Genomic DNA, 56,255 nt, shown 5'->3' with positions numbered 1-56,255 from the left:
CGCGCGCTACGAGCGCGCCCTGTGCGGGCGCATCGCCGCCGGCGCGGTGAGTTCCGCGCGCGACCTCGCCGCGCTCGGCGAACCCGGCAACGTGCGCCTCGTGCACAACGGCGTCGATCCGGCCGAGTTCCCGTTCTCGACCGCGCCACGCGACGACGCGGCGATCGCGTTCGTCGGCAACCTCGGTTATTTCCCCAACGTCGATGCCGCGCTGTGGTTCGCGTCGCGCATGCCGCGCATCCGCGCTGCGCGTCCGGCAGCGGAGCTGCGGCTGGTCGGCGCGCGCCCGGCGGCGCGGCTGCACCGCCTCGCCGCGCGCGTCGAAGGCGTGCGCGTGATCGGGCCGGTCGAGCGCGTCCATCCACATCTCGCGCGCGCCGCTGTCGCGATCGCGCCGATGCGCGCGGGCAGCGGCCAGCAACTGAAGATCCTCGAAGCGATGGCGACCGGTACGCCGGTCGTCGCGACGCGCGATGCCGCCGCGGCGATCGACGCGGTGCCCGGGCGCGACCTGCTCGCTGCCGATGATCCGGACGATTTCGCCGATGCGGTGCTGCGCGTACTCGGCGACCGCGAGCTCGCGACGACGCTCGCGCGCAACGGCGGCGACTTCGTCGAGCGCCGCTACTCGTGGCGCGCCTCCGCGCAGGCGCTCGAGCAGGTGTGGCGCGAAGCGGCCGGCGCGCCGACGCGGCCCGGCGCCGCGACCGCAGGCTAGTCGAGTGGCGGCGGACGGTCGAGGCGGCCGTCGCGCAGTTCGGCCTCGAGCTCGCCCACGCGTTCGAGCACGCGCGCGCGCAGCGCCGACGGCAAGGTCGCGATCGCGGCGGGGCTCGCCCACGCCGTGCGCAGGAACGCCGCCTGCGCCCCGGCTTCGTCACCGAGCGTGCCGCGTGCGCGACCGAGGTTGAGCGTGAGCTCGGGACGCTCGCCCGATGCGATCGCGTGCTCGAGCACCACCTTCGCTTCCTCGGCGCGTCGCAGCAGCAGCAGCGCGATCGACGCGGAGAGCGGCGCGCGCGGATCGCCGGGCGTGGCCGCCATCGCCGCGCGCGCATCGACGAGCGCGGCCTGCACGGACGCCGGCGTCGCCGCGCCGCGCAGCGCTGCGGCGAGGCGCGCGTTCGCGTCGGCGAGCTGCCGTTCGGCGCGATAGGCCGCGACTTCCGGCCACAGCGCGGCGGCGAGCGCGAGCGATGCCCCGGCAACGAAGAAGGCGCGCCTCATCGCGTCGCCTCGCCCGCGAGCAGGCGCCAGGCGCGACCTGTGGCGAGCAGCAGCGCGCTCGCGGTCAGCGGGATCTGCATCGGGAACCAGGCGAGTGCGGCGACCATGCCGGTGGCGAGCAGGGCGAGCAGCACCGCGCGCTCGACGTCCGCCGCGCCGCGCGCGAGCCGCAGCAACCCGTGCAGCAGCGCGCCGGCGGCGGCGAGCGCGAGCAGCAGCGCGGGCCAGCCGGCCTCGGCCGCGAGCTGCAGCCAATCCTCGTGCGCGTAGACGAACGTCGCGCCGAGCGGATGCACGAACCGCGCGCGGGTCGCGATCTCGACGTCGAAGCGATGCACCTGCTGTTCCGCGCCGTACGTGCCCGGGCCGTAACCGGTCCATGGCCGCGCCGTCGCCATGTCGAGCGCGGCCGCCCACGCACCGAGCCGATACGTGGTCAGGCGTTGGTAGCCGTCCACACCGAGCGGCAGGCGCTCCCAGCTCGCTGCGCGCAGCGGCGGCACGAGCGCGCTGGTCGCGACGAGCGCGAGCGCCGCGAACACGAGCACGACGAAGCGCCGCGCGTCGCACCGCAACGCGACGACGACGACCGCGGCAACGAGCAAGGCGGCCGCACTCGTCGCCTGCCGGTTCGCCGCGATCGTGGCGATCGCGACGGCGAGCGCGGCCGCGCCGAGCACCCGCGCGCGCGGCTGCGTCGCGCAGGCGGCGATCGCCGCGCCCGCGGCCCCGAGCATCGCGCAGGCGAGCGAGACGTAGCCTTCGTTGCCGAGCAGGGCGCCGGTCTTGAAGCGTCCACCGATCTGCGCGACCTCGAACGGCAGCTCGAGTCCGCCGAACTGCGCCAGTGAAAGCAGCGCGTTGGAGGCGCAGGCGAGCGCGAACAGGCCCAGCAGCAGGCGCCCGCCGCGGCCGTCGAGCGCGCGCGACGCGCCGATCGGCAGCAGCAGCAGGAACAGCAGGCTGCGACGGAACGCGGGCCAGGCGACGTCCGCGTGCGGCGACGCGAGCGCGGCCACGAACCACCAGCCGACCAGCAGGAGGAGGCACGCCGCGATCGCCCGTGCGCCACGCGACCACCGGCGCCAGTGCGGCGCGGCGTCATCGCGCGCGAGCCCGAGCGCACCGAGTGCGGCGCCTCCGAGCACGGCGGCGCGCTTGGGCGCGTCGAACGCCGCTTCGGCGAATGGATCGACGAGCCAGGCCGAACCGGCGATCGCGATCGCCGCGCCGGCGAGGACCAGGCGCTCCGCGGCGCGCGTCGATCGCGTGGCCTCGGGGCGGCTGTCGTTCGCGGATGGAAGGTTCAATCCAGTGCCTGCCCGGGTGTCGATGCGCGATCGCGTGCGATGTGGCTGCGCCAGACGCCGATCGCGACGGCGAGCTGGACCACGCCGCAGGCGAGCCATGCGAACGCGCCGGCGAGGATACCCGCGCGCGGCACCGCGATGTACAGCACGACGGCCTCGGCGGCGAAGATGATTGCATTGGCGGCCGCGATCGTGCCGTAGCGGTGGGCATGTACGAGCAGCATGCCGGCCGGCGCGTACAGCGCGTTCATGACCAGCGCGAGCATGAGCAGGCGCAGCACCGGCGCGCCCTCGGCGGCGATCGCCGCGTCGTGCAGCCACAGCTCGAGCAAGGACTGCGGGAACAGCGCGACGAGGATCGCCGGCGCGGCGATCGTGGCGGCGAGCACGGCGAGCATGGCCGCCGCGGTCGCGCGCGCGTTCTCGCCCGTCGCGATCAGCGGCAGGAAGGTGCGCGCCGCCGGCACCTGCAGGCTCAGCAACGACAGCAGCACGCTGCCCGCGAGGTAGTAGACGCCGTAGCGCGGCGCGGGTTGGCTCAGGGCGAGCACGACGCGATCGAGCTGGGCCGCGGCGAGGCCGAGCGCGCTGCCGCCGACGAACAGCGCGAGGCGGCGCCCGCCGTCGACCGCGGGCGCGCCGCCGGCCGCCGCCTGCGCCGTGCGGAGCGCGCGGCGCAGGCGCACGTGGTTGGCGGTGAATTCGATCGCGCCGACCGCGGCGAACGCGCCGAGGTAGGCGGCCGCGACCGGCCACGCGAGCAGCGCGAGCAGCGCCGCTGCGTGCTTGGCGAGAGCGAAACCGACGAGGCGCAGGTTCGCCTCGCGCTGCCGCCCATGGCCGATCATGAAGGCGATCGCCGCGCCGTTCGCGAACTGCAAGCCGAACTGGAGCAGGGCGAGGCGCAGCGCGGGCACGAGACCGTCGCCGCCGCGCGTGCGCAACAGCGTGGTCGCGACGAGCCCGAGCAGGACGAGCACGCCCGCGCAGGCCACGTACGCGCGCAGGAATCGCCGATACGTCATCCACGCGCTCGCGCCGCGCGCACGCGCCGCGTCGCGCAGGACCAGCGGCGAGAGCAAACCGTCGGCGAGGAACAGGACGCCCTGCAGCGTGAGGCACAGGGCAAGCGCTGGCCAGGCGGGCCCGAGCAGGCGCACGTACAGCGGCACGAGCAGCAGCGTGGCGAGCGCGGCGAACGCAGCGTAGCCGTAGTTCGCCGCGAGCGGTTCGAGCAGGCGTCGCACGGTCAGCCGCGCGCCGCGAGCATGCGCCGCACCGCTGCCTCGACGTTCGCGCGGTTCTCGCGCTCCATCGCGGCGAACGTGGCGGCGAGCGCATCGCCGAACAGCGTCGCGCGCACTTCGTCGAAGCGCGCGAGGACGTCGCGCACGGTGTCGACGATGGCCTCGTACGGGCGCCAGATGATCGCGTCGTGGTACGGGATCCGCTCGCGCAGCGGCACGTCCTCGCTGATCACGACCACGCCGCGGAGCAGTGCCGGCAGCACGCGCAACTCCTCGAAGGTGTGATGCTCGGCGGTCTGGTGCACGTTGACGAGCACGCGGGTGCGGTCGTACAGGCGGCGCAGCGCGGCCGCGTCGAACACGCCGCGCACGTTGCGCAGCGGCAGCGACGCGCGGCGCACGTCGTCGAGGAAACGCCGGCGGCGCGGCTGCCGCTCGTCGAACATCAGCGAGATCGCGGCGATGTCGCTTCCGCGTGCATCGAATCGCGGCGGGTAGAGCAGCGGGGCGACGAGCGCGGTGCGCGCGGCGAGTTCGTCGAAGTGGCCCGAGCTGCGCACGTTCACGACGTTCGGCAGGCTGTACTCGACGATCGTGTCGAGCGAGCGGAGGTAGGCCTCGTCGGCGAGGCGGACGAGATAGCAGCCGCTGCCGTCGGGCAGCGGCGTGACGCCCACGGGCGCACCGCCGCTGTCGCGGCCGCCCGGACGCACCAGCGTGTGTTCGGGCTGCAGGTCGATGCGCAGCGTCGGCAGCGCGTTGCCGAAGCGGACCGGCCGCGGCCCGAAGATCACGTTGACCGCGGCGTCTTGGCGCGCGAATGCCGCGGCGAACAGCCCGGCGCAGTGGCGATAGTACGCGCGCACGTGCACGGGGTAGTCGCGATCGACGGCGATGCAGGCGCGCCCGTACCGTTCGATGCGGCACGGGCGCCGCGGCAGCCATGAACGCAGTTTTCGCAGCAGTCGGCGCATCGGTCAGAGCAGGTCGTCCGGTGCATGCGGGCGGCCGTCGCGGCCGCGGATGCCGTCGATGCCGCCGCGCAGGATCCAGCGTGCGCGTGCCGGCGCGAACGTCGCGGTGGCGAGTGCGCGCGCGCACTTCTTCGCGGCGACGATCGCGGCCGTCGCGCGGCCCGCATGGCGTCGCGCGAGCCGGATCTCGTTGCGGGCCTCATAGTAACCCATCACGCCGGCGACCCCTGCGCGCCCCTGCTGGCTGCCGCGCCGCGCATGCCAGGCGCGCGCGCCGGGCACGAGCCAGCTCGCGACGCCCGCTTCGCGCAGGCGCAGGCAGTAGTCGATCTCTTCGCAGTACATGAACCACGACGCATCGAGCCAGCCATGGCGCTCGGCCACTGCGAGCGGCAGGAGCATCGACACGCCGCTCACCGCGCCGACGCGGAACGGCGCGCGCTGGCGCCAGGCGTCGTCGAAGCGCAGCACGCGGTCGCGGCGCCACGGTCGTGGCGTCGCCGCGGGATCGAGGTACTTCTCCGGCAGGTCGATGATCGTCGTCGCGCCACCGTCGTCGCGCAGCGGCAGGCCGCCAAAGATCGCATCGCCGTGCGCCTGCCGCGCGGCCATCAATGCCGCCAGCGCATCCGGTTCGACGACGGCATCGCTGTTGAGCAACCAGATCGCGTCCGCCGCGCAGCGGCGCGCCTCCTGCCAGGCGAGCGCATGCCCGGCAGCGAAGCCGGCGTTGCGGGGCGCGACGATCACGTCGGCGCAGCGCGCGCGCAGGCGCGTGGCGCTGTCGTCGCGCGAGGCATTGTCGACGACGATCGTGCGCAGCCGCGGATAGTCGAGCCGCGCGACCGCATCGAGGCAGGCGAGCGTGCGCGATGGCGTGTTCCAGTTGACGATCGACACGACGACGAGCGGCTGCGCGGTCGCGTTCATCGCGTGCCCGTCGCTGCGGCGAAACCGTTCGCCGGGCGTGGCCGCTGACGCCCCGGCGCCGTGAAGCGCCCGCGGGCGGCGCCGGCGCACGCCCGCGCCTGCTGCGAGATCCCTGCAAGAAACCGCACGCGCACGCGCCCTCGTTGGCCGGCATCGCCCGGCGAATCGCCGCGACGAGTCTACCGGAACGATGCAGCATGTCGCCGCGCCCGGCTTGCCGCGGTCGCGCCGCGCTGGACGCCGGTGCGCCGTTGCGTGCACCATGCAAGGTTGGACTGCTTCGGTCATCCGCATGGACGAGACCACATTCCGCGACCTGCTCGCCAGGCACTGGACCACGCTGTTCGATCCGCACACGATCGAAAAAGGCGCGGACTACCTGCGGCGCGGCTACGTGCTCGGCGCGCACTACGAAGCCGGCGACGGCGAAGGCGCGCTGGTCGGCATGGTCGAAGGCACCGCACGCGATCCGTACGCGGCCGGCGTGCGCCTCAAGTGGGACGGGCACAACGCCCGCCTCGACAGCTACTGCACTTGCCCGCTCGAATTCGAATGCAAGCACGTCGCCGCGACCGTGCTGTACGAACTCAAGGGCAAGCCGGCCGGCCAGCCACGCACCGAACTGGAGCCGCCGACGCCGCAGCTCGGCGCGTGGAAGGCGTGGCTGGACGGCTTGCGCGCACCGAGCGGCGAGGCGCGGCCGGTGCGCGCGAGCGATTCGGAGGTTTCCGTCTGCGCGATCATGCTGCGCGCGGACAACAGCCATCCGTTGCCGTCGCTGCAGGCACAGGTCGTGCGCGTGAAGCCGGGCAAGAAGGGTGGCTACGCGACGCCGCAACCGCTGCAGCCCTCGTGGGCCGATCCCGCGCCGTGGAGCGGCCTGGATGCGGACACGTTCCAGCTCGTCGCCGGCCTGCGCATGCGCGCACCCGCGTTCGGTGGCAGCGGCGGCTGGTTCCAGCTCGCCAGCGGCGGCGACGAACCCTTGCTCGAAACGCTGCTCGGCGCACTGCCGTGCTTCTTCGAGAAGGCCTCCGCGGGCCGGCTCGTGCACGGACCGATGCGCGCCCTGCGCATCGGCTGGGAAGCGCGCGACGACGGCACCCAGAAGCTCGCGCTGAGCGTCGACGGCGCGGCGCCGAAGACGCGCCTGCTGCGCGTCGGCGGCCTCTGGTACTTCGATCCGGTCGCGCGCGAGCTCGGCCGCATCGACGGCAACACGCGCCTCGCCGAAGCGGTGCTGCGCGCACCGCCGCTGCTGCCCGAGCAGGTGCCGCTGCTGATGGAACGCTGGCGCGACACGCCGCTGCTCGCGGCGCTGCCGCCGCCGATCGAGACCGCGGTCGAACGCCGCAACGTCGCGCCGGTCGCCGTGCTCACCTTGCGCGCGACGCCGGCGGTGACCGCCGCGGGCGCGCGTTACCAGGCCGGCTTCGCGCGCCTCGGCTACGACTACGGCGGCGTGCGCCTGCCGATGTTCCCCGCGCCCGCGCGCGAACGCCGCCGCGTCGGCGACCGCGTGATCGAGATCGCGCGCGACCGCGCGAGCGAAGTCGCGGCCAGCGACCGGCTCGAGGAAGTCGGCCTCGTTCCCGCCGAAACCCTGGGTCGCCTGCCCGGGGTGCCCGCCGATGCGGTCACCGACAACGATTTCGTCATCGAGCACGGCCGCGGCCAGGTCGGTGGCGCCGACCAGCTGTTCGCGCTCGCGCCGCGCCTGCGCGACCTCGGCTTCCGGCTCGAATCCGACGAGGGCTTCCCGTTCGCGCTGCTCGACGAGCCGCGCGAATGGTATGCCGAGGTCGACGAACAGACCGGCAATCCCTGGTTCGACCTGCGCCTGGGCATCGACATCGACGGCGAGCGCATCGACCTGTTGCCGGTGCTGCACCGCCTGCTCACCGATCCCGCGTTCCCGCTCGTCGCCCGCAAGGGCGAGCCCGAGGACGCGATGTGGCTGGTGCCGCTCGACGCGCGCCGGCGCGTGCCGTTGCCGCTGGCGAAGCTGCGCGCGCTGATCGCGCCGCTGCTCGAATGGCTGCAGGTGCCGTTGCGCGAGGAAGACGGTGCGCTGCGCCTGCGCCGCGCGCAGGCGGACGTGCTCGAGAAGGTCGCCAGCGGCCTCGAACGCCCGTGGCGCGGCGGCGAGCGCCTGCGCGCGCAGCTCGAGCGCCTGCGCGCGCCGCGCGAACCCGCGCGCGAACCGGAAGGCTTCCGCGCGACCTTGCGCAGCTACCAGCGCGACGGCCTCGCCTGGCTCGGCTTCCTCGCCGAAGCCGGCCTCGGCGGCATCCTCGCCGACGACATGGGCCTCGGCAAGACGGTGCAGGTACTCGCCCACCTGCTCGCCGAGAAGCGCCGCGGCCGGCTCGACCAGGCCGCGCTCGTGCTCGCGCCGACCAGCCTCGTCGCCAACTGGGCCGACGAGGCCGCGCGTTTCGCGCCCGACCTCGACGTGCTCGTCGTGCACGGGCCGGAGCGGCACGGCCTGCACGAGGAAATCCCGAACCACGACCTCGTCATCACGACCTATCCGCTGCTGCTGCGCGACCGCGACGCGCTCGTCGCGCACGCGTACTCGGTGCTCGTGCTCGACGAGGCGCAGGCGATCAAGAACGCGAAGAGCCAGGCGGCGAAGCTCGTGCGCGAGATCGACGCGCGCCAGCGCATCGCGATGACCGGCACGCCGCTGGAGAACCACCTCGGCGAGCTGTGGGCCGAGTTCGACGCGGTCGAGCCCGGCCTGCTCGGCGACGAAAAGCACTTCACGCGCTTCTTCCGCACGCCGATCGAGAAGCACGGCGACGTCGAGCGGCGCGAGCGGCTGAACCGGCGCATCGCGCCGCTGCTGCTGCGGCGGCGCAAGGAGGACGTGCTGTCGGAGCTGCCGCCGAAGACCGAGATCGCGCGGCGCATCGAGCTCGAAGGCGCGCAGCGCGAGCTGTACGAAACACTGCGCCTCACCCAGCACGAGCGCGTGCTCGACGAAGTGCGCCGGCGCGGCCTCGCGCAGAGCGGCATCGTCGTGCTCGATGCGTTGCTCAAGCTGCGCCAGGCCTGCTGCGACCCGCGCCTGGTCAAGCTCGAAGGCGCCCGCGGCGTGCAGGGGTCGGCCAAGCTCGAGTACCTGCTCGACCTGCTCGGCAGTCTCGTCGAGGAAGGCCGGCGCGTGCTCGTGTTCAGCCAGTTCGCCGAGATGCTCGCGCTCGTCGCGCAGGCGCTCGACGAGCGCAGCCTCGCCTACCAGAGCCTCACCGGCGACACGCCGGGCACGCAGCGCGCGGCGCTCGTCGAGCGCTTCCAGGCCGGCGACGTGCCGGTGTTCCTGATCAGCCTCAAGGCCGGCGGCGTCGGCCTCAACCTCACCGCGGCCGACACGGTGATCCATTACGACCCGTGGTGGAACCCCGCGGTCGAGGCGCAGGCGACCGATCGCGCGCACCGCATCGGCCAGGACAAGCCGGTATTCGTCTACAAGCTCATCTGCGCCGGGACGGTCGAGGAGAAGATCCAGGGCCTGCAGCAGCGCAAGGCCGATCTCGCGCGCGCGGTGCTCGAAGGCGGCAGCACGCAGGCACTGCGCTTCGACGAGGCCGACGTCGCGGAGTTGTTCGCGCCGCTGTGACGCGCCGGCGCGCCGGCGTCGGTCATCGCGGCGGGGACGTCGACGAGGTGTCGACGAGATCGACGTACGCGAAGCGCTGCTCGCGCAGCACGTGCTCGCCGCGCGCGAGTTCGATCGGCTGCGCGAACAGCGGACCGCCGTGCACGCAGGTATGGAACTCGCCGTTCTCGCCGCACGGATCGCAGCCGGCCGGCAGGTCGGCGAGCAGCGCGGCGTCGTAGTCGCGCCCGCGGAACGTTGCGTCGAGCTGCCGCGTGTCGACGCAGCAGAGGATCGCGCGGTGGCCACGCGCGATGAACGCCTGCGCGAGTCGCCGCGTGTCCTCGCCCCACAGCGGGAACACGCCGTGCCAGCCGAGCCGTGCGAGCAGCGCTTCGCGGTAGGCGCGCACGTCGGCGAGGAAGAGGTCGCCGAATGCGATCGCGTCGAGCCCCGGCTCGCTCGTGCTCGCCTGGGCGAGTGCCGCGGCGAATGATGCTTCGTAGGTCGCGTTGTCGGCCTGCACCGGCAGTTCCGCCTCGAACAGCGGCAGGCCGAGCGCGCGCGCCTGCGCGTGCAGGATCGAGCGGCGCACGCCGTGGATGCTGATGCGGTCGTACGGGACGGTCACGCTCGTGAGCAGGCCAGCCACGCGCCATGCGGGGTCGGCGCGCAGGCGTTCGAGCGCCTGCGCCGCGTCCTTGCCGCCGCTCCAGGCGACCAGCAGCGGGCGGCTCATGCGCGGCGCCAGAGCAGGAGGCGGTTGTTCGCCGGCATCGCGACGTCGGCGACGGATGCGAACCCGGCGTCGCGCGCGAGCGCGTCGACGGCGGCGACGTCGCGCAGACCCATGTGCGGCGCGCGTGCGCGCAACGAGGCGTCGAAGGCCGCATTGCTTTCGCTCGTCGGGCGGCCGTCGACGTGGAACGGGCCGTAGATCGCCAGCTTCGCATCCGCCGTCGTCACGCCCGGCAGCGAGGCGAACAGCGCTTCCACTTCGCTCCAGCCCATGATGTGCAAGGTGTTCGCGCTGAACACCGCGTCGAACGGGCCGCGTGGCCAGGCGTCGCCGGCGACGTCGAGTTCGATCGGCGCAGGCGTGTTCGCCAGGGCCGCTTCGGCGAGCCAGGCGCGGATGCCGGGCAGGTTGTCGGCGCGATCGGAACACTGCCAGGCGAGCGCGGGCAGGGCCGCGGCGAAATGCACTGCGTGCTGGCCCGTGCCGCTGCCGATCTCGAGCACGTGGCGGCGGTCGGCGAACGCCTCGCGCAGCACGCCGAGGATCGGTTCGCGATTGCGCTCGCACGCGGCCGAATACGGTTTCTCGTCCATCGCGCGAGTGTGCCCGACGCGGCGCGCGCGGGACAGGTCTTGTGCGATGCTTGCGCGCGGGGGTCCAGGCGACGGTGCGCGCATGCTCAACCGGCTGTGGTTCGGCTTCTTCCTCGTCGCGGCGGTCGCCGCGCTCGCGCAGTGGCTCGTCGGCGGCAACGCCGGCGTGTTCGCCGCGATGGTCGCCAGCCTGTTCGACATGGCCAGGCTCGCGGTGGAGGTGATGATCCTCCTGTTCGGGACGCTCACGCTGTGGCTCGGCTTCCTGCGCATCGCCGAGCAGGCCGGCCTCGTCGACCGCCTTGCGCGGCTGCTCGGCCCGCTGTTCGCGCGGCTCATGCCGGGCGTGCCGCGCGGCCATCCGGCGGTCGGCCTGATCACGCTCAACTTCGCCGCCAACGTACTCGGCCTCGACAATGCGGCGACGCCGATCGGCCTGCGCGCGATGCGCGAGTTGCAGACGCTCAACCCGAGCGCCACCACGGCGAGCGATGCGCAGGTCCTGTTCATCGTGCTGAACGCGTCGTCGCTGACCCTGCTGCCGGTGTCGATCTTCATGTACCGCGCGCAGGCCGGCGCGCATGACCCGACGCTCGTGTTCGTGCCGATCCTGCTCGCGACCAGCGCATCGACGCTCGCCGGCTTCCTCGCGGTCGCCTTCGCGCAGAAGATCAGGCTGCGCGACCCGCTCGTGCTGGTCTGCCTGCTCGGCGCTGCGGTGCTGCTCAGCGCGTTCGTCAGCGTGCTGCTCGCGCTTCCCGCGGCGGCACTCGCGCCGCTGTCGTCGCTGCTCGGCAACCTCGCCCTGTTCGCGATCGTGCTCGCCTTCCTCGTCATCGGCGCGTGGCGCAAGGTGCCGGTTTACGAGAGCTTCGTCGACGGCGCGCGCCAGGGCTTCGAGGTCGCGCGCGACCTGTTGCCGTACCTCGTCGCGATGCTCTGCGCGGTCGGCGTGCTGCGCGCCTCGGGTGCGCTCGACTTCGCCCTCGACGGCGTGCGCTGGTGCGTGCATGCCCTCGGCCTCGACACGCGCTTCGTCGACGCGCTGCCGACCGCGCTGGTGAAGCCGCTGTCGGGCAGTGCCGCGCGGGCGATGCTGATCGAGACGATGAAGACGCGCGGCGTCGACAGTTTCCCCGCGCTGCTCGCCGCAACCGTGCAGGGCAGCACCGAAACGACGTTCTACGTCCTTGCGGTGTACTTCGGGGCGGTCGGCATCCGCCGCACGCGCCATGCGGTCGGCTGCGCGCTGCTGGCCGACCTCGCCGGCGTGCTCGCGTCGATCGCGGTGTGCTACTGGTTCTTCGGCTGAACATTGCATGTGCAATGCTCTGCGCTGATAATTGCATCTGAACGAGACCACCGGTGCCGCTGCGATGAACCCGTCCGCCGCCCGCAAGTCCGCCGCCGCGACCGACCCGGGTCGCGTGCTGACCAGGGCCGCGCTGCGTGCGGCGGAAATCCTCGACGTGCCGCAGCGCACGCTCGCCGAGATCATCGGCGTCAGCCCCTCGACGATCTCGCGCGCCGCGCGTGCGCCGATCGATCCGGCGAGCAAGCCGGGCCAGCTCGCCGCATTGTGGGTGCGCGTGTTCCGTTCGCTCGACGCGATCGTCGGCTCCAATGACGCCGCCGCGCGCACCTGGCTCACCACCGCCAACGCCGCGTTCGGCGGCGCGCGCCCGCTCGAGCGCATGCGCGACGCCGAAGGGCTCGTCCACGTGCTGCACTACCTCGACAGCGCACGCGCGCGGCTGTGAACGCGTCGCGCGCGTTGCGACGACGCCCCCGCAGGCTGCGTGACCGGAGGCCTGCCACATGAACATCCCGGGCATCGAGGCGCTGCGCAAGGCCGCGCGACGCATTAGCATGAAACCTTGGCGCGTGGTCGAGGCCCAGCATCGCGCATCGACCATGCGCCTGGTCGACACGCTCGCCGAGCAGCGCGTGCTCGAGGACCTGCTCGAAGCAGGCAAGCCGCCGCTGCCGGCCGAGGCGGCGCACCTGCACTACCTGCTCGCGACGCCATTCCGCTATCCGGCGCCGCCGCCCGCCGGTTCGCGCTTCCGCGGCATCGGCGATCCCGGCGTCTGGTACGGCGCCACGACCGTGCATACCGCGCTGGCCGAAGTCGCCTACTGGCGCCTGCGCTTCCTCGCCGATTCGCCCGCCACGCCGGAGCTGCCGCCGGTGCCGCACACGGTGTTCCGCGCCGCGGTCGCGGGCCAGGCGCTCGTGCTCGCCGACGCGCCGCTCGCGCGCGAGCGCGCCGCATGGGAGGACCCCGCGAGCTACGTCGCGACGCAGGCACTCGCGCGCAGCGCGCGCGAGGCGGGCATCGCGCTGATCCGCTACGCGTCGGTACGCGATCCGCAACACCGCGCCTGCGCCGCCGTGCTCACGCCGAAGGCGTTCCGGTCCGGCGAACCGCTCGAGCAGCACGGCTGGCTGATCAAGGTCACCCGCGCGCGCGTGCTCGCGCAGACCAGCTTCGGCACCGAACGCGTCGCCTTCGAGGCGGGCGAGCTCGGGTTCGCGGATGTGGCGAAGGTGCGAAGCTGAAAGACGGGGACACGAAGGACACGAAGGACGCGAAGGACAAGCAGGACCGGGAACGGCTTCGAAGCGTTTGCATTTCCTTCGTGGTTCGGTCTTTGCCAGGTCGCCGCCCGGGTCGTTGCTCCGGGTCCGGCCCCGGCTCGCCGCTCGAGTGCCGTCGATCATTCGCGGGCGAGGCGATCCTGGAGGGTGCGCAGGGGGTGGCGGTACTGGTCGCCGAGTTCGGGTTGCGCGGCATGGATCGCCGCAGCCTCGTCGGCGAGCATGCGCGCGGCGGCGCGGTCGTCGCGGTCGAGTTCGGTCGAAGCGAGGGCGACCAGCGCGTCGGCGAGTCGCGGGCTCGTCGGGAGCAGGATGCTGCGGCGCAGCTCGAGCGCGCGATGCAGCGACGCCGACGCGGCGTCATGGTCGTGTGCGAGTGCCCGCGGCGCGGCCGGCGTCGAGCGCGGCGCGTGCGCTCCACGGCACGAGCGCGTCGCCCTGGCCGCTGCGCGCGATCGCCTGCGCGACGGCATGCGCTTCACTCGCGGCGGTCGCGGCGTCGTGCGCGGCGAGCGCGATCTCGGCGGCGAGGAGGTGCCGGTCGAAGCGGTCGAACGTGGGAGGCGCGTCGTTCGCTTCGGCCGGCAGTCCGTCGAATCGCTCGCGTGCCGCGGCGAGGTCCCCGCGCGCGAGGGCGAGCGTCGCCTGCAGGCGCAGGTTCCCGGCGAATGCCTCGCCGTCGCGCGGCTGCTTCGCCTGCAGGCGTAGCGCGGCGGCCTCGTCGAGCTCGGCCTGCGCGGGCGCGAAGCGGCCGAGCTCGACGAGTACCGCGGCTTCGCGCTCGAGGCGCAGCGCGAGGTCGAGGCTGCCCGGGTGGTGGCTGCGGTCGATCGCGGTCGCCGCCTGCGCGTCGGCGATCGCGGCGCCGAGGTCGCCGGCGCCGGCCTCGCAGCGGCCGAGCACACTGAGTGCCGCGCGCGTGTGGAACGGATCATCGGCGCCGCGCAGTTTGATCGCGAGCTGCTTGGCGCCACGCAGGAGCTCGAGTCCTTCCTGCGTGCGGCCCATCTCGCAGAGCAGGTCGCCGAGGCGGAGCTGGGTCTGCAACACGTCGATGTGTTCCTCGCCACTGTCGCGCTTCGCCATGGTCCAGGCGGTGCGCAGGCTGCGCTCGGCGCCGGCGAGGTCGAGCTGGCGCGACTGCGCCTCGCCGAGATAGGCATGGTACTTGACCGCATTCGGCGCGGCCTCGGGCACGACCCTGGCGATTTCGATCGCACGTGCGAAAGCGGCGGAGGCTTCCGTCGGACGGTGCAGCTGCAAGGCCTGGATGCCGGCGCTGAGCAGCGAGTCGGCGAGATCGGCCGACGGCGGCTTTGCGTCGAACAGCCGCACCGCGCGCTGCGCGTAGTCGTACGCCCGCTGCGGATCGTGGTTCCACCAGTACTCGGCCTCGCGCCGCAGCCACGCGCCGCGCGTGGGCGAATCGACGTCGCCGAGGCGGTCGAGGATGCCGCCGGCTTCGTCGAGCACGGCCTTGCGTTCCTCGCCGGTGGCACGCGAACTCTGCATCGCGTTGCCGAGGCGGACGAGTTCGGCGGCGACCTCCGGCGACGCGGGGCCGTACACGTGGCGTGCGAGTTCGACTGCCTGGCGCCTCACGCGCAAGGCTTCGTCGGCGAGTTCGAGGTCATCATAGAGTTGGGCGAACAGCTGCAGCACGCTGAGCTTCGCTTCCGGCACGTCGGCCATCGCGCCGTCGATGCGCTGCGCGCCGAGGTCGAGCAGCTCGCGTGCGGTCGTCCGGCGTGCCTTCGCCGCATTCGGCTGGTTGCGCGAGTTGGCTCGGAACACGTCGCCGAGGAAGGCCTGGACCGCTTCGGCGCGGCGCGCCTGCACCTGCGCGCGCCGCGTCTCCACTTCGGCGCGCTGCGCCTGCCACAGCGCGACCGCGAGCGCGGCGAGGATCGACAGCACGAACAGCGCGCTGCCCGCCACGCCGCCACGATGGCGCGTGATGAACTTGCGCGCGCGGTACCAGCGTGACGGCGGATGCGCCTGCACCGGATGGCCGGCGAGGTGGCGTTCGACGTCGTCGGCGAACGCGCCCGCGGATGCGTAGCGGCGCTCCGGCTCCGCTGCCGTCGCCTTCAGCACGATGTTGTCGAGGTCGCCACGCAGCTGGCGCCGCACGACGCGCGCGGGTGCCGGCAACAGCGCCTCGTCCGTGTCCGCGCCGACGCGCGACGATGGCGTGTGCGTGTCGCCCGGCGCGCGGCGCTGCCCGGTCACGAGTTCGCCGAGCAGCACGCCGAGCGCATAGACGTCGGTCGCGGTGGTGACCTGGCCGAGGGCGAACTGCTCCGGCGCCGCGTAAGCGGGCGTCAACGCCTGTCGCTGCGTGCGCGTCGCGTCGTCGCCGGCGTCGAGCAGCTTGGCGATGCCGAAGTCGAGCAGCTTGACCTCGCCGTCGCGCGTGACGAGCACGTTCGACGGCTTGAGGTCGCGGTGCACGATCAGCGCGCGATGCGCTGCTTCGACCGCGTGGCAGACCGCGACGAACAGGCGCAGGCGCGCGTGCAGGTCGAGCTTGTGCGTGCGCGCATAGTCGGTGATCGGCTCGCCCTCGACGAGCTCGAGCGCGATGTACGGCATGCCCGCGCTGGTCACGCCGCCCTCGATGAGTCGCGCGATGCCGGGGTGGCGCAGTTGCGCGAGCGCGCGCCGCTCGTCGCGGAAGCGGCGCTGCTCGTCCGGCGTGTGCAGCCCGCGGTGCAGCAGCTTGAGCGCGACGACCTGGCGCACGCCGGCCTGCTCGCGCTCGGCGCGGTAGACGACCGAGTAGCCGCCTTCGCCGAGGCGCTCGATCAGCGTGTAGTCGCCGACGGTCGTGCCGTGCGGCAGCGCCGGCGGCGGCGCCGCGACTTCGCCGACGCGCCCGAGCAGCTGGTCGAACGGCTCGTCGAGCACGTGCTCGTCGCCGTCGTCGGCGGCGAGCAGGCGCAGCACCTCCGCGCGCTGCGCCTCGTCGCGGCACTGCGCCGCGAGCCAGGCCGCGCGCTCGGCGCGAGGCAGCGCGAGCGCGGCTTCGAACCATTCGCGTGGCGTGGCAGGCGAGCTGTTCATCGCGGTCCCCCTGGCGGCCGCCGTCCTCGCCAGCGATAACGCCGTTGCGCCCCCGGCGCGGACATCATTCCAGTGCGGACAGCAGGAACGCGCGCGCGTAGCGCCAGTCGCGATCGATCGTGCGGCGGGTCAGGCCGAGCAGCTCGGCGACCTGCTCCGGCGAGAGCCCGGCGAACCAGCGCAGCTCGACCACGCGTGCCGCCCGCGCGTCGACCTGCTCGAGCTTGGTCAGCGCTTCCTCGAGCGCGAGCGCCTGCTCGGCGCTTTCGACCTGCGGGTGGAGCCCTTCGCTGCCCGTCAGGCTCATGCGGATCCAGTCGCCGCCGGCCTTCTGGCGCATGCGGTCGCGCGCACGATCGGCGAGCAGGTGGCGCATCGCGCGCGCGGCGTAGGAGAAGAACTGCGCCGGATGCTCGAACGCGAGCTCGCGCCCGGTGTTCACGCGCAGCCACAGTTCGTGCACGAGTGCGGTCGTGTCGAGCGTGCCGCGCGCACCCCGCGCGAGCTGGCGGCTCGCCATCGCCTTGAGGCGGTCGTAGACGGCGTCGAACAGCTCACCGAGCGGCTGCGCCTGCACGATGGGTTCGGCCGGATCGGGTTCGCTTGCGGACATCGGCATTCTCGCGTGCGGACATCCCGAGTGTAGCGCGCGCGATCCGCGCAGGGACTCGCAGCGGCGCACGATCGGCACGCCGCTGCTCGTGCCGGATCCCGATGCTCGCGGCCGGCCGCGGCATTGCCGCCCGCCGCCGCCGGCCACGTCGACCGCCTTGTCCCCGGCCAGATCCGCGGCCTTGTCCCTGACGCCGCGCGGTCGCGCGGTGGCCCGGTTTCCGTACAGCCGACGTCGTCGCGGGCGCTTTCGCCGCTCGTCAGGCGACGGGGCGGCCGCGCAGCACGCGGGCGGGGAGCAGGATGATCCCGCGCAGCAGCTCGAACACGCCTTCGACCGCGAGGCCGACGAGGCGGAACGGCAGCAGCAACAGCCAGACGAGCGGGTAGAGCACCAGCGCGAGCAGCGCGACCGGCCAGCAGAACACCAGCAGCAGCAACCACAGCACGAAGGTCAGCATCGACGTCTCCACGGTGCCGGAACCGCTCCGGCGTACCCATCCTCGCATGATGGGGGCGCCGTGCCAGTGTCGAAAGGGGCACTTGAAATCCAATGCGGCAACGAGGCGGCCCGCCGCCGGCGCGGCGGGTGCACGGGTTGGCGGACTGCGCCTGCATGGAAATCATGGCGCGAAAAATCGCGTCGACGACGCCAAGGGGCGCGCACCATGCGCCCCGAAGCGGACAAGTGCAATTTTCGCGCGTCGATCAGTCGCGTAGTGGTGCGGGCTGCACGATGATCTCGTCGGCGTCCGAAACGACCGCTGGTTCGATCGTCGGCGGGGGCGCGGCGGTCGTCACCGCGGGCAGGCGCGCCGACACGCGCCAGGCGAGCACGCCGCCGCTGCCGACGATCAGCGCGGCGAGCCAGAACGTCGCGCCGGCAACGACGTCGTGGCGCGCCGAGCCGGCGACCGCGGCGAGGATCGTCGGGAACACCAATGCGCCGAGGATGCCCGCGATGCTGGACAGGCTCGCGACCGCGCCCTGCAGGCGGCCCTGCTCGCGCGGATCGACCGCGTGCGTCATCAATGCCTGCGCCGCGGGCGTCGCGACGCCCCACAACGCGGCGACCGGCATCATCGCCCAGAACCAGTAACCGGTCGGCGCGAGTGCGTACAGCGCGAAGCCGACCGCGCCGCAGGCGAGGCCGAACAGCAGCGTGCGCCGTTCGCCGAGCGCGGCGACGATGCGCTTGATCAGCACGCCCTGCACGATCGCCGCGAGCAGGCCGACCAGCGCGAGCGTGTTGCCGGCCATGTCCGGGCCCCAGCCGAAGCGATAGTCGGCGTAGAGCACGAACGTGGTCGGATACACCATGTGCGCGAATGCCATGAGGAACAGCACGCCGGCGATGCCGAGCACCTGCGGATAGCGGCGCAGCAGCGCGAGCGAGCCGAGCGGGTTGGCATGGTCCCAGTCGAAGCGCGTCGTGCGCCGTTCGACCGGCAACGACTCGGGCAGCACGAACCAGCCGTAGCAGAAGTTCGTCAGGCTCATCGCCACCGCGGCCCAGAACGGCAGGCGCACGTCGATCGCGCCGAGGTGTCCGCCGATGAACGGCGCGATGATGAAACCGAGGCCGAACGCCATGCCGATCATGCCGAACGCCTGCGCGCGCTGCTGCGGCGGGGTGATGTCGGCGATGTACGCGTTGGCGGTGCTGAAGCTCGCCGACGTGATGCCGGAGACGACGCGGCCGATGAACAGCAGCGGCAGCGAGTTGACCAGCGCCATCATCGCGAAGTCGAGGCCGAGGCCGAGGTTGGACAAGAGGATCACCGGGCGCCGGCCGTAGCGGTCCGACAGCGCGCCCTGCACGGGCGTGAAGACGAACTGCATCGCCATGAACACGCTCGCGAAGCCGGTGTACCAGCGCGCCGCGGCAGCGACGTTGCCGTGCAGGAAGTTTTCGATCAGGTGCGGCAGTACCGGGATGATCAGGCCGAACGACAGGATGTCGATCAGCACGGTCACGAAGATGAAGGCCAGCGCGGCACGGCGCGGCGCGGCGGGAGCGGTGGGTTCCATTGCGGGTCGGGGCCGGCTTGGCGAAAGCGCGCACGATAGCCGATTCGCGCCGTGTCCGCGCGCGGCGGGCCGCGGGCTCGCGTGCGCTGCGGCGTGTCGCCGCGGCGCGGGCGGCGTATGCTCGGCGCGGGTTTACCGATGCCGTGCGTGCAGCGGGTGGGCTCGCTCCGGCACTCCGATTGCGCCGCGCCCCGGCGCTTGCCTTTCCGCGAGGAGGAGTCATGAGCAGCGTGCATCTCAACGGCAGGACGGTGCCGGTCGACGCGGCGCCGGACACGCCGCTGCTATGGGTATTGCGCGACCATCTCGGCATGACCGGCACCAAGTTCGGCTGCGGCATGGCGCTGTGCGGCGCCTGCACCGTGCATGTCGATGGCGTGCCGACGCGTTCGTGCATCACGCCGCTGTCGGCGGTGCAGGGCAAGTCGGTGACGACGATCGAAGGCATCGACGGCAAGGTCGCGCACGCGGTGCAGGCCGCGTGGGACAAGCTGCAAGTGCCGCAGTGCGGCTACTGCCAGTCGGGCCAGGTGATGGCAGCGACCGCCCTGCTCGCGCGCACGCCGCGACCGAGCGATGCCGACATCGACGCCGCGATGTCCGGCAACCTCTGCCGTTGCGGCACCTACGCGCGCATCCGCGCGGCGATCCATGACGCAGCGGCGACCCTCGGGGGTGGCGCATGAACGCGTTCTTCGACGACTCGGGCATCGATGCGTCGCGGCGTCGCTTCGTCGTCGCCTCCAGCGCGGTCGGCGCCGGCCTGCTGCTCGGTTTCCACCTCGACACCGGTGGCGCGAAGCCGGCCGCCGGCACGGCCGCGGTGCGCGCGAACGCCTGGGTCGGCATTGCGCCCGACGGCGGGGTCACGCTGGTCTGCCAGCGCAACGAGATGGGCCAGGACGTGCACACCTCGCTCGTCATGCTCATCGCCGAGGAGCTCGGCGTGGATCCGGCGCGCGTGCGCGTCGAGCAGGCGACGGTCGATCCGGTCTACGTCAACACGCTGCTCGGCGCGCAGATCACCGGCGGCAGCACGAGCGTGCGCGACGGCTGGGACAGCCTGCGCCGCGCCGGCGCGACCGCGCGCACGATGCTCGTCGCGGCGGCAGCGGCGCAATGGAACGTGCCTGCCGTCGAGTGCCGCGTCGCCGACGGCCACGTGCTGCACGGCGAGCGCAAGCTCGGCTACGGCGCGCTCGCCGCGGCCGCCGCGAAACTCGAGGTGCCGGCCGACGTCACGCTGAAGCCACGCGCGCAGTTCACCCGCATCGGCAAGCCGCTCGCGCGCCTCGACGGCGCCGACAAGGCGCGCGGCCGCACGGTGTTCGGGATCGACGTGAAGCTGCCGGGCATGCTGCACGCCGCGCTCGCGCAGTGCCCCGTACTCGGCGGCAAGGTCGCCTCGTTCGACGCGGGCGACGTCGAAAGGCGCCCGGGAATACGCAAGGTACTGTCGATCGGCGATGGCGTCGCGGTGGTCGCCGATCACTGGTGGGTCGCCAGACAGGCGCTCGCCGACGTGAAGATCCACTGGGACGAAGGTGCCGCGGCGAAGCTCGACGACGCGGCGATCATGGCCGCGCTCGAAGGCGCGGCCGACGAGGCCGGCGCCGTGGCGAAGCAGGCCGGCGACGTCGCCGCGGTGTTCGCGAAGACCACGCCGATCGAGGCGCGCTACACCTGCCAGCTGCTCGCGCACGCGACGCTCGAACCGCAGAACTGCACCGCGCGCGTCGGCCGCGACGGCGTCGACGTCTGGGCCAGCACGCAGTTCCCGCAGGGCGCGCAGGGCGTCGCGGCGGCCGCGGCCGGGGTGAAGCCGGAACAGGTGCGCATCCATGCGCAGTTCATCGGCGGCGGCTTCGGCCGGCGCCTCGACGTCGACTACGTCGCGCAGGCGGTGGCGATCGCCAAGGCGCTGCCGGGTACGCCGGTGAAACTGATCTGGACGCGCGAGGACGACACGCGCCACGACGTCTACCGGCCACCGTCGCTGCACCTCATGCGCGGCGTGGTTGCCGACGGCCGACTCCTCGCGCTGGCGCAGAAGATGATCTCGCCGTCGATCACGAACCGCATGTTCCCGGGCGTGGTCAAGGACGGCATCGACGGCTTCATGGTCGAGGGCGCGGCGAACCTCACCTACGCGATCCCGAACCTCGACCTGCGCACGGTGATCCGCGAGATCGGCATCAAGGTCGGCTACTGGCGCTCGGTCAGCAACGCGCTCAACGCATTCGCGATCGAGAGCTTCGTCGACGAACTCGCGCACGCGGCGAAGCAGGATCCGCTCGCGTTCCGCCTCGCCATGCTCGAGGCGATGCCGCGCCAGCGCGCGGTGATCGAACGCGCGGCGAAGGACGCCGGCTGGGGCGCGCCCGCGGCCGGGCACGCGTTCGGGCTCGCCGCGATGGAGTGCTACGACACGCACGTCGCGCTCGTCGCCGAGATCTCGGGCAATGCCGAGCGCGTGCATGTCGAGCGGCTCTGCATCGCGGTCGACCCCGGCATCGCCGTGCATCCGGACCAGGTCGTCGCACAGATGCAGGGTGGCCTCGTCAGCGGCCTCGTCAACGCCGTGCGTGGCAAGATCACGCTCGCGGGCGGACGCGTGGAGCAGGCGAACTTCAACGACTTCACCTTGCCGCGCATGTCGGAGATGCCGGCGGTGTCGGTCGCGCTGCTCGAGGGCGGCGACAAGCCGGGCGGCATCGGCGAGGTCGGCGTGCCGCTGGTCGCGCCGGCGCTCGCCAATGCGATCTTCGCCTTGACCGGCAAGCGCATCCGCTCGCTGCCGCTTGCCGACGGCGGCATCGCGATCGGCTGATCGGAAGCGCCTCGCGGCGGTTCGCGGGGCGTGCGGCCATGGATGGCCGGCGCGGTTCAGGACAAGCCGAAGGCCGTCTCGCGCGCGAAGGCGCGCATCGCAGCGGCGCTCATGGACGAGCGCAAGGCGACGTCATCACCCATGCCCGTCGATGTCGATGAAGCGCAGGAACTCCGCGCGCGTGCGCGCGTCCTCGCGGAACGTGCCAAGCATCTGGCTGGTGATCATCGACACGCCGGTCTTGTGCACGCCGCGCGTGGTCATGCACTGGTGCGTCGCGTCGATGACGACGCCGACGCCGCGCGGCTTGAGCACCATGCCGATGCAGTGGGCGATCTGCGCGGTGAGCTTCTCCTGCACCTGGAAGCGGCGCGCGTAGGCGTCCACCACGCGCGCGAGCTTGGAGATACCGACGACCTTGTCCGTCGGCAGGTAGCCGACGTGCGCGCGGCCGATGATCGGCGCCATGTGGTGCTCGCAGAAGGATTCGAAGTGGATGTCGCGCAGTACGATCATCTCGTCGTAGCCGGCGACCTCCTCGAACGTGCGGCCGAGGTATTCGGCCGGATCGATCGCGTAGCCGGAGAACCAGTCGCGGTACGCATCGGCCACGCGCTTGGGCGTGTCGACCAGGCCTTCGCGCAGGGGATCTTCACCAGCCCAGCGCAGCAGGACGCGCACGGCCTCCTCGGCCTGCGCCTGCGTCACGGTCGGCGGCAGGGTCTTCTTCGTACGCGCGGTCTTCTTCATCGACGTCGCCGGCTGCGGGTGGACGCGCAGTCTAGCAGCCGTGCCGACGCGCGTTCAGCGCGCGCGCGGCTTGCGCGGCGCGGGCGTGCGTCGCGCCGGCTTCGCTTCCACCGGCGCGAGCACCCAGGTCAGCGCGACGAGCTTGCCGCGCGGGCGCTCGGCCGCCGGCTTCTGCACGAGTTCCATCAGCCGCGCGAGAAGGCGATTGATCTCGGCGAGTTCCGCGGCGTCGACCCAGCCCTTGCCGCGCGCGGCCCACAATTCGCGCCGCGGCCCTTCGACGACCGTCGCGGGGTCGGCCAGCGCGCGCTCGAAATCGCGACCGGCCACGCGCAGCACGCTCGCCGCGACGCGGCCGACCGCCTCGGCATTGGCGGTCGTGCCGGGCCGGTAGCGCAGGCGCAGGCGATCGCCCTTGCGCGTGCGCGAACGGTAGCGGCGGCCGTCGGGCGCGGCTTCCTCCTCGACGAGGCCGCCATCGGCGAGCTGGCGCAGGTGGTAGTAGAGGCTGTCGGCGGGCCGTCCGAGCGCGACGGCGAGCTCGGCCACGCTGACCGCCTCGCCGAACGCCTCGAGCGTATCGACGATCTCGATGCGCGTCGGCGAAGCGAGCAGGTCGATCTCCGCCGCATCCTCGAGCAGCGCGTTGCGGATCCGTGCCATCGGTTGGGTTGCCTCGTTTGAAATTCGATGCAATTATTCAAACAACGACGGCGCCGCGCAAGGCAGGCGCCGCGATCCGAGGAGATGAAGATGGTCAGGCAGATGATCGCGCTGGCGCTGCTGGCGTTCGGTTTCACCCAGGTGGTGCGTGCGGACGAGGCGGCCGACCTGCTCGCGCGCTGGAAGGCGGCGAGCGGCGGCGCGCACTGGGACGCGGTGAAGAGCGTGCGCACCGACGGCACGCTCTCCGCGGGCGGGCTCAGTGGCGCGTTCGACGCGCTGCAGGACGTCGAGCGCGGCCGCTCGAACGACCACTACAAGCTCGGCCCGATCGAGGGCGCCGACGGCTACGACGGCACGGTCGCCTGGACGCGCGATCCCGGCGGTGAGGTCGCCGTGCTCGATGCGCCCGAAGCGAAGCGGCGCGCGCGCAGCCAGGCCTGGCTCGACGCGCGCGGATACTGGTATCCGTCCCGCATCGGCGCGAGCTACGGCAAGCCCGAGGTGCGTGAACTCGACGGCCGTCGCTATGACGTGCTCGTCGCGACGCCCGACGGCGGCGACCCGGTCACGCTCTGGTTCGACGCACGGACGCACCTGCTCGTGCGCACGGAGCAGAAGCAGGGCGCCGACACCGCGACGACGAGCTTCGACGACTGGCGCGACGTCGACGGCGTCAAGCTGCCGTTCCACTCGGCCACGTTCCTCACCGACACCGCCGGTCGCGTCGACGAGCGCAACCGCAGCGAAGTGCAGGCGTCCAGCATGAAGGTCAACGTCACGGTCTCCGACGCCGACTTCGCGATGCCGGCGATGGCCGAGACTGCGCGCATCGACGCGGCGGATGGCGTCACGCGCGTGCCGTTCGAACTCGTCAACAACCACATCTATGCGCAGGGCTCGATCGACGGCAAGTCGGCGCGCTTCCTCGTCGACACCGGCGGTGCGAACCTGCTGACACCGGCCGCGGCGAAGAAGTTCGGCCTGGCCGGCGAAGGCAAGCTCGCCGGACGTGGCGTCGGCGAGGAGGTCGTCGACGTCGCGCTCGCGCACGCCGGCGAAGTGCGTCTCGGCGACGCCGTGTTGTCGCGCCCGGTGTTCTACGTGATGGATCTCGGCAAGCTGCCCGCCGTCGAAGGCTACGACAGCGATGGCCTGGTCGGCTACGAGATGTTCCGCCGCTTCGGCGTGACGATCGACTACGCGAGGCACGAGCTCGTGCTCGCGGAGCCGGCGAAGTTCGCGCCGCCGGCCGGCGCGCACGTCGTGCCGTTCGAACTCGCCGAGCGCATCCCGATCGTGCAAGGCAAGCTCGACGGCCTGCCGGTGCGGATCAGCATCGACACGGGTTCTCGCGTGTCGCTGACACTGCACTCGCCGTTCGTGCGCGAACACGGCCTGGTCGACAAGTACCACGCGGCGCCGGACGCGGTCGTCGGCTGGGGCGTCGGCGGCCCGTCGCGCGGCCGTCCCGCGCGCTTCGGCACGCTCGAACTCGGCGACCTCGCGGTGACCGGCATCGCGGGCGACCTCTACACCGGCGACAAGGGCGCGTTCGCGAGCCCCGACCTGTCGGCCAACCTCGGCGGCGGTGTACTCAGGCACTACACGGTCGCGTTCGACTACGGCGCGAAGAAGATGTACCTCGCCCCGAACGCGGACGGGGCGGGTGTCGACGCGTTCGATCGCAGCGGCCTGTGGCTGCTCGGCGCGGGCGATGCGCTCGATGTCGCCGATGTCGCGAAGGACAGTGCCGCCGCGCGCGCAGGCCTGCGCGAAGGCGATCGCATCACCGCGATCGGCGGCGAGAAGGTCGCCTCGCGCGGCCTGCCCGAATGGCGCGAGCGCCTGCGCACGCTGCCGGCCGGCACGAAGCTGGCCATCGCCTACGAGCGCGGCGGCAAGGCGGCGCAGGCCGACCTCGTGCTCGCCGATCGCATCGCGAAGCAGTGGAAATAGGCCGGACGTGCAGCGCGGCCGGCATGCAACGCCGGCCGCCGCGCGTCGAAGGCATCGCGGCTGAAGCCGCTCCCACGATGGAACGAGGTGCTGCAGGGCGGTACGCGCGAAGCGCGTGCCGCCGATGCGGCGCTGGCTTGGCAGGCGCTTCGACGCCGCCGCTTCGCAGCCCCCGGCCCTCGGCCTTCAGCCCAGCGCTTCGGCTATTCGACGCGGCAGAACGCCGCCTTGAGATAACGTGACTCCGGCACGTGCGCCTGCCACGGATGATCCTCGCCCGCGCCGGTCACCTTGAGCACCTGCACCGTGCGGCCGGCGTAGAACGCCGCGCGGCGCAGCATGTCGAGGAACTGCTCCTCGCTGACGAGGCCGGTGCACGAGCAGGTCAGGAAGATGCCGCCCGGCTTGACCGCGCCGAGCGCGAGCTTGTTCATGTCGAGGTATTTCTTGAGCGCCGGGATCACCTGCTCGCGATCGCGCGTCATCTTCGCCGGATCGAGGATCACGACGTCGTACGGGTCCTTCTTGCCGTCGCGCAGCCAGTGGAAGATGTCCGCCTGCACGAAGCGCACCTTCGCCTTGTTGAGGCGCGCGTTCTTCTCCGCGATCGCGAGGATCTCCTCGTCGAGGTCGACGCCGGTGACTTCGCTCGCGCCGCCGATCGCCTTGGCGTAGATGCCGAAGCCGCCCGAGTTGCAACACAGGTCGAGCACGCGCTTGCCTTCGCAGAACGTCGACAGGTACCTGCGGTTGTCGCGCTGGTCGGCGAAGAAGCCGGTCTTGTGCTTGGTGCCCGGCGCGGCGTGGAACTGCACGCCGTGCTCGTGGATCACCGTCGGCGTCGGCGGCGACGGGATGCCGCAGTCGAAACTCTCCTGCTTCTGCACGTGTTCTTCGGCGAACCAGTACAGGTCCGCGTCCGGGAAATGTTCGAGCAGGCAACGGCGGATCAGGTCGCGCACCTTGAACATGCCCGCCGAGAAATACTCGATCACCAGCGTGTTCGCGAAGCGATCGACGACGAGGCCGGACAGGCCGTCGCCCTCGGAGTGGATCAGCCGATAGGCATCGGTGACAGCATCGAGGCGCAGCACCTCGCGCCGCAGCGACACCGCCTGCGCAATCCTGCGCGCGAAGAACGCCTCGTCGACCGTTTCATCGGGATCGGCGGTCAGCACGCGCAGCGCGATGCGCGAATGGCCGTTGTAGAAGCCGCGTCCGGCGAACTGGCCTTCGCGGTCGACGATGTCGACGATGCTGCCGGGCTTGGGTTTGGTCGCCGGCTTCTCGACCATCTTCTGGAAGATCCAGGGATGGTTGGAGCGGCGTTCGGTCTTGAGCTGGATGACGGGCAGCGGGCCCGTGGCGTGGCGGTTCATCGGCGGATTATAGGGCCGAGGGCCGAGGGCCGAGGGCTGCGGGCGGGAAGCTGCAGGCCGATCGAGGCGCGCGGCCCGGATCCGCCGGTCGCGCACCGGGTGCGCTCCTGTACGGGTCGGGCACGCGCTGTGGAAGCGGCGGAAGCATTTCCGCAGCCCTCAGCCCCCCGCGCTGCGCCCGACCTTGCCAGCGCCACGGCGCGGCGCTAAGTTCCGCTCCAGCAGAAGGGGAGTAGCTCTCCCGTCGCCGCGATCGTCATCACGGGCCGCAAGGCCCCGGTCCGGCGGGCGGTTCGCCAGGCGAACCGCGAGCAAGACCTTCGCCGTCGACGGCGAAGGTATGTCCCGAGCATTCGTGACCCCAAGCCCTCGGCCCGTTCAGGGCTTTCTTGGGACACGGACATGCACAGCATCGCGACACCGGGCATCTGGGCCGCTTTCGTCGCCATCCTCCTCGTCGCGCTCGCGGTCGACTTCTCGCTGCTGCGCGCGGCCGGTCCGCGCCGCGTCACGTTCCGCGCGGCGGCGGCGTGGAGCGCCGGCTGGATCGGCCTCGCACTCGCATTCAACTTCGGTCTTTGGGCCTGGCTCGACGCGCATGCGGGCCGCGCGGTCGCCCACGAGACCGGCCTCGAATTCCTCACCGGCTACCTGATCGAGAAAGCCCTCGCGATCGACAACATCTTCGTGTTCCTGCTCGTGTTCAACACGTTCGCGGTACCGCCGGAACTGCGCCAGCGCGCGCTCATGCTCGGCGTGCTCGGCGCGATCGTGTTGCGCGCGCTGTTGATCTTCGTCGGCGCCGCACTCGTCGCCCAGTTCCACTGGGTGCTCTACCTGTTCGGCCTGTTCCTGCTGCTGACCGGACTCAAGATGCTGTTCGCGACGACCGCGTCGCCGGACCTCGAGCAGAACGCGATCCTGCGCTGGATGCGCCGGCACCTGCGCATCACGCGCGAGTTCCGCGGCGAGGCGCTCGCCGTGCGCGAGGACGGCCGGCGCTGGTTCACGCCGATGTTCGTCGTGCTCGTGCTGGTCGCCGTCACCGACGTGATCTTCGCGGTCGACTCGATCCCGGCGATCTTCGCGGTCACGCTCGACCCGTTCGTCGTGCTGAGCTCGAACGTGTTCGCCGTGCTCGGCCTGCGCGCGCTGTTCTTCCTGCTCGCCGGCATGGCCGACCGCTTCCACCTGCTCGGCCACGGCCTCGCGGTCGTGCTGCTGTTCATCGGCGCGAAGATGCTGCTTGCCGGCGTCTGGAAGATCCCGATCGGCGTCGCGCTCGGCGTCGTCGCGCTGGTCATCACGGCGTCCGTCGTCGCGAGCCTGCTGATCCCGCCGCGCAAGGCGGGCGCCGGCTGACCCGCTCCGGGGGAGATGTTCGGAGGCCAGGCCAAACACGGAGCACATGGAGAAATCACATCGAGGGAGATCTCTTCCCTGCGCGTTCCCTGTGCCCGGTGCTTCGATCTTTCCGCTCGTGCCTTCGAAGGCGGCAGCGAGGAGATTGCCTCAGGCGCGGCCGAGCGAAACCTGCGACGCGACGGGCGCCGGGGCGAGCGTCGAGTAGGCGACGCAGCGGTTGCGGCCGTTGTGCTTGGCCGCGTAGAGCGCGCGGTCGGCGTTGCGCAGCAGCGCGCGCAGGTCGCGTGTGGCGGGGTCGAGCGAGGCGACGCCGATCGACACGGTCAGGCGTTGCGGGTGGCCGCCGAGCGGCAGCAGCGCGCTCGCCACGTGCTGGCGCAGGTACTCGGCGAGCACGCAGGCCTCGAGTTCGCCGAGGCCGGGCAGCAGCACGGCGAATTCCTCGCCGCCGATGCGGCTGAGCGGCGCGTCCACCGCGAGTGATTCGCGCATCAGGCGCACGAGGCCGAGCAGCGCCTCGTCGCCGGCGTCGTGGCCGAACGCGTCGTTGATGCGCTTGAAGTGATCGACGTCGATCGCGAGCAGCGACAGCGGGCGATCCTCGCGCAGCGCGTCCTCGATCGCGCTCGTCGCGACGCGCGCGAGCGTGCGCCGGTTGTGCACGCCGGTCAGCGGATCGGTCATCGCCAGCCGGCCGAGATCGTCATTCATGCGGTCGCCGCACATGAGCATGAAGCCGATCGTGCCGAGCATCGGCAGGATCGAACTGAAGATCAGCACGACGTTGAGCATGAACGGGCGGAATTCCTCCAGCCCGAGTACCGGGGCGAAGAACTCGGTGAGGCCGCGCGCGAGCGCGAGCGCGGCGCAGGCGACGAACAGCGAGCCGGTGAGGATGTCGGCCGGACGCAGGCGTCCGCGGCCGAGCAGCACCGCGCGGGCGACGCCGAGCTGCAGCGCGACGATCGGCAGCGTGTCGAAGGTGACGCGCCAGCGCGGCGACGGCCAGACCAGCGTGAACAGGCACAGGATCGCGAACGTGAGCGCGACCAGGAGCAGCGGCGCGAGGCTGCGCGGGCGCTGCGCGAAACGGTTCATCGCGCGCCCCATCTCCGCGTACGAGAGGGCGTACATCGTGTTGGTGAGCACGATCGGCAACGCATCGTCCCAGCTCGGGCTGCGCAGCGCCGCCGACAACAGCGCGAGCGTCTCGATCAGCAGGCCCCCGATCCAGATGCGCATGGCCGCGCGCAAGTGTCGCGGATAGCGCGACGCCGCGAACGACAGGCTCGCGCCGACGCACAGCGTCAGCAGCGAAGCGATCAACATGGCGGATTTGATGTCGAAGCTCATACGGAGCGGCAGGCAGTGGACGGTAGCCGGAGCGACCGCGCGTACTGCTGCCGGATGCACGGCGGGCCCCCTCTCCCGGTCGCGCTGCGGGTTGCCGAAAAGGCCGCGCGCCCTCATTCGCGCGGTTCTTCGGTTGATACCGCAAGGATTGTACCAACGGGTATCCGGCCTCATTCTGTGACGGAGTCGACTTGCGCAGCTGAATGGCGCGCCCAATGTGGCAGCTATGGACATCGCCCGCCCCGTTCCCGAACCCACTTCCGTCACGGTTGCGCAGGATCGCCTGCGCATCCGCCATGCGCTGCTCGGCGCCGGGGCGCTGCTGGCCGGGGTGTGGATCGCCTGGCTCGCGGCCTGGCTGCTCGGCTGGCCGATCGACGAGCTCGGCATCCTGCCGCGCCATGCCGCGGGTCTGGTCGGAATCCTCACCGCGCCGTTCGCGCACGCCTCGTTCGAGCACCTCATGTCGAACACCCTGCCGCTCGGCGTGCTGGCGACGCTGACCCTGTACGTCTATCCGCGCGCGACGCGGCTTGCGTTGCCGGCGATCTGGCTGCTGTCCGGGCTCGGCGTCTGGCTCTTCGCGCGCGACTCCGCCCACGTCGGCGCGAGCGGGATCGTGCACGGGCTCATGCTGTTCCTGTTCGTGATCGGCCTGCTGCGTGGCGATCGCCTCGCGGTGGTGACCTCGCTCGTCGTGTTCTTCCTCTACGGCGGCATGCTGCTGTCGGTGTTGCCGCACGAGGAACGCATCAGCTTCGAATACCACCTCGCCGGTGCCGTCGCCGGCCTGCTCGCCGCGATCGCGCTGCGCCGGCGTGACCCGACGCCTGCGCGCAAGCGCTACAGCTGGGAAACCGAAGCGGCAAACGATGCGGTCGACGACGAGCTCGAACTGCCGCGCGCGGCCGTAGTACCCGTGCTCTGGCAGCGCAGTGCCGGCGAGGGCAGCCACGGGCGCGTGATCGCGTTCCGGCCGCGTTCCGCCCCGCCCGCGGACGAGCGCGGCGGCGACTGAATGCCGCACCGCGCGCGCCGGCGCGCGCCACGCGCTAAGCTGTCATGCATGCAAACCGGATCCGTGCCATGACTTCGTCCGAACCGCGCCGCGTCGAACACCAGCAGACCGACAAGGGCTACGTGCCGGTCTATACCACGGCGGTCGTCGAGCAGCCGTGGGCGAGCTATTCGCGCACCGACCACCAGACCTGGGCGACCCTGTTCGAGCGCCAGCGCGAGCTGCTCAAGGGTCGTGCCTGCCGCGAGTTCATCGTCAACCAGGAACGCTTCGGCATGTCGCCCGACGCGATCCCGCGCTTCGACGACCTCAACGAAGTGCTGGCCAAGGCGACCGGCTGGCAACTCGTCGGCGTCGAAGGCCTGCTGCCCGAACTCGTGTTCTTCGATCACCTCGCGAACCGGCGCTTTCCGGTCACCTGGTGGATCCGCAAGCCCGACCAGCTCGACTACCTCGCCGAGCCGGACCTGTTCCACGACCTGTTCGGCCACGTGCCGCTGCTGCTCGAGCCGGTATTCGCCGACTACATGCAGGCCTACGGCCGCGGCGGCGTGAAGGCGCACGGGATCGGCGCCGAAGCGCTCGTCAACCTCACGCGCCTGTACTGGTACACGGTGGAGTTCGGCCTGATCCGCCAGGACGGTGGCCTGCGCATTTACGGCTCGGGCATCGTGAGCTCCAAGGGCGAGTCGATCTACTGCCTCGAATCGCCCGCGCCGAACCGCATCGGCTTCGACCTGCGCCGCATCATGCGCACGCGCTATCGCATCGACACCTACCAGAAGACCTACTTCGTCATCGACAGCTTCGAGCAGCTCATGGACGCGACGCGGCCGGATTTCCGCCCGCTTTACGCCGAACTCGCCGCGCAGCCGTCGATCCCGGCCGGCGACGTGCTGGCCGGCGACAGCGTGCACCATCGGGGCACCGGCGAAGGCTGGGCGACCGACGGCGACGTCTAGGCGTCACGCGCCGGGCGGTGCCACGACGCGGGCCTGGCGTCGCCGACGGGTGCGAACCATGCCCTCGCCGCGCGGTCGGAACGAGGTCACGATGAAGTGGAGGCGACGATGAAGCGCTGGCTGGGCCCGTTCGCGACGTTCGTGCTGGCGCTCGCCGGCGCCGCGCATGCCGGGATCAGGCAGGCGGAGCCCGACGGGTTCTTGCTCGCCTACGCCGCGCCGGTGAAAGGGGATGCCGCGCACGCATGGGCGGCGCTCGTCGCCGTGCCACGCTGGTGGAACCGCGAGCACACCTGGTCCGGCAAGGCCGAAAACCTGTCCCTGAAGCCCGAGGCGGACGGCTGCTTCTGCGAACGCTGGAGTGGCGGCAGCGCCGTGCACGGCCGCGTCTTGATGGCCCTGCCCGACCGCATGCTGCGCCTCGACACCGCGCTCGGACCGCTGCAGGAGTTCGCGCTGAAGGGCATCCTCACGTTCTGGATCCGCACCGCCGATGATGGCTCGACCCGGCTCGAACTCGAGTACCGCGTCAATGGCGCCTCGACGAGCGGCCTCGACGAAACCGCGCCGAAGGTCGACGAAGTGCTCGGCGAGCAGTTCGCGCGCCTCGTGCGCTGGATCGACAATGGCGATCCGGAACCGCCGCCCGCGCCGCCGCCGCCGCCGGCCGGTGCCGAAGCGGCCGCACGCGCGCGAGCCGCGATCCTCGAGGAATGGAAGCAGCGGGCGCTCGAGGAGCAGCAGAAGAAGGACGCCACGGCGAAGCCCCCGGCAAAGGAGCCCCGGCGCTGACGGGCGCGCGCTGGGAAAGCGAAGCGGAAGGCGGGACCACGAAGGGCACGAAGGGAAGCAACGGCAAAGATTGAAATACGGAGCACGCTGGGGAAAGCGTTTGATCTGCCTTCTCCGCGTGCTCCGTGTGCTTCGTGTTTCAAGCGTTGAAGCTCGATCTTCTCTTCCCTTCGCGCTCCAGGCTTTCGCTCTTCAGCCGGACATCAGGACTTCGCCGCGGCCTTGCGCGAGGCGATCCACGCGTCGATGCGCTGGTCGAGCACGGGCAGGGGCACCGAGCCCTCGGCGAGGATCGCGTCGTGGAACGCGCGCAGGTCGAACTTGTCGCCGAGCGCCTTTTCCGCACGCGCGCGCAGTTCGACGATGCGGATTTCGCCGAGCTTGTAGCTGAGCGCCTGACCCGGCCAGGAGATGTAGCGGTCGACTTCGGTCTCGACCTCGTGCCGGCTCAGTGCGGTATGCGAGGCGAGGTAGTCGATCGCCTGCGCGCGCGTCCAGCCCTTGTGGTGGATGCCGGTGTCGATGACGAGGCGCGCGGCGCGCCACATCTCGTAGGTTTCGCGGCCGAACTCCTCGTAGGGCGTGTGGTAGATGCCCATCTCCTTGCCGAGCTTCTCGCAGTACAAGGCCCAGCCTTCGCCGTAGGCGGAAATGTAGTTGTGGCTGCGGAATTCCGGCTGCTGCTTCTGCTCCTCGGCGAGCGCGCCCTGCAGGGAATGGCCGGGCGAGGACTCGTGCAGGGTCAGCGCGGGCAGGTTGTAGAGCGGGCGCGAGGGCAGGTCGTAGGTGTTGACCCAATAGGTCTGCGCGCTGCCGCGGCCGGCGGTCCAGAACGGCGCGATCGATGCCGGCACCGGTTCGATGCCGAAGCGGCCGCGCGGCAGCGTGCCGATGAAGCGGCCGATCTTCGCGTCGACCTGCTTGGCGATCCAGGCCGCATGCATGAGCAGCTCGTCCGGCGTCTTCGCGTAGAACCGCGGGTCCTTGCGCAGGAATTCGAGGAATGCGGCGAAGTCGCCCTTGAAACCGCTCGCCTTCATCGTCGCCTGCATCTCGGCATCGATGCGCGCGACTTCCTTGAGGCCGATCGCGTGGATCGCCTCGGGGTCGAGGTCGAGCGTGGTGTACTCGCGGATCTGCTGGCGGTAGTAGGCCTTGCCGTCGGGCAGCGCCTCGGCGGCGAGCGTCTCGCGCGCGTGCGGCACGTATTCGTCGCGGAAGAACGCGAGCAGCTTCGCGTAGGCCGGGATCACGTGCTCGCGGATCGCGCGCGCGGCGTCCTTGCGCAGCGCGGCCTGCTCCCCGGCCGGGATCGTCGCCGGCAGGCTCTTCAATGGCGCGTAGAACTCGCTGTCCTCGGGCGACTTCACCCCGGCGTAGCTCGCGATCGACACGTCGCGGCCGTCGAGCACGGCGCGCGGCACGCTGAAGCCGCGCGCAAGGCCGGCGCGCATGTTCGCGACCTGCTCTTCGAAGTAGCGCGGCACGTCGTCGAGCTTGGCGATGTAGTTGCGCACCGCCCGTGCGTCGCCGAGCGGGCGGCGTGCCATGAAGCCGAGGTCGGACCAGAACTGCGAGTCGCTGTTGAACGGCATCTCGTAGCCGCGGAATCGGATGTCCGCGGCGAGGTTCTCGACCTGCGGCCGGTACACGGCGAGGTTGACCTGGTTTTCCTCGGACAGCTGCTGCGCGGGGATCGTGGCGAGCTGCTTGAGAACGTCGTCCCAGTAGGCGAGCCGCTTGGCCTGCGTCGCGGCATCGACCGCGGGCAGGTGGTCGTCCTTCGGATCGGCCTGGCGGTCCTCGTCGTCGAGCCCGCCGAACTGCTGCTGGCGCCAGCTCCATTCCTTCGTGTACAGCGCCTTGAAGCGATCGTCCGCGTCGCTCGCGTGGGCGAGCGTGGTCAGGCCGGTGCAGAGCAGCAGGGCGAGGCAGCAGCGGTTCATCGGGCTCTCCGTCACGAAAGCCGCCATCATCGCACCGATCGCGTGCTTGGACAGTGCCACTGGATGGGCGCTGCGACGGGCTGCGCTTACCCGCGTGCCGGGGGCAGTGGATCGAGCCTCCGCATGGGCGCGGTGCTAGATGTCGAGCCCCTCGCTGTCGCCGCCCATCGCGCGCACGTAGGCGGCCATGCCGCGCTCGGGCGTCTCGACGAAGGTTTCGCCGGTCGGTTCGAACGCGACGATGCGGTCCGGGCGGAAGGTGCGGAAGTCCGCGCGCAGGCGGCACCAGCTGCCGAGCGTCCACACGCCGCCCCAGAATGCGAGGCAGAGCGGCTCGACCTCGCGCAGCGAGCTGCGGCCCGCCTCGTCGCGGTAATCGAGGCGCAGCACCTGCTGCGCGGCGATCGCCGCGTGCAGGCGATCGATGAGGCCGCTGCGCGCTTCGTTCCAGTCGGCGGGCGCGAAGATGCGCGAGCGCATCGCGCGCTGCTTGAGCTCGGGGGGCAGCACCGCTTCGATCTTCAGCAGCGCCGCCTGCGCGCCGCGGTGCAGGCGCGCGCCGGCGAACGCCTTGACGAAGCGCGTGCCGACGACGAGGGCTTCGAGTTCTTCGGCGCTGAACATCAGCGGCGGAATGTCCGCGCCCTTGCGCAGCACGTAGCCGACGCCGGCTTCGCCTTCGATCGGCACGCCCGACAGCTGCAGGTCGGCGACATCGCGATAGACCGTGCGCAGCGAGACGCCGAGCGTCTCGGCAAGGCCGCGCGCGGCGAGCGCGGTGCGCCGGCCGCGCAGCGCATGGATGATGAGGAACAGGCGATCGGCGCGGCGCATCCGCCGATGATGTCGCCGTCGACGGCTCGCGGTAAAGCGCGGCGACGCGCATGCGCTTGCCGCGGCCGGCGCGCAGCGCGCCCTGCGCGCCGCGACGCGGCGAGCCGGTCGCGCGTCGCGTTCACAGGTGCCGCGTCTCCGCCGGCGCGTTCCACCAGTTGTTCGCGCGGCCGTCGAAGTAGCGCACCGGCGCCTCGGCGAGTTCGGCCGGATCGACGTCGTCGAGGCAGGCGAGCCTGACCGAGACGAAATCGCCGCCGATCTCCTCGACGTGGCCGCGGCCGAACGGGCGCACGCCGCAGTGGCGGCAGAAGACGTGGTGGTTCGCGTGCGTGCCGAAGGTGTAGTCGGCGAGCGCATCCTCGCCGGCGAGCAGGCGGAACGCGTCCGGCTTGACCGTGACGCTCCAGTTGCGCGTCTTCGTGCAGATCGAACAGTTGCAACGGCCGGTGCCGTCGGCGAGGTCGAGGTCGGCCTCGAAGCGCACCGCGCCGCAATGACAGCTGCCGTGGTAGGTCTTCTTCATGTCGTGGTTCTCCTGCGGGGAAGTGCGGATCATCGCGCGTGGCGACCTGCAGATCGACGCGCACGTGCGCCGGATCGTCGCCGTCAGCGCAGCAGCGAACGCGCGGTCGGTGCGAGGCGCAGCAGCTGCCGGGGCGCGGGCACGGTCGCCGTGAGGCTTTCGCGATGGCGTTGCCAGTGCGCGTCGTCGTCGAACGCGGCGAAACAGGCCAGCACGTGCTCGTTCTCGCGCACCGGCAAGGCCGGGAACGTGTTCGGCGCATGCTCGCTGACGAAGCTCGCGAGCGCCGTCGCGCCCGCGCCGGCGATCCAGCTCGCGACGCCGCGCTCGAGGCGTTCGGCGAAGGTGTCGTCGCCGCGCGGCACGGCGAAGACGAGGCCGATGACGAGGCGCGCGCGCGTTGGTGACGTCGCCATGGATGGACGCACCGCGTCGTCGAGTGCGAAGCCGGTATCGGCGCGCAGCGGCCGCAGCAGCAGCACGTCGTCGGAATCGATCATCGTCGCATTGGCGGCGTCGCGGTGTGCCTTCCACACCGGCCCGCCGTAGAACGCGCCGAGCGCGGCGGCGCGCCGTTCCATGTCCTGGAAACCACGCAGCCAGACGAAGTGGTCGGCGTCGTCGAGGTCGCGGAACTGGCCGAACAGGCGCATGCCGCAGGCTTCCTGCGTCTCGACGAACTCGCGCTCGAACAGGTCGACGAGGTCGTCGCGGCGGCCCGGGTGCAAGGTGTACTGGCGCAACTCGACGATCGGCCACGGATTCGTTGTCGCTGGGGTCATGCGTGGGGTTCCTCGATGATGAAGATGTGCGCGCCAGCCCGCGGCAGCAGGACGCAGGCGCGCCGCGGCGAGCAGCGGCTCGACGCGATGACGTGCATCGGTTCGGGGGAATGCATTCACGCGCCGCTCCGCTCGAAGTCCATCGTCCAGTTGGTTTCCCAGCTGCTCCCGTCGTCGGTCGAGAACGCCTGCTCCCAGCGCGCGCGGTCGGCCGAGAGGACGGTCCAGATGAAACGCGTGAGCACCGGCGTGCCCAGGTGCGCGTCGCGGCCGTGGAACGTGCCGACGCCGCCGTCGAAGCGGCCGCGCACGGGCGGCTGCAACTGCACGCTGCGGTTGTCGACCCAGTAGATGCTCCATTCGCGCGCCTGCGGGTCGAACAGGCGGATCGTCATGCCGATGAAGCGGTGCTCGCCGAATGCATCGGTGACGAGCTCGTCCTCGTTGCCGAACCCGCCGAGGATCGGCCGGCAGACCTGCACCGCGTCGAACGCTTCCCACTCGGTGCAGCCAACCAGGCGCTCGCGCAGCCGGCGGTTGTGCACGATCCAGCGGCCGTGCAGGAAATCGAAGTCGTGCGAAGGCTGGGGCGGCATCGCCGGGCTCCTCGGTCTGCCTGTGCACGCGGTGCGCAGGTCGGGCAGGGTGTACAGGGCGGCGACGCCGAGCGCGCCGAGCATCGCGGCGCGCGCGGGGTCGCCGATGGTCGGCGCGGCGTTCATCGCGGCGAGAACAGGCCGACGCGGTTGCCTTCGCTGTCGCGGATCTGCGCGAAGAATCCGATGTCGTCGGGGAGTTGCGTACGGGGCACGAACACCTCGCCGCCGAGGGACGGCACGCGCTCGAGCACCGGGCGGATGTCGTCGAGGCTGAGATAGACGATGCTGCCCTGGATGGACGGCTCGCATTGCGGCATGCGCACGAGTGCGCCGGTCGCGTTCGGCTTGTCACCGCGCGGGAACACCGCCATCGCCGGGCCGCCGAACTGCTGGCGCTGCAGGGTCACCCCGAGCGCGGCCTCGTAGAAGCGCTGGGCGCGATCGAGGTCGGTGGTCGGGATCTCGAACCAGGCGGGGACGTTCGGACTGAGCATGTCGATTCCTTGGCGGGGCCGGTCATCGGCGTGCCGCTACGATGCCGCCCTGCCACTGCCAACGTGGTGTCAGCAGCCCCGCCGGCCGCGCCCCTTTCTCGATGGCCCCGGACTCCGGACAATGCGCGTCCCGAACCGCCCTCCGGAGCCGAGCGCCCATGAAGCCGATTTCGCTGACCCAGTTCCTCATCGAGCAGCAACGCGAGGGCCGCATCAACGCCGACCTGCGCCTGCTCATCGAGGTGGTCGCGCGCGCGTGCAAGCGCATCTCGATCGCGGTCGGCAAGGGCGCGCTCGGCGGCGTGCTCGGCAGCGCGGGGACGGAGAACGTCCAGGGCGAGACGCAGAAGAAGCTCGACGTGCTCTCCAACGAGATCCTGCTCGAGGCGAATGCCTGGGGCGGCCATCTCGCCGCGCTCGCCTCGGAGGAGATGGACGACCCGCACCCGATCCCCGACCGCTACCCGAAGGGCGAGTACCTGCTCGTGTTCGACCCGCTCGATGGCTCGTCGAACATCGACGTCAACATCTCGGTCGGCACGATCTTCTCGGTGCTGCGCTGCCCCGAGGGCGTGAAGAACCCCGACGAGAAGGCGTTCCTGCAGCCGGGCACGCAGCAGGTCGCGGCCGGCTATGCGGTGTACGGATCGAGCACGGTGCTCGTGCTCACCCTCGGCGACGGCGTCCATCAGTTCACGCTCGACCGCGAGCAGGGCAACTTCCCTCTCACCCATTCCAGGCTGCGCATTCCCGAGGACACGTCCGAGTTCGCGATCAACATGTCGAACATGCGCCATTGGGAACCGCCGATGCGCCGCTACATCGAGGAACTCCTCGCCGGCAAGACCGGACCGCGCGGTCGCGACTTCAACATGCGCTGGGTCGCCTCGATGGTCGCCGACGTGCACCGCATCCTTACGCGCGGCGGCATCTTCATCTATCCGCGCGACCTCAAGGATCCCGGCAAGCCCGGCAAGCTGCGCCTCATGTACGAGGCGAACCCGATGGCGTTCATCGTCGAGCAGGCCGGCGGAGCGGCGACGACCGGCCGCGAGCGCATCCTCGACATCACGCCCGCGCAGCTGCACCAGCGCGTGCCGGTTTTCCTCGGTTCGAAGAACGAAGTCGAGCGCGTGACCGGCTATCACCTCGCGGCGGATCGCGCCGGCGAGCCTGCATGAGCTCGTCGCGGGACAGGTCTGCGCGATGAGCAGGCTCGCGCGGATGAGATAGAGTCCGGAAGATGGCAGGGTCGATTCCCTCGGGCGGGTGACTATGGACGACTTCATCGAGGTGTACGAAGGCGCACTGGACGCGAAGGCCTGCGCCGACCTCGTCGCCGCGTTCGAGAAGAGCGACAAGCTCGTGCGTGGACGCACGTCCGGTGGCCTGAACACGCGCCTCAAGGACAGCTGGGACCTGCACGTGAGCGGCCATGCGGAGTGGAAGCCGGTCGAGAACATGCTGAACGGCGCCATGCTGCAGGGCCTGGTGTCGTACCTGCGCAAGTACACCCACCTCGCGCTCGCGCCGACCGTGCTGTACCGCCAGCGCGCCGGCAGCGAGGACATGCAGATGCTCGGCGTCGACGACGTGCGCGCGATGCCGGACGCCGAACTCAAGCAGCTCATCGTGCGGCTGTTCCGCCCCGGCGGCATCAACCTGCAGCGCTACTCGGCCGACGAGGGCGGCTACCCGTACTGGCACAGCGAGATCTCGCCGAAGGTCGAGACCGACGACAACCTGCACCGCGTGCTGCTCTGGACGATCTACCTCAACGACGGCTTCGCCGAGGGCGAAACCGAATTCCTGTTCCAGCAGCGCCGCATCGTGCCGAAGACCGGCGCGCTGCTGTTCGCGCCGGCCGGTTTCACCCACACGCACCGCGGCAACATGCCCAAGGGCGGCGACAAGTACATCGCGACCTCGTGGGTGTTGTTCCAGCGCGCGCAGCAGCTGTACGCACCGCCCGCGGCGGCGAAGTGATGCCCGCATGCAACGCGTGCTCGTCTACGGGGCGAACGGCTACACCGGCACGCTGATCGCCGAGGAAGCGGCCCGGCGCGGCCTGTCGCCGGTGCTCGGCGGCCGCAACCGCGAAGCGGTCGAGGCACTCGCCCGGCGCCTCGGCCTGCGTTCGCGCGCGTTCGGCCTCGACGACGCCGCCGCGGTCGCGCGCGGACTCGACGACGTCGACCTGCTGCTCAACTGCGCCGGCCCGTTCACGCGCACGGCCGCGCCGCTGCTCGAGGCCTGCCTCGCCCGGCGCGTGCACTACCTCGACATCACCGGCGAGATCGACGTGTTCGCGCACTGCCATCGCGCCGACACGCGCGCCCGCGAGCGCGGCATCGTCGTCGCGCCCGGCGCCGGCTTCGACGTCGTGCCCACCGATGGGGTCGCTGCGCTGCTGAAGCGCGCGCTGCCGGCGGCAACCGCGCTCGTGCTCGCGTTCGAGGCGGGCGGCGGCACCAGCCCGGGCACGGCACGGACCAGCGTCGAGGGGCTCGCGCGCGGCGGCCGCGCACGCATCGGCGGCGAGCTCGTCGAGGTGCCGCTGGCATGGAAGACGCGCAGCTTCGTGCGCGAGGACGGCGTCGAGCGCAGCGCGACGACGATCCCGTGGGGCGACGTCTACACCGCGTACGTGTCGACCGGCATCCCCGACATCGAGGTCTATCTCGCGCTGCCGCCGCGCGCGATCCGCTCGCTGCGCCGCCTGCGCCTCGCGCGTCCGCTGCTGCGGTTCGCGCCGTTGCGCGCCTGGCTCGAGGCACGCGCGGGCGCGCGTCCCGGGCCGGATGCCGCGCGCCGCGCGGCGACGCAGTGCCGGATCTGGGGCGAGGCGCGCGACGCCGCCGGCCGGGTCGAGCGGGTCCAGCTCGTCACGCCGAACGGCTATGCGCTCACCGTGACCTGTGCGCTCGACATCGCCGCGCACGTGCTCGCCGCCGCGCCCGCGGGCGGTTACCGCACGCCGTCGCAGCTGATGGGCGCGGACTACGTGTGCAGCGTGCCCGGCGTGCGCGTCGTCGCGGCGACATTCGATACGTCCATGACCCGCTGATGGCACCGGGACGGGTGCGCGATGCGGGCGTTTTGCGGTAGCGTGCGCGTTCACCGAATCCGCCGGACCGCGCATGAGCCCATCGAACCATTCCCCGCTGTCGCCGCTGCCCTCGCTGATCTTCTCCGCGCGCTGGCTGCAGCTGCCGCTCTACCTCGGCCTCATCGTCGCGCAGGGCGTGTACGTCGTGCTGTTCGTGAAGGAACTCTGGCACCTCATGCACGACGCGTTCCGCCTCAGCGAGCAGGCGATCATGCTGATCGTGCTCGGCCTCATCGACGTCGTGATGATCTCGAACCTGCTGATCATGGTCATCGTCGGCGGCTACGAGACGTTCGTCTCGCGCCTGCGCCTGGAAGACCATCCCGACCAGCCCGAGTGGCTGAGCCACGTCAACGCGTCGGTGCTCAAGGTCAAGCTCGCGATGGCGATCATCGGCATCAGCTCGATCCACCTCCTGAAGAGCTTCATCGAGGCCGGCGCGATCGGCGGCATGCCGTTCTGCACGCCGGACCTCATCGCCCAGGCCGCCGCCGAGATCACGACCGGCGCCGGCCGCGGCTGCACGATGGTGACCGCCAACGGCGTGATGTGGCAGACGATCATCCACTGCGTCTTCATCGCCTCGGCGATCGGCATCGCGTGGACCGACCGCATCATGTCCAACGGCAACGGCTCGCGCGACCGCGCGGACTCGCACTGAGTCCTCCGGAAGCTGGAAAGCCCGGACACGAAGGAAAAGCAATCAGGAAAAGGAATTGGAACAGGGAGCAGACGGAGAAGATCAAGCGCGAGAAGAGCCTTTCACCTGAAACCTCTTCCTTCGGGTGCTCCGTGTTTCAAGCTCTTCCGCTCGATGGGCCTTTCCTTCGTGCCCTTCGTGTTCCAGTCTCTTCCTTCGCCTTCCGCTTCGTCCCCGCCGCCAGCTCCCATGATCCCCGCACGCGCCGCTGCATCGACGGTGTCGAGGGCAGGGGTGGCCGGGAAACGCGTGAGGGTGCGGTATTCGCGCCAGCGGCGGGCGAAGACGTCGGTGCCCGCCAGGGCGTCGAGGCGCTCGACGAACGCCTGTGGTGTCCAGCTTCGCGTCGGCGCGAGGCAGCAGGCGTCGAAGCGGCGCAGCGCTTCGTCGACGCCGATGCGGCCGCCGCTCGCGCGGCGCAGTTCGAGGTCGACGGCGAGCCAGTAGGCGGTACCGCTCCAGTACACGCGCGTGTAGCCGTGCGCGCGTTCCATGTCGAGCGAGGCCTGTTCGAGCGGCGTGGCGTCGCCACGCGGCGTCGCGGCGCGGCCGCGCGCGAAGCCGTCGGCGAGTTCGGCCCAGGCCTGCGCGGGCGTGAGCAGGCCCGCGCGTGCGCGCAGCACGTTCTGCAGGTAGGTCGCGAGGCCCTCGGCGAGCCACGCGCCGCGCGCGCCGAGGTGCGGGTGGAACAGGTGCGACAGCTCGTGCACCGCGATCCAGTCGCGTTCGAACGCGTGCGCGTCGCGCGAGGGATCGACGAACAGGGTGAGGCCGTTGCCTTCGCCGCGCGTCGACTGGCCGAACACGACCGCGTCGCGCTGCGCGCCGACGGGGATCACGAGGACCTGCACGTCGGCGAGCGGCAGGTGGCCGTACGCGGTCGTCGCCGCGTCGCTGACACGCCCGAGCCAGGCCAGCAAGCGCCGGCGCTGCGCCGGGTCGGGCGGGCCGCCGATCGCGACGTGCAGGCGGCCACCGGGTCGTTGGATCGTCGTCTCGGACATGCGGCCGATCGCGATGCGCGCGAGCCAGTCCGGCGGGGTGCGTTCGATGTGGTACCTGCGCGTCGTGCCGGCGGAAGGCTCGGGGGTCCACGGCGTGGATAGTGCGATGCCGGCGGGAAGGTCGACGCGCGCGTCGGCGGCGGCGACATTGGCGGCCCAGAGCAGCCAGCCACCCGGGTCGGTGATGGTCTCGGCCGCCCGCAGCGCGCTGCTTCGCGCGTTCGCGTCGGCGATGCGGCCAAGGTCGGCGCGCCAGCGCAGGCATTCGCCCGCGCGCCAGTCGCGCGCGCTCCAGCCGTCGCCGCCCTGTTGCAGCGGCGCGCCACTCGAGCGCGCGAGGTCTTCGACGTGCCCGGGCGCCGATGCGTCGCCCGAGAAGCGTTGCAGCGTCGCCGCGCGATCGAGGCAGAGCGAGGCATGCATCGTGCGCGTGGCCGCGTCGTAGCGCAGTGCGTACCGCGCGGGCTCGCCCGCCGCGACGAGGCCCGCGGCGAACGGCAACACGACGCACCACAGGGCGGCGATCCGCTTCATGCCGCAGATGATCGTCGCATCGCGGGCTTTCTTGCATCGGCCGTTCGGCACGGCTGGCCGGTACAATCACGACGATGGACGTGTCACACCTGCTCGACGGACTCAACGAGGCGCAACGCGAAGCGGTCACTGCGCCACCGGGCCACTACCTCGTGCTCGCCGGCGCCGGCTCGGGCAAGACGCGCGTGCTCACCCACCGCATCGGCTGGCTGCTGCAAGTCGAGCGCGTCTCGCCATGGTCGGTGCTCGCGGTCACGTTCACGAACAAGGCGGCCGGCGAAATGCGCGGGCGCACCGAGAGCCTCATCGAGGGCGACGGCCGCGGCCTCACGATCGGCACGTTCCATGGCATCGCGCACCGCCTGCTGCGCCGCCACTGGCGCGAGGCGAAACTGCCGGAGACGTTCCAGATCCTCGACGCCGACGACCAGCTGCGCATGGTCAAGCGCACGATGCAGGGCCTAGGGCTGGACGAGTCGCGCTTCCCGCCGCGCCAGGCGTGCTGGTTCATCAATGCCGCGAAAGACGAAGGCAAGCGGCCCGACGCGCTCGATCCCGGCTTCAATCCGGTCAATCGCGTGCTCATCGACGTCTACCGCGCCTACGAGGAAGCCTGCCGGCGCGCGGGCGTGGTCGACTTCGCCGAGCTGCTGCTGCGCGCGCACGAGCTCTGGTTGCAGAACGACGAGCTGCTGCGCCACTACCGCGAGCGCTACCGCCACCTGCTCATCGACGAGTTCCAGGACACCAACACCTTGCAGTACGCGTGGGTGCGCGTGCTCGCCGGCTCGACCGGCCAGGTGTTCGTGGTCGGCGACGACGACCAGGCGATCTACGGCTGGCGTGGGGCGCGCGTCGAGAACGTGCAGCATTTCCTGCGCGACTTCCCGAGCGCGCGCACGATCCGCCTCGAACAGAACTACCGCTCGACCGGCACCATCCTCGCCGCCGCGAATGCGGTGATCGCGCACAACCCGGATCGCCTCGGCAAGCAGCTGTGGACCGCGGGCGACGACGGCACGCCGATCGAACTCTACGCGGCGTACAACGAACAGGACGAGGCGCGCTACGTCGTCGAGCGCATCCGCGAGGGCCTGCGTGGCGACGCGCGCCCGTCCGACCATGCGATCCTGTATCGCTCGAACGCGCAGTCGCGCACGTTCGAAGAACAGCTGATCCAGCACGACATCGCCTACCGCGTGTACGGCGGGCTGCGCTATTTCGATCGCGCCGAGGTCAAGGACGCGCTCGCGTACCTGCGCCTCGTCGCCAACCGTCACGACGACGCGGCGTTCGAACGCGCGGTCAACACGCCGCCGCGAGGCATCGGTGATCGCACGCTCGACAGCCTGCGCCAGCGCGCTCGGCGCGACACGCTGTCGCTGTGGGAGGCCGCGCTCGCCGAGCTCGGCTCGGATGCGCTCGCCGGCCGCGCGCGCAACGCACTGCGCGGTTTCCTGCAGCTGGTCGAACAGCTCGCGCGCGATTGCCTCGCCGCATCGGGCGGCTTCACGCTCGCGGGCGCGCGCCTGCTCGACGCGGGCGCGCCGACCGAGGCGATGGTCGGCGACGGCGAGCCGGTCGGTCCGGACGAGCCGCTCGCCTTGTCCGAGCAGGTCGAGCATGCGCTCGCGCGCTCCGGCCTGCGCGAGTTCTACGAGAAGGACAGCCGCGGCAGCGCCGAATCGCGCACCGAGAACCTCGACGAACTCGTCAACGTCGCGGCGCGCTTCCGCCGCACGCCCGAAGACCTCGAAGCGGGCCTGTCGGAACTCGCGGCGTTCCTCGCCCATGCCGCGCTCGAGGCGGGCGAAGGGCAGGGCGAGGCTTGGCAGGACTGCGTGCAGCTGATGACCCTGCATTCGGCCAAGGGCCTCGAGTTCCCCCAGGTGTTCCTCGTCGGACTGGAGGACGGCCTGTTCCCGAGCCAGAAGTCGACCGAAGAGGCAGGACGCCTCGAAGAGGAGCGCCGCCTCGCCTATGTCGGCATCACGCGCGCGCGCGAGCGGCTCGTGCTCACGTATGCGGAATCGCGCCGCCTGCATGGCATCGAATCGTATGCACGACCGTCGCGCTTCCTCACCGAGATCCCGGCCGAACTCGTGCACGAGGTGCGGCCGAAGGTGCAGGTGAGCCGTCCCGCGTTCGCCGGACGGCCCGTGCTGCAGGAGGCGGCGGTGCCGTTCAAGCTCGGCCAGCGCGTGCGCCACGCGAGTTTCGGCGAAGGCGTCGTGCTCGCCTACGAAGGCGCGGGTGCGCACACGCTCGTCGAAGTGAATTTCGCCGGCGCCGGGCGCAAGCGCCTCGTGCTCGCCTACGCGAACCTCGCCCCCCTGTAGGGCGGGTCGAGCCGCGAAGCGGCGAGTCCCGCGGCGCCCCGCCCGGCCAACCCATGCGGTGACCAAGCCCGCGTCCTTCGCGTGCGGCTGCGCGCCGCCTCGGCGACAATCACCCTCCTCCCCCTGCCGAGGTCGGTTCCATGCAGCGCCAGACCGTGCTCGTCGTTGCCGCCGTCGTCGCCGCCATGGCGACCGCCTGGTGGCTATGGCCGCTGCAGCCGATCCGTTCGCAGCCGCTCGCTTCACGGCCTGCGCCCGCGCCGGAGCCGCCGCCACCGCCGGCGGCTCCGGCTCCTTCGTCCGTTACGCGCGTCGCCGCAGTGGAGTCGTCCGCAGCGCCCCCGCCGGCCGAGCTGCCTCCATCGGCAGTAAAGCCGGTCGAGGCCGCCGTGCAGGTGGCGCCGCCCGCGCCTGCACCCGCGCCCGCGCCGTCACCGACGCCACCCGCGCAGGCCCCGGTCGCCGACGCCCCGACGGCACCCGCGCAGGCAGAGCCGGAGGCGCAGGCTCCCCCAGACGCCGCCGACGCGACGCCCGGCGCGGACGCTGAAGAACCATCGGCCATCCCCCCGAGTGCCGACGACGCAGGCGACGGCGGCGCCGCCGAAGCGCCTGCGACGATCGACGAGGACCACGCGATCGACCTGTTCGCCGAGCGCATGGCCGCGCTCGAGCAGGCCGGCGACGGCGAAGAGGAAGGCGAAAGCCGCGACGCGGCGATGCAGAAGGAGTTCGACGGTCGCGGCGACGGCGGAGACGATGCGGCGACGCGCGCGCGCGAACTACGCGGCCATCTGCAGGCATGGGTCGCGGAATTGCCGTCGGATCCTCCGCATGACGTGCTGCTCGCATCGGTCGAATGCCGCACCGGCAGTTGCCGCGTGCTGCTCGCCGAAGGCGGCGTCGATCTTTCGGGCCAGCCGGAAACACCGGGCAGCGCGGCCGTCAACGCGCTGCAGGCGTCGTTCCTCGCCTTGCGCTCGGCCGAATGGTGGACGTCGCTGCAGCTCGGCGAAGCGAGCCTGTCGATGCACGCGGCCGATCCCGCGACCGCGCCCGGCTACGTGTTGTGGACGATCTACATCGGCGTCGCCACGTAGGGTCGCCGCTTTCGGGGGACACGATCGGTGGGCCAGGGCGCCGTGGCCCACCGTCTTTTTGGAGACGCATGGGTGGGCCAAGGGGGCCAAGGCCCACCCCGGGCGGACGTGCGTGCCTACTTGCTGTACTCGATCTGCATCGTCCTGCTTTCCTTGCCGCCGCGCGTCTCGTACCAGTCGAACGTGTAGTGCGAAGGGTCGACGATGTGCACGACCGCGCGCACGGGGACGCTCGTCTTCGGCGCCATCGGGTCGTCCATCGAGCCGTGGCTAGGTGTAGCTGTTGCTCGCCTTGTCGTAACTTCCGTAGGCGAGGAAGAAGCCGGTCGACATGCTGTCGTACCAGGTGCTGAAGAACTTGCCGCCGAGGTTGTCGTAGCCCATCACGCCGCGACCGCTGAACGGCTGGCCCATCATGTCGCCGTCGAACTTCGTCTCGATGTAACGACCGCCGAACGTCGCCTCGCCGTGGGACGTGCCGCGGCTTTCCTGCGGCGGTGCCTTCGGGTCCATCCACACCGTCGTCTTCGTCTTCCAGTCGCCGACGAAATACGCGAGCTGCCTGTGTTCGGCGCGCACTTCGCCCATGCGCTCGAACGCGGCCGCCATTTCCTGCTGCTCCTTGCTCATCTCCGGCTGCGCGACGTTTTCCGCGCCGGCCGGGCCCACGATTGCGAACGCGAACAGTGCGACCAGCTTCGTCTTCATGGTCCTTCCCCAGGTTGCGCCAGTGGATGGCGCGGACATGCTAGTCCCGCCCCGGGACGGATGCGAGCACGTGGGGAAAGGGTGGAGGCCGGAACACGGAGCGCGCGGACAGGCGCACGCAAAGCGGTGCATTCCCCTGACGCATGCGGGGGATACCCGGTGCGACGGCGCCGAAGCGCCGTCGCACCGGTCCCTCCCCAACCTAACCGCGACGACCGCGCGAGCGGAACTCGGCGAGTTGCGTGTCGACCGCGTCGAGCAGCGGCTCGATCGCTTCGCGCGCCTTCTCGGCCGCATTGAGGCTCGTGAAGTTGACCTGTTCGCCGCTGCTCCGCCAGAGCACGCTGCCGTCGGAGACGCGGTAGGCGCGCACGCCGAGCTGCACGGTGTACAGGGTCGAACTCTGGCCGTAGTAATTCATCTGCTGCGTGCCGACCGGGCGCGCATGGACGAACACGACCGCATCAGCCTTGCCGGCGAGCGCACGCAGGTTCGGCGAGTCGCCACGGCCGCGGCCGCCTTCGATGACGCGGAAGCCACGGCTCTGCAGCATGCCGACGAGCGCGTCCTCGGCCGGCGAGGAGATCACGTCGTCGCCGCTCGACACGACCGCGATGGTCGGCACGCGCGGGCGCGGCGGCGTCGCCGGCGTGTCGGTCGGCGTCACCTTGGCGACGCGCGGCCCCGGTGCCTGCGCCGCATCCTCGGCCGCTTTCGCGACGGGCAGGTCGTGCAGCGCTTCCATGCCGGCCTGCGAAGCGCGAGCCGCCGGCGCGCCGGCGTCGGCGCCCGCATCGGTCGTGCTCGCGACGGCCTCGCTCGGTGGCGCGGGTGGATCCGCGGCATCGGTCGTCGCGGAGGCCGGCGTCGTCGAGGCGTCGGTCGCCGGCGCGTCCGCGGCCGTGCTCGCGGCGACGCTGGTCGCGCTCGGCGGCGCCGGCGGCGGGTTCGCGCCGACCGCATCGGTCGCGCCGACCGTCGCGGTCGAGGTCGGCGTCGTCGCGGTTGCGACGACCGTCGGCGCGGGCGTGCCGAACAGGTTCGCGAGCACCGGGATGCGATCGCGCATCGCATAGCTGCCACCGGCGACGCCGAGCAGCAGCAGCGCCGCGATCGCCCACGGCAGCGCCGAGCTGCGCGGCGCCTGGCCGCTGACCGAGGTCGGGCGGTCGAGCACGGCCTGGTGACCGCCCTGCATCGGCGGCGGCAGCGGCTGGCCGGTCGGCGTGATGCGCGTGTTCGCCTGCGCGGCGACGTTGCGCATCGGCGTCTGCGGCGTCTGCGGCAGCGAAGCCTGGCCCGACACCGGCGTCTTCTGGCCGATCATCGTCGCCGCGGCCGGCGACAGCCTGGTCTGCACGGTGATCGGGCCGCCCTTGGCGACGAGCGGGTGCGTGTTGAGGTCGGTGACGAGCTCGTGGCAGTTCTGGTAGCGCTCGGCCGGTTCCTTCGCGATCATCCTGGCGAGGATGCGCGCGATCTGCGGGTCGGCGTCGTGGTTGATCTCGCGCACGTCGGGGATCTGCGCCTTCACCACTTCGAGCATGAGGCCGAGCGGCGACTCGTCGTTGAACGGCATCTTGCCGGTCAGCATCTCGAACAGCACGATGCCGAGCGAGAAGATGTCCGAACGCTGGTCGACCGGCTTGCCGAGGCAGACCTCGGGCGAGAGGTAACCCGGCGTGCCGACGAATTCGCCGGTCGATGTCAGCTTCTTCGACAGGTCCTGGTTCGACAGCGCGATGCCGAAGTCGGCGATCTTGACCGCGCCACGGCTCGTGATCATGAGGTTGCCGGGCTTGATGTCGCGGTGGATCACGCCGCGGTCGTGCGCGGTCGCCAGGCCCATCGCGGTCTGCTGGATCACCTTCGCCGCCTGTTCGACGGTGAGGCGATGGTCGCGCTTGAGCATCGAGCCGAGCGACTCGCCCTCGACGAACTCCATCACGAAGTAGGTCTGGCCCTCGTCCTCGCCGATGAAGTAGATCTGGATGATGTGCGGGTCGTTGAGCGCCGCCATGCTGCGCGCTTCGCGCAGGAAGCGTTCCTTGATCGCTTCATCGTGGGCGAGCGAGTCCGCCAGCACCTTGATCGCGACATAGCGGTTCAACGAGGCTTCGTAGCCCTTGTAGACCACGCCCATGCCGCCGCGGCCCAGTTCGGCGACGATGTCGTAATGGCCAAGACGCGTTCTCATGACAGCTCCCTCCGGGGCGGATTCCCCGAGTGGAAGGCATCCTAGCACCGGGTCCCGGGGGCAGTGCCCGGAGCCGCGTCGCGCTCGCCGGGCGAACCGGTCGACGCGGGGAGTGTGAACGGGTCGACGAAACGGCCCGGTGTTTGAGCCGCGTCATGCCGCCCACCTAGACTAGGCCGCTTTCCGGCGCGGGGCGCCGGTTGGAACGGCGAGGAGCGACCGGTTGGCCAGCGAGCGAACGACCCCGCGGACCGTCTGGCTGCTGCTCATGGCGTTGTGGGCGATCGGCAGCCTGCGCGCGTTCCTGCTCTGGTCGCACGACCCGCTGCACGCGTACGCGAACAGCTATGACCAGACGCGCTACACGAGCTGCTTCGACGTCCATCCCGATCGCCCGGCATCGATCCCCCCGCAGCAGAACAGCCCGCAGGCGCCGTACGCACGCTATCGCTTCATCGCCGGCGGTGAACCGATGTGTTACTGGTCGAGCGAGCTCGCGTTCACCGGTGCCGCGGCTGCGATCTGGGCGCTCGCCGAATCGTTCGGCGGCGGGCCCGTGCACGACGTGCGCTGGGTCGGTGCATTGCGCTGGCTCGCGCTGCTCGCGCTGTCGATCGCGCTGTCACGCGCGTGGTTGCGTCGCGGCGACGCGCGCGCGGCGCTCGCCAACGCGGCGCTGCTGCCGATGCTGTTCGCCGATCCCGGTAATACGCTGTACCTCAATACCTTCTACGCCGAGTGGACAGCGCTGCTCGCCGGCTATGCGACCTTCGCGCTCGCGCTGCTGTGGCGCGACGAGGCGCGCAGCGCTTCGCGCTTCGCGCTGCTCGCGCTCGCCGCCCTGCTGCTCGCGACCTCGAAGATCCAGCACCTCGTGCTGCCGCTCGGCCTCGCTGCCGCCGTGTTCGTGCTCGACCGCGTGCGCCTCGGCCGCACGAGCTGGCGCGCGCTCGCGCTCGGCGCGGGCGCGCTCGCCGGCTGCTGGCTGCAGGTCGCGCAGCTGCATCGTGAAGGCGCGATGATGGACGCGATCGATCAGTACAACCGCGCCGACGTCGTCTTCACCGCACTGCTGCCGTTCGCCGACGACCCGCGCGCGCTGCTCGAGGAACTGCACGTCGACCCCGACTGCGCGATCTACAGCGGCCGCCACGCCTGGGAATTCCCGGACCTCCCCGAACGCGTCTGCCGCGGCCTCGTGAACTTCGACCGCGGCACCGAACTGCGCACGCTCGCCGCACACACGCGCATCGCGCTGCGCCTCGCCGGCCACGCCCCGCTCGCGCTCGACCCGTGGATCGCCAAGAACCTCGGCCAGATCGAAGGTGGCGAGTTCGCGACGATCGCGGCGCTGCCGAGCCTCGGACGCCTGCTGCACGCCTGGCCGTTGCTGCAGCTCGCGCTGCTCGACGCGCCGTTCTTCGCGCTGTTCGCGCTGCTCTGGCGCCCGGGCCTGCGCCGCGGCGCACGCGCGCTCGACTTCACCGCGCTCGTCGCGGTGACGATGCTCGGCACGCTCACCGTCACGATCCTCGGCGACGGGCTCGCCGATGCGGCGAAGCAAGGGCATCTCGTCGTGAATGCGGCGCTGGCATGGGTGTTCGCGATGCTCGTGTCGGGCGCGATGCGCCGCTTTCGGCCGGATTGATCGCCTCGACGTGCGGGCGGCGGCACGCGCTTCGCGCGTACCGCCCTACGCGGCGCGCGAACCTTCGTAGGGTGCGACGCAGCGGCGCGAGAAGGCCGGCCTTCTCGAAGCGCCCCGGCCGCGAGTCCCACCGGTAGCCGCGCGCGCTCGGGATTCCGGATAATTGCTCCGTCCCCTTTGTTGTCGGCAACGTGGTCGCGAGTTTGAGGTGGGACTCGCCGCTACGCGCCTGCGTCCCACCCTACGCGCTTAGTCCTCTTTGCTCTTCTTATCAGCGAAGATACGGATTGCCGTCATTGCAGAACCGTGCAAATTCTCAGCAGCGAGCAATGCTTCTCTCCAATCGATATCGAATCCAAGCCAGTTCACGTCATTTTCGGTAGCAGACCAGACTTGAAGTTCTCGACGGCACCTATCCGATTTGCGACGATTCGAATCGATTGCATAATCTTCCAGATGTTCGAAAACGTCACGGATGGACTTAACCCAAGGAAGCCGTGTGTCGAAAGCTTCTAGTGCGGCGCGAATGGCGCCCTGTAGTTCGGGTACATGCTCGAGCGCAGACACGACGATGCGCAAACGCCGCAACGAAATGGTGAGGAAATGGACGTCCGCCTCGTTGAACAAAGCAATGCCGAATGGATGAAAGGCTACATCTCGCTTGCGAGGCCTCGCGATTCGGTCGTGTTGCAATGAGACTGCCCACATCCAATCATTGGCCAATGACAGGGCTCGTTCAACAATAGCGGAGTCGCTGAGGTCCGGCACCTTCGTTCTGGTCTGCTTCTTTCCCATGGCGCCTAAGCCAAGATTAAGAATGCGCGCCCACTCAAAATTTCCCCGGGCTGGCGCACAGCCAATATGCGATCGGAATGGCTTGTGTGCCAGCAGCTATCCATTGATGCAGAAGTCCGCGATAGCAAAGAAGAGTAGCGCCAGCAATGCTACGGAGAACGAAAAAACATACTTCATCGGACGACACGTGGCGCTTCTGGTCCACCATCCTTGAATCAAAAACTTCCCTAGGAATAAGGAGAGGCCGCCAAAAATGGCGAACAGAGCTGGACCAATGATCGCTAGGATGATGAGTGCGCCGATGAATGATACGAGCGCGACGGAAAGCAGCATCAACAAAAGCCGCGACAAAAAACTCGGTGGACTTCCGCTCTGAAGCTCCAAAGGCAGCATGGTTAAGGCACGAATTCGCTGCTCGTTGGACGATGCGAGGGCAAGAACGGAAAAGCCCGCGCTCATAAGCAATGCGGCGGATATGGCAATCAACCATAGCCAATATTGCCCTTGGAGCCACATGTGATGTCCCTCGTCACAAATGTTCAGCTATTCCAAACTCGGCCTTTGGCAAGGATACATCGATGCGGTCATTGAAGAGACGGGCGCCGAGGAATTGCCCGTTTGAAATGGCGCATGACGGCCGACGAATTCGCTTAAGGAAAGTCGGATTGGTCGAAGCTTCGTCATTCCCGCGAAAGCGGGAATCCATTTTTCCGTCGGTGGCGTCGAGAGCAAAACGGATCCCCGCTTGCGCGGGGATGACGACGATTCGGAGGTCTCGACGTGCCGGCAGGCTCCGAGCCCTTACCCGCTTGCGCCTGCACCCATCAGGACGTAGTCGGCTCGTCCGGCCCGGAGGGCCATCACTGCTCCTCCGTGGATCGCCACTGCACCACCCGAGGACCACGCACGCTCCCCCGAGGAGCCGCGTTCCTCCTCCGAGGAGCAACACTGCCGCTCCGAGGGGCAACACTGCTCCTCCGAGGACCAGCACTGCTCCACACCGGGCGCAGTCATGCCCCTTCGAGGACCGAGGCTCCTCCTCGGAGGACCGTGCCTCCTCCTCCCGACGAGCAACCTTCCTCTTCGGAGGACCAGAGCTGCGCCTTCGAGGAGCAAGCCTGCTCCCGGGAGGTGCGTCGCTGCGCCTCGGAGGAGCGGCACTCCTCCCCGGAGGCACGATGCGCCGATCGGGTCGGCGATCGACAGCGCACGCCGCGCCGGATCGCAGGCAAAAAGAAAGCCGCATCGCTGCGGCTTCGAAGACATCACCGGTAGCGCCCTGCGCTACGCGGCTTTCGGCTCGGTCGATCGCGAGCGCTTGGTGAAGCGCGTGGCGAGCGACGCGCGTAGCGGTTCCAGGCTCTGGCCGCCGCCGGAGACCTTGAGCAGCTTGTAGCCGTGCAGGGCGGTGGCCATGACGTCGCTGCCGAGCGCCATCTGCGTATCCGAACCGCGCGAATACAGGCGCCCGAGCCGCTGCATGAGCGGGCGCAGCGCGTCGTAGGTCGCGAGGTCCGACTGCGCCTCGGGCAGGCCGAGGTTCGGGTTCACCACCTGCGGGTTCTGGCCGAGCAGCGACAGCGTCTGCCGGCAGAACTGCTCGGACTTGCCGCCCATGCGCGGCACCGACCGGCGCTGCTCGGGGCTGAGCGACACGAAGCCGCCGAGGGTGGTTTCCAGCGCGGTCAGCGCGGCATCGGCGGCGGCGAGCTGCTCGCCGGTCAGGGTCATCGACGCGAGGTTCTGCATGGTTCCACTCCTTCTCGTTCCCGTCCGGACCCCTATGGCCCGGGCGAGGTGCCCCGTCGGCACCGGGGCATTGGAACAAGGGGGCGGCTCAGATCCTGAGACAGGCGGGACACGGTGGTTTTCGCCACGTTGGCATCAGGGATCGCAACGGCGGCGGCATGCGATCATGATGGCTTGTCCTATCGTGAGGGCGATGCCATGCCTCCGACGTCCGTGCAGCCCTCGCTGATGCATATGTCCGCGCCGGACCACGGCCCGACGATCGTCGACATCCTCGACGAGCGTCAAAGGCGGGCCTATGAGCAGGCGCTTTCCCGGGAACGAGGTCTGATCCTGGCCGTCGGCCCGACGAACTCAGGCAAGGCCGCGCTGCTGTATCACGGCATGCGCATGCTGCGCCGCCTGCGCGGAGCCCATGTGCCGATGGCGACGATCGAATGGGTCGCGCGCGATCGACTCGACGACGCGATGCGCGTCGTCGTGTCGAGCAAGGATGGCGTCACCTTCGACAGTGCGCTGAAGCGGCTCGCCGACGACGGGACGAAGGCCTTCCTGGTCGGCGAGATTCCGGACTACGCAACGGCGATGGAAGCCGTGCGCCTGACCACGCAGCGCCGACGACTCATCCTTTCGACCGTGCACACGCTGGATGCGCCGCACGCGTTGCAGCGTCTCCGCAGTATCGGCGTCCCGGTGGACGGCATCGGGGAGTCCGTCGTGCTCGTGTTCGCGTTGCGCGCGGTGCGCAAGCTGTGCCCGGAATGCCGGGAGCCGCTGCACTTGCCGCCGCATTCGCTCGAGGTCGCCGGCTACTCCGACGACGACATTGCGGAAGGGGTGACGCTCTGGCGCCCGAACCGCGACGGCTGCGTCTACTGCACGAACGGATTCCGAGGGCGACGGTTCGTCTGCCAGATGCTGCCGATGACCGACGGCATCCGAGGCGCCCTGGTCGATGCGGATATCCACGCCATCCGGCGAACGGCGATGGCCGAAGGCATGCGATCACTGAGAAAGGAACTGCTCGACGCAGCACGCGCGGGCGATGTCTGGATAGCGGATGTGGATGACGATGTACCGTAGCCACGCCGGCGACCGGCATCGCGGCGTCGTCGTTCTGCGATCGCTGTCCCTTCTCCCGCTTGCGGGAGAAGGTGCCGGAGGCGGATGAGGGGAAGCAGGCGAGGTGTCGCGCGGCTCCCCTCACCCGCGCCTGCGGCGCGACCTCTCCCGCGAGCGGGAGAGGTGGGGTGCATCGCCGCGTGCGGTGCCCACGGAGTGGATCGCAGGAACCGGCACAACGCGTCGGTCCGCGATCGCTGTCCCTTCTCCCGCCTGCGGAGAAGGTGCCGGAGGCGGATGAGGGGAATCGTGCGAGCTGTCGCGTGATTTCCCCTCACCCGCGCCTGCGGCGCGACCTCTCCCGCGAGCGGGAGAGGTGGTGGAGGCGCATCGCGGCCTCCGCCGCTCCCATAAAGTGAATCGCAGGACGGACACGACACCTCGCTCCGCGATCGCTGTCCCTTCTCCCGCTTGCGGGAGAAGGTGCCGGAGGCGGATGCGGGGAAGCAGGCGAGGTGTCGCACGGTTCCCCTCACCCGCGCCTGCGGCGCGACCTCTCCCGCGAGCGGGAGAGGTGATGGAAGAGCATCGCGGCTTCCGCCGCTCCTACGGGGGACGCCTCCGCTACGATCGGCGCATGGTCCTGCCTTGGCTTCGTCGTCTGCTCCGCCGTGCGGCGTGGGTGATCCTGTTCGCCGTGCTCGCCGGGCTCGGCCTGTTGCTCGCGCGCGCGTTCGAAGCGCGCGGCAAGCCGGACCTCATGCCGTGGCATCGCATCGTGCTCGCGCACGAGGTGCATGCCGACGCGCTCGACGCGCGCTTCACATGGGCCGACTATCTCGCGCGCGAACGGCAAGTGTTCGACGACCTGCACGCACAGCTGGCCACCGCTGCGGTCGCCGGCGAATTCCGTTACGAGAAAGACAGTCGCCTCGGCGCGCGCGCGGGCGCACGCGACTGGAATCGCTCGTTCGAATCGACGCCGGCGCAGCCGCGCGGCGGCGTGCTGCTGCTGCACGGCCTCACCGATTCGCCGTACAGCGTGCGCACGCTCGCGGCGACCTACGAGCGCGCCGGCTTCGCGGTGATCGCGCCGCGCCTGCCGGGCCACGGCACCGTGCCCGCGGGCCTGCTCGACGTGCGCTGGCAGGACTGGCGCGCGGTCGTGCGCATCGCGATGCGCGAGCTGCGCGCGCGCGTCGGCGCGGACAAGCCGATCCACATCCTCGGCTACTCGAACGGCGGCGCGCTCGCGCTCGATTACGCGCTCGATGCGCTCGACGACGCGCGCCTGCCGGCGCCGCAGCGGCTCGTGCTGGTGTCGCCGATGATCGGCTTGCGAGCGTTCGCGTCGCTGTCGCGCTGGCTGCCGCTGTTCGGCGGCTTCGCCTATTTCGAGAAGTCGCGCTGGATCGACATCCTGCCCGAGTTCAATCCGTACAAGTACAACTCGTTTCCGGCGAACGGCGCGCTGCAGTCGTACCTGCTGGCCGCAACCTTGCGCGCGCGCATCGCCGCCCTCGCGGCGAGCGGCGGTCTCGCGCGCCTGCCGCCGGTGCTCGCGTTCCAGTCGGTGCTCGACAGCACGGTCAGCAGCGCGGACGTCGTGCACGCGCTGTTCGACCGGCTGCCCGCCAACGGCAGCGAGCTCGTGCTGTTCGACATCAACCGAGCGAACCTGCTCGCGCCGATGTTCCGCTCGGCGGCCGCCGGGCAGATCGATGTGCTGCACGGCGCGGCGCCGCGCCGCTGCTCGCGCTGTTCGTGCTGCTGGTTCGCCCCGGACTGCGTCGCGGCGCGCGCGCACTCGATTTCACCGCGCTCGTCGCGGTCACGATGCTCGGCACGCTCACCGTCACGATCCTCGGCGATGGCCTCGCCGATACGGCGAAGCAGGGGCATCTCGTCGTGAATGCGGCGTTGGCATGGGTGTTCGTGATGCTCGTGTCGGGCGCGATGCGCCGCTTTTGGCCAGGTTGATCGCCTCTACGGGCGGGCGGCGGCACGCGCTTCGCGCGTACCGCCCTACGCGCCGCCCGGTTTTCGTAGGGTGGGACGCAGCGGCGCGAGAAGGCCGGCCTTCTCGAAGCGCCCCGGCCGCGAGTCCCACCGGTAGCCGCGCGC

Annotated in this window: 50 protein-coding genes (1 of these 50 only partly in view); 21 read left to right on the top strand and 29 right to left on the bottom strand. The window is 70.8% G+C overall.

From position 1 onward, the window contains the following. Positions 1–718 carry the 3' portion of a glycosyltransferase family 4 protein gene (locus tag EV148_RS02940; RefSeq protein ID WP_131993193.1) on the top strand. 488 nt of this gene lie to the left of the window's left edge, so only the last 718 of its 1,206 coding nucleotides appear in the window; the start codon falls outside the window, past its left edge; the stop codon is at positions 716–718. On the opposite strand, the gene EV148_RS02935 is transcribed toward EV148_RS02940, so the two are convergent. From EV148_RS02935 to EV148_RS02915, 5 genes are read right to left on the bottom strand one after another with little or no spacing between them, the layout of a single operon-like run. Continuing rightward, positions 715–1,227, bottom strand: coding sequence for a hypothetical protein (locus tag EV148_RS02935; RefSeq protein WP_131993190.1), 513 nt, complete (start codon positions 1,225–1,227; stop codon positions 715–717). The genes EV148_RS02940 and EV148_RS02935 overlap by 4 nt on opposite strands. Beyond that, complete coding sequence (locus EV148_RS02930; protein ID WP_158287284.1) at positions 1,224–2,537, bottom strand: O-antigen ligase family protein; 1,314 nt, start codon at positions 2,535–2,537, stop codon at positions 1,224–1,226. Before EV148_RS02930 ends, EV148_RS02935 begins: the two co-directional genes overlap by 4 nt. Continuing rightward, positions 2,534–3,784, bottom strand: coding sequence for a polysaccharide biosynthesis protein (locus EV148_RS02925; RefSeq protein WP_131993184.1), 1,251 nt, complete (start codon positions 3,782–3,784; stop codon positions 2,534–2,536). Before EV148_RS02925 ends, EV148_RS02930 begins: the two co-directional genes overlap by 4 nt. Positions 3,785–3,786: 2 nt before the next feature. Then, the gene (locus tag EV148_RS02920) at positions 3,787–4,758 is read right to left on the bottom strand and encodes a hypothetical protein (RefSeq protein ID WP_131993181.1); all 972 of its coding nucleotides are present in this window, start codon (positions 4,756–4,758) and stop codon (positions 3,787–3,789) included. Between the two features lie 3 nt (positions 4,759–4,761). Further along, positions 4,762–5,688, bottom strand: a complete 927-nt coding sequence (locus EV148_RS02915; RefSeq protein ID WP_158287283.1) for a glycosyltransferase family 2 protein — start codon at positions 5,686–5,688, stop codon at positions 4,762–4,764. 292 nt (positions 5,689–5,980) lie between these two features. Between EV148_RS02915 and EV148_RS02910 the strand changes: the two genes are divergently transcribed. After that, a complete protein-coding gene (locus tag EV148_RS02910) occupies positions 5,981–9,313 on the top strand; it encodes a DEAD/DEAH box helicase (RefSeq protein WP_131993175.1) in 3,333 nt (1,110 codons plus the stop codon). A gap of 22 nt (positions 9,314–9,335) precedes the next feature. Here EV148_RS02910 and EV148_RS02905 read toward each other — a convergent pair whose 3' ends face one another. Continuing rightward, positions 9,336–10,031 carry a Dph6-related ATP pyrophosphatase gene (locus EV148_RS02905; protein WP_131993172.1) on the bottom strand — a complete coding sequence of 232 codons (696 nt, stop codon included), beginning with the start codon at positions 10,029–10,031 and terminating at the stop codon, positions 9,336–9,338. Next, positions 10,028–10,624: a DUF938 domain-containing protein gene (locus tag EV148_RS02900; RefSeq protein ID WP_131993169.1), complete on the bottom strand. Its 597-nt coding sequence runs from the start codon at positions 10,622–10,624 to the stop codon at positions 10,028–10,030. The genes EV148_RS02905 and EV148_RS02900 overlap by 4 nt, the downstream gene beginning before the upstream one ends. Positions 10,625–10,706: 82 nt before the next feature. Here EV148_RS02900 and EV148_RS02895 point away from each other — a divergent pair, with 82 nt between their 5' ends. From EV148_RS02895 to EV148_RS02885, 3 genes are all read left to right on the top strand, one after another. Then, on the top strand, positions 10,707–11,936 hold the full coding sequence (locus tag EV148_RS02895) for a nucleoside recognition domain-containing protein (RefSeq protein WP_131993166.1): 1,230 nt from the start codon (positions 10,707–10,709) through the stop codon (positions 11,934–11,936). Between the two features lie 64 nt (positions 11,937–12,000). Further along, a complete protein-coding gene (locus tag EV148_RS02890) occupies positions 12,001–12,384 on the top strand; it encodes an MbcA/ParS/Xre antitoxin family protein (protein WP_131993163.1) in 384 nt (127 codons plus the stop codon). A gap of 58 nt (positions 12,385–12,442) precedes the next feature. Beyond that, a complete protein-coding gene (locus EV148_RS02885; RefSeq protein WP_131993160.1) occupies positions 12,443–13,186 on the top strand; it encodes an RES family NAD+ phosphorylase in 744 nt (247 codons plus the stop codon). Between the two features lie 158 nt (positions 13,187–13,344). On the opposite strand, the gene EV148_RS02880 is transcribed toward EV148_RS02885, so the two are convergent. The 5 genes from EV148_RS02880 to EV148_RS02860 all read right to left on the bottom strand — a co-directional run bounded on the left by EV148_RS02880 (position 13,345) and on the right by EV148_RS02860 (position 18,934). Next, entirely contained in the window at positions 13,345–13,698 is a 354-nt protein-coding gene (locus EV148_RS02880; RefSeq protein WP_131993157.1) for a hypothetical protein, read from the bottom strand. Beyond that, positions 13,586–16,291 (bottom strand): serine/threonine-protein kinase, encoded by a 2,706-nt coding sequence (locus tag EV148_RS02875; protein WP_131993154.1) that lies wholly within the window; start codon positions 16,289–16,291, stop codon positions 13,586–13,588. The genes EV148_RS02880 and EV148_RS02875 overlap by 113 nt, the downstream gene beginning before the upstream one ends. Positions 16,292–16,355: 64 nt before the next feature. Continuing rightward, positions 16,356–16,904 (bottom strand): ECF-type sigma factor, encoded by a 549-nt coding sequence (locus EV148_RS02870; RefSeq protein ID WP_158287282.1) that lies wholly within the window; start codon positions 16,902–16,904, stop codon positions 16,356–16,358. A gap of 259 nt (positions 16,905–17,163) precedes the next feature. Beyond that, positions 17,164–17,364, bottom strand: a complete 201-nt coding sequence (locus EV148_RS02865; protein ID WP_131993148.1) for a hypothetical protein — start codon at positions 17,362–17,364, stop codon at positions 17,164–17,166. 247 nt (positions 17,365–17,611) lie between these two features. Further along, entirely contained in the window at positions 17,612–18,934 is a 1,323-nt protein-coding gene (locus EV148_RS02860) for a TCR/Tet family MFS transporter (protein WP_131993145.1), read from the bottom strand. Positions 18,935–19,155: 221 nt separating this feature from the next. On the opposite strand from EV148_RS02860, the gene EV148_RS02855 reads away from it, so the two are divergent. Both EV148_RS02855 and EV148_RS02850 read left to right on the top strand, forming a co-directional pair. Next, on the top strand, positions 19,156–19,620 hold the full coding sequence (locus EV148_RS02855) for a (2Fe-2S)-binding protein (RefSeq protein WP_131993142.1): 465 nt from the start codon (positions 19,156–19,158) through the stop codon (positions 19,618–19,620). Further along, on the top strand, positions 19,617–21,764 hold the full coding sequence (locus EV148_RS02850) for a xanthine dehydrogenase family protein molybdopterin-binding subunit (RefSeq protein ID WP_131993139.1): 2,148 nt from the start codon (positions 19,617–19,619) through the stop codon (positions 21,762–21,764). The genes EV148_RS02855 and EV148_RS02850 overlap by 4 nt, the downstream gene beginning before the upstream one ends. Positions 21,765–21,899: 135 nt before the next feature. Here EV148_RS02850 and folE read toward each other — a convergent pair whose 3' ends face one another. Beyond that, positions 21,900–22,514, bottom strand: a complete 615-nt coding sequence (folE, locus tag EV148_RS02845) for a GTP cyclohydrolase I FolE (RefSeq protein WP_131993136.1) — start codon at positions 22,512–22,514, stop codon at positions 21,900–21,902. 54 nt (positions 22,515–22,568) lie between these two features. Then, the gene (locus EV148_RS02840; RefSeq protein WP_131993134.1) at positions 22,569–23,177 is read right to left on the bottom strand and encodes a winged helix-turn-helix domain-containing protein; all 609 of its coding nucleotides are present in this window, start codon (positions 23,175–23,177) and stop codon (positions 22,569–22,571) included. 84 nt (positions 23,178–23,261) lie between these two features. On the opposite strand from EV148_RS02840, the gene EV148_RS02835 reads away from it, so the two are divergent. Further along, positions 23,262–25,136: an aspartyl protease family protein gene (locus EV148_RS02835; RefSeq protein ID WP_131993131.1), complete on the top strand. Its 1,875-nt coding sequence runs from the start codon at positions 23,262–23,264 to the stop codon at positions 25,134–25,136. A gap of 203 nt (positions 25,137–25,339) precedes the next feature. Here the strand turns inward: EV148_RS02835 and EV148_RS02830 are convergent, their stop codons facing one another. Next, positions 25,340–26,515 (bottom strand): class I SAM-dependent rRNA methyltransferase, encoded by a 1,176-nt coding sequence (locus EV148_RS02830; RefSeq protein ID WP_131993128.1) that lies wholly within the window; start codon positions 26,513–26,515, stop codon positions 25,340–25,342. Between the two features lie 402 nt (positions 26,516–26,917). Between EV148_RS02830 and EV148_RS02825 the strand changes: the two genes are divergently transcribed. Further along, positions 26,918–27,877, top strand: coding sequence for a TerC/Alx family metal homeostasis membrane protein (locus EV148_RS02825; RefSeq protein ID WP_131993125.1), 960 nt, complete (start codon positions 26,918–26,920; stop codon positions 27,875–27,877). 150 nt (positions 27,878–28,027) lie between these two features. Here EV148_RS02825 and EV148_RS02820 read toward each other — a convergent pair whose 3' ends face one another. Further along, entirely contained in the window at positions 28,028–29,209 is a 1,182-nt protein-coding gene (locus EV148_RS02820) for a GGDEF domain-containing protein (RefSeq protein ID WP_158287281.1), read from the bottom strand. A 250-nt stretch (positions 29,210–29,459) separates the two neighbouring features. On the opposite strand from EV148_RS02820, the gene EV148_RS02815 reads away from it, so the two are divergent. From EV148_RS02815 to EV148_RS02805, 3 genes are all read left to right on the top strand, one after another. Continuing rightward, positions 29,460–30,251, top strand: coding sequence for a rhomboid family intramembrane serine protease (locus tag EV148_RS02815; protein WP_131993119.1), 792 nt, complete (start codon positions 29,460–29,462; stop codon positions 30,249–30,251). 68 nt (positions 30,252–30,319) lie between these two features. Next, positions 30,320–31,213 carry a phenylalanine 4-monooxygenase gene (gene phhA, locus EV148_RS02810; protein ID WP_131993116.1) on the top strand — a complete coding sequence of 298 codons (894 nt, stop codon included), beginning with the start codon at positions 30,320–30,322 and terminating at the stop codon, positions 31,211–31,213. 108 nt (positions 31,214–31,321) lie between these two features. Then, a complete protein-coding gene (locus EV148_RS02805; RefSeq protein ID WP_131993113.1) occupies positions 31,322–32,005 on the top strand; it encodes an ATPase in 684 nt (227 codons plus the stop codon). A 203-nt stretch (positions 32,006–32,208) separates the two neighbouring features. Here the strand turns inward: EV148_RS02805 and EV148_RS02800 are convergent, their stop codons facing one another. From EV148_RS02800 to EV148_RS02775, 6 genes are all read right to left on the bottom strand, one after another. Continuing rightward, a complete protein-coding gene (locus tag EV148_RS02800) occupies positions 32,209–33,951 on the bottom strand; it encodes a DUF885 domain-containing protein (RefSeq protein WP_131993110.1) in 1,743 nt (580 codons plus the stop codon). A 135-nt stretch (positions 33,952–34,086) separates the two neighbouring features. Beyond that, on the bottom strand, positions 34,087–34,785 hold the full coding sequence (locus EV148_RS02795; protein ID WP_131993107.1) for a helix-turn-helix transcriptional regulator: 699 nt from the start codon (positions 34,783–34,785) through the stop codon (positions 34,087–34,089). Positions 34,786–34,906: 121 nt separating this feature from the next. Further along, entirely contained in the window at positions 34,907–35,311 is a 405-nt protein-coding gene (locus tag EV148_RS02790; protein ID WP_131993104.1) for a GFA family protein, read from the bottom strand. 83 nt (positions 35,312–35,394) lie between these two features. Then, positions 35,395–36,093, bottom strand: coding sequence for an NIPSNAP family protein (locus EV148_RS02785; protein ID WP_131993101.1), 699 nt, complete (start codon positions 36,091–36,093; stop codon positions 35,395–35,397). 116 nt (positions 36,094–36,209) lie between these two features. After that, positions 36,210–36,815 carry a hypothetical protein gene (locus EV148_RS02780; protein ID WP_199222699.1) on the bottom strand — a complete coding sequence of 202 codons (606 nt, stop codon included), beginning with the start codon at positions 36,813–36,815 and terminating at the stop codon, positions 36,210–36,212. Next, on the bottom strand, positions 36,812–37,186 hold the full coding sequence (locus tag EV148_RS02775) for a VOC family protein (RefSeq protein WP_131993098.1): 375 nt from the start codon (positions 37,184–37,186) through the stop codon (positions 36,812–36,814). The genes EV148_RS02780 and EV148_RS02775 overlap by 4 nt, the downstream gene beginning before the upstream one ends. A gap of 158 nt (positions 37,187–37,344) precedes the next feature. Here EV148_RS02775 and EV148_RS02770 point away from each other — a divergent pair, with 158 nt between their 5' ends. The 4 genes from EV148_RS02770 (at position 37,345) to EV148_RS02755 (ending at position 40,956) form a co-directional block, all read left to right on the top strand. Next, positions 37,345–38,367: a class 1 fructose-bisphosphatase gene (locus tag EV148_RS02770; protein ID WP_131993095.1), complete on the top strand. Its 1,023-nt coding sequence runs from the start codon at positions 37,345–37,347 to the stop codon at positions 38,365–38,367. A gap of 94 nt (positions 38,368–38,461) precedes the next feature. After that, positions 38,462–39,172 carry a 2OG-Fe(II) oxygenase gene (locus tag EV148_RS02765; RefSeq protein WP_131993092.1) on the top strand — a complete coding sequence of 237 codons (711 nt, stop codon included), beginning with the start codon at positions 38,462–38,464 and terminating at the stop codon, positions 39,170–39,172. 7 nt (positions 39,173–39,179) lie between these two features. Then, on the top strand, positions 39,180–40,253 hold the full coding sequence (locus tag EV148_RS02760) for a saccharopine dehydrogenase family protein (protein ID WP_131993089.1): 1,074 nt from the start codon (positions 39,180–39,182) through the stop codon (positions 40,251–40,253). A gap of 73 nt (positions 40,254–40,326) precedes the next feature. After that, a complete protein-coding gene (locus tag EV148_RS02755) occupies positions 40,327–40,956 on the top strand; it encodes a TIGR00645 family protein (protein ID WP_131993086.1) in 630 nt (209 codons plus the stop codon). Positions 40,957–41,057: 101 nt separating this feature from the next. Here EV148_RS02755 and EV148_RS02750 read toward each other — a convergent pair whose 3' ends face one another. Then, positions 41,058–42,533: a M61 family metallopeptidase gene (locus tag EV148_RS02750; protein WP_131993083.1), complete on the bottom strand. Its 1,476-nt coding sequence runs from the start codon at positions 42,531–42,533 to the stop codon at positions 41,058–41,060. A 74-nt stretch (positions 42,534–42,607) separates the two neighbouring features. Here EV148_RS02750 and EV148_RS02745 point away from each other — a divergent pair, with 74 nt between their 5' ends. Beyond that, positions 42,608–44,872: a UvrD-helicase domain-containing protein gene (locus EV148_RS02745; protein WP_131993080.1), complete on the top strand. Its 2,265-nt coding sequence runs from the start codon at positions 42,608–42,610 to the stop codon at positions 44,870–44,872. A gap of 140 nt (positions 44,873–45,012) precedes the next feature. After that, positions 45,013–45,972 (top strand): hypothetical protein, encoded by a 960-nt coding sequence (locus EV148_RS02740; protein WP_131993077.1) that lies wholly within the window; start codon positions 45,013–45,015, stop codon positions 45,970–45,972. Positions 45,973–46,088: 116 nt separating this feature from the next. On the opposite strand, the gene EV148_RS19045 is transcribed toward EV148_RS02740, so the two are convergent. The 3 genes from EV148_RS19045 to EV148_RS02725 all read right to left on the bottom strand — a co-directional run bounded on the left by EV148_RS19045 (position 46,089) and on the right by EV148_RS02725 (position 48,877). After that, on the bottom strand, positions 46,089–46,220 hold the full coding sequence (locus EV148_RS19045) for a hypothetical protein (protein ID WP_277871118.1): 132 nt from the start codon (positions 46,218–46,220) through the stop codon (positions 46,089–46,091). Positions 46,221–46,242: 22 nt separating this feature from the next. Then, positions 46,243–46,680: a DUF1579 family protein gene (locus tag EV148_RS18340; protein WP_158287280.1), complete on the bottom strand. Its 438-nt coding sequence runs from the start codon at positions 46,678–46,680 to the stop codon at positions 46,243–46,245. A 202-nt stretch (positions 46,681–46,882) separates the two neighbouring features. After that, complete coding sequence (locus EV148_RS02725) at positions 46,883–48,877, bottom strand: serine/threonine-protein kinase (RefSeq protein WP_131993068.1); 1,995 nt, start codon at positions 48,875–48,877, stop codon at positions 46,883–46,885. A gap of 223 nt (positions 48,878–49,100) precedes the next feature. Here EV148_RS02725 and wsfD point away from each other — a divergent pair, with 223 nt between their 5' ends. Then, the gene (gene wsfD, locus EV148_RS02720; RefSeq protein WP_131993065.1) at positions 49,101–50,525 is read left to right on the top strand and encodes a glycan biosynthesis hexose transferase WsfD; all 1,425 of its coding nucleotides are present in this window, start codon (positions 49,101–49,103) and stop codon (positions 50,523–50,525) included. Positions 50,526–50,774: 249 nt separating this feature from the next. On the opposite strand, the gene EV148_RS02715 is transcribed toward wsfD, so the two are convergent. The 3 genes from EV148_RS02715 to EV148_RS02705 all read right to left on the bottom strand — a co-directional run bounded on the left by EV148_RS02715 (position 50,775) and on the right by EV148_RS02705 (position 53,069). After that, positions 50,775–51,320, bottom strand: coding sequence for a hypothetical protein (locus EV148_RS02715; RefSeq protein WP_131993062.1), 546 nt, complete (start codon positions 51,318–51,320; stop codon positions 50,775–50,777). Positions 51,321–51,416: 96 nt separating this feature from the next. Beyond that, positions 51,417–51,836 carry a hypothetical protein gene (locus EV148_RS02710; protein WP_131993059.1) on the bottom strand — a complete coding sequence of 140 codons (420 nt, stop codon included), beginning with the start codon at positions 51,834–51,836 and terminating at the stop codon, positions 51,417–51,419. 768 nt (positions 51,837–52,604) lie between these two features. Further along, positions 52,605–53,069 (bottom strand): hypothetical protein, encoded by a 465-nt coding sequence (locus EV148_RS02705; protein ID WP_131993056.1) that lies wholly within the window; start codon positions 53,067–53,069, stop codon positions 52,605–52,607. A 114-nt stretch (positions 53,070–53,183) separates the two neighbouring features. Between EV148_RS02705 and EV148_RS02700 the strand changes: the two genes are divergently transcribed. Both EV148_RS02700 and EV148_RS02695 read left to right on the top strand, forming a co-directional pair. Next, entirely contained in the window at positions 53,184–54,152 is a 969-nt protein-coding gene (locus EV148_RS02700) for an ATPase, T2SS/T4P/T4SS family (RefSeq protein ID WP_131993053.1), read from the top strand. 616 nt (positions 54,153–54,768) lie between these two features. Beyond that, positions 54,769–56,043, top strand: a complete 1,275-nt coding sequence (locus EV148_RS02695; protein WP_158287279.1) for an alpha/beta hydrolase — start codon at positions 54,769–54,771, stop codon at positions 56,041–56,043. Positions 56,044–56,255: the final 212 nt, after the last annotated feature.

This window comes from Dokdonella fugitiva, assembly GCF_004342425.1.
Taxonomy (GTDB): Bacteria; Pseudomonadota; Gammaproteobacteria; order Xanthomonadales; family Rhodanobacteraceae; genus Dokdonella_A; species Dokdonella_A fugitiva.
The sequence above is the reverse complement of the archived record's forward strand: the minus strand, read 5'-3'. Positions and strand labels throughout refer to the sequence as shown.

Coding starts and splice junctions, on each gene's coding strand:
- EV148_RS02935 (WP_131993190.1), bottom strand. CDS start 1,227: ATGAGGCGCGCCTTCTTCGTTGCCGGGGCATCGCTCGCGCTCGCCGCC.
- EV148_RS02920 (WP_131993181.1), bottom strand. CDS start 4,758: ATGCGCCGACTGCTGCGAAAACTGCGTTCATGGCTGCCGCGGCGCCCG.
- EV148_RS02915 (WP_158287283.1), bottom strand. CDS start 5,688: ATGAACGCGACCGCGCAGCCGCTCGTCGTCGTGTCGATCGTCAACTGG.
- EV148_RS02910 (WP_131993175.1), top strand. CDS start 5,981: ATGGACGAGACCACATTCCGCGACCTGCTCGCCAGGCACTGGACCACG.
- EV148_RS02905 (WP_131993172.1), bottom strand. CDS start 10,031: ATGAGCCGCCCGCTGCTGGTCGCCTGGAGCGGCGGCAAGGACGCGGCG.
- EV148_RS02900 (WP_131993169.1), bottom strand. CDS start 10,624: ATGGACGAGAAACCGTATTCGGCCGCGTGCGAGCGCAATCGCGAACCG.
- EV148_RS02895 (WP_131993166.1), top strand. CDS start 10,707: ATGCTCAACCGGCTGTGGTTCGGCTTCTTCCTCGTCGCGGCGGTCGCC.
- EV148_RS02890 (WP_131993163.1), top strand. CDS start 12,001: ATGAACCCGTCCGCCGCCCGCAAGTCCGCCGCCGCGACCGACCCGGGT.
- EV148_RS02885 (WP_131993160.1), top strand. CDS start 12,443: ATGAACATCCCGGGCATCGAGGCGCTGCGCAAGGCCGCGCGACGCATT.
- EV148_RS02880 (WP_131993157.1), bottom strand. CDS start 13,698: ATGCCGTCGCGCAGGCGATCGCGCGCAGCGGCCAGGGCGACGCGCTCG.
- EV148_RS02875 (WP_131993154.1), bottom strand. CDS start 16,291: ATGAACAGCTCGCCTGCCACGCCACGCGAATGGTTCGAAGCCGCGCTC.
- EV148_RS02870 (WP_158287282.1), bottom strand. CDS start 16,904: ATGTCCGCAAGCGAACCCGATCCGGCCGAACCCATCGTGCAGGCGCAG.
- EV148_RS02865 (WP_131993148.1), bottom strand. CDS start 17,364: ATGCTGACCTTCGTGCTGTGGTTGCTGCTGCTGGTGTTCTGCTGGCCG.
- EV148_RS02860 (WP_131993145.1), bottom strand. CDS start 18,934: ATGGAACCCACCGCTCCCGCCGCGCCGCGCCGTGCCGCGCTGGCCTTC.
- EV148_RS02855 (WP_131993142.1), top strand. CDS start 19,156: ATGAGCAGCGTGCATCTCAACGGCAGGACGGTGCCGGTCGACGCGGCG.
- EV148_RS02850 (WP_131993139.1), top strand. CDS start 19,617: ATGAACGCGTTCTTCGACGACTCGGGCATCGATGCGTCGCGGCGTCGC.
- folE (WP_131993136.1), bottom strand. CDS start 22,514: ATGAAGAAGACCGCGCGTACGAAGAAGACCCTGCCGCCGACCGTGACG.
- EV148_RS02840 (WP_131993134.1), bottom strand. CDS start 23,177: ATGGCACGGATCCGCAACGCGCTGCTCGAGGATGCGGCGGAGATCGAC.
- EV148_RS02835 (WP_131993131.1), top strand. CDS start 23,262: ATGAAGATGGTCAGGCAGATGATCGCGCTGGCGCTGCTGGCGTTCGGT.
- EV148_RS02830 (WP_131993128.1), bottom strand. CDS start 26,515: ATGAACCGCCACGCCACGGGCCCGCTGCCCGTCATCCAGCTCAAGACC.
- EV148_RS02825 (WP_131993125.1), top strand. CDS start 26,918: ATGCACAGCATCGCGACACCGGGCATCTGGGCCGCTTTCGTCGCCATC.
- EV148_RS02820 (WP_158287281.1), bottom strand. CDS start 29,209: ATGTTGATCGCTTCGCTGCTGACGCTGTGCGTCGGCGCGAGCCTGTCG.
- EV148_RS02815 (WP_131993119.1), top strand. CDS start 29,460: ATGGACATCGCCCGCCCCGTTCCCGAACCCACTTCCGTCACGGTTGCG.
- phhA (WP_131993116.1), top strand. CDS start 30,320: ATGACTTCGTCCGAACCGCGCCGCGTCGAACACCAGCAGACCGACAAG.
- EV148_RS02805 (WP_131993113.1), top strand. CDS start 31,322: ATGAAGCGCTGGCTGGGCCCGTTCGCGACGTTCGTGCTGGCGCTCGCC.
- EV148_RS02800 (WP_131993110.1), bottom strand. CDS start 33,951: ATGAACCGCTGCTGCCTCGCCCTGCTGCTCTGCACCGGCCTGACCACG.
- EV148_RS02795 (WP_131993107.1), bottom strand. CDS start 34,785: ATGCGCCGCGCCGATCGCCTGTTCCTCATCATCCATGCGCTGCGCGGC.
- EV148_RS02790 (WP_131993104.1), bottom strand. CDS start 35,311: ATGAAGAAGACCTACCACGGCAGCTGTCATTGCGGCGCGGTGCGCTTC.
- EV148_RS02785 (WP_131993101.1), bottom strand. CDS start 36,093: ATGACCCCAGCGACAACGAATCCGTGGCCGATCGTCGAGTTGCGCCAG.
- EV148_RS02780 (WP_199222699.1), bottom strand. CDS start 36,815: ATGAACGCCGCGCCGACCATCGGCGACCCCGCGCGCGCCGCGATGCTC.
- EV148_RS02775 (WP_131993098.1), bottom strand. CDS start 37,186: ATGCTCAGTCCGAACGTCCCCGCCTGGTTCGAGATCCCGACCACCGAC.
- EV148_RS02770 (WP_131993095.1), top strand. CDS start 37,345: ATGAAGCCGATTTCGCTGACCCAGTTCCTCATCGAGCAGCAACGCGAG.
- EV148_RS02765 (WP_131993092.1), top strand. CDS start 38,462: ATGGACGACTTCATCGAGGTGTACGAAGGCGCACTGGACGCGAAGGCC.
- EV148_RS02760 (WP_131993089.1), top strand. CDS start 39,180: ATGCAACGCGTGCTCGTCTACGGGGCGAACGGCTACACCGGCACGCTG.
- EV148_RS02755 (WP_131993086.1), top strand. CDS start 40,327: ATGAGCCCATCGAACCATTCCCCGCTGTCGCCGCTGCCCTCGCTGATC.
- EV148_RS02750 (WP_131993083.1), bottom strand. CDS start 42,533: ATGAAGCGGATCGCCGCCCTGTGGTGCGTCGTGTTGCCGTTCGCCGCG.
- EV148_RS02745 (WP_131993080.1), top strand. CDS start 42,608: ATGGACGTGTCACACCTGCTCGACGGACTCAACGAGGCGCAACGCGAA.
- EV148_RS02740 (WP_131993077.1), top strand. CDS start 45,013: ATGCAGCGCCAGACCGTGCTCGTCGTTGCCGCCGTCGTCGCCGCCATG.
- EV148_RS19045 (WP_277871118.1), bottom strand. CDS start 46,220: ATGGCGCCGAAGACGAGCGTCCCCGTGCGCGCGGTCGTGCACATCGTC.
- EV148_RS18340 (WP_158287280.1), bottom strand. CDS start 46,680: ATGAAGACGAAGCTGGTCGCACTGTTCGCGTTCGCAATCGTGGGCCCG.
- EV148_RS02725 (WP_131993068.1), bottom strand. CDS start 48,877: ATGAGAACGCGTCTTGGCCATTACGACATCGTCGCCGAACTGGGCCGC.
- EV148_RS02715 (WP_131993062.1), bottom strand. CDS start 51,320: ATGGGAAAGAAGCAGACCAGAACGAAGGTGCCGGACCTCAGCGACTCC.
- EV148_RS02710 (WP_131993059.1), bottom strand. CDS start 51,836: ATGTGGCTCCAAGGGCAATATTGGCTATGGTTGATTGCCATATCCGCC.
- EV148_RS02705 (WP_131993056.1), bottom strand. CDS start 53,069: ATGCAGAACCTCGCGTCGATGACCCTGACCGGCGAGCAGCTCGCCGCC.
- EV148_RS02695 (WP_158287279.1), top strand. CDS start 54,769: ATGGTCCTGCCTTGGCTTCGTCGTCTGCTCCGCCGTGCGGCGTGGGTG.